54 protein-coding genes and 1 other RNA gene (1 of these 55 only partly in view) are annotated in these 56,177 nt (G+C 63.4%); 18 read left to right on the forward strand and 37 right to left on the reverse strand.

From position 1 onward, the window contains the following. The 4 genes from argA to DXK50_RS02295 all read right to left on the reverse strand — a co-directional run. Positions 1–676: the 5' portion of an amino-acid N-acetyltransferase gene (gene argA / locus DXK50_RS02280; protein WP_161865733.1), read on the reverse strand. The gene continues 623 nt to the left of window position 1, outside the view; the window shows 676 of its 1,299 coding nt (coding positions 1–676); it begins with the start codon at positions 674–676; its stop codon lies off the left edge, out of view. Between the two features lie 65 nt (positions 677–741). After that, positions 742–1,908 carry an acetylornithine deacetylase gene (argE, locus tag DXK50_RS02285; protein ID WP_212629210.1) on the reverse strand — a complete coding sequence of 389 codons (1,167 nt, stop codon included), beginning with the start codon at positions 1,906–1,908 and terminating at the stop codon, positions 742–744. Positions 1,909–1,977: 69 nt separating this feature from the next. Continuing rightward, entirely contained in the window at positions 1,978–3,249 is a 1,272-nt protein-coding gene (locus tag DXK50_RS02290; protein ID WP_161865731.1) for an inorganic phosphate transporter, read from the reverse strand. A gap of 38 nt (positions 3,250–3,287) precedes the next feature. Continuing rightward, positions 3,288–3,965: a TIGR00153 family protein gene (locus DXK50_RS02295; protein WP_161865730.1), complete on the reverse strand. Its 678-nt coding sequence runs from the start codon at positions 3,963–3,965 to the stop codon at positions 3,288–3,290. Positions 3,966–4,077: 112 nt separating this feature from the next. Here DXK50_RS02295 and DXK50_RS02300 point away from each other — a divergent pair, with 112 nt between their 5' ends. Beyond that, positions 4,078–5,442 carry a CYTH domain-containing protein gene (locus DXK50_RS02300; protein WP_212629211.1) on the forward strand — a complete coding sequence of 455 codons (1,365 nt, stop codon included), beginning with the start codon at positions 4,078–4,080 and terminating at the stop codon, positions 5,440–5,442. Between the two features lie 121 nt (positions 5,443–5,563). On the opposite strand, the gene DXK50_RS02305 is transcribed toward DXK50_RS02300, so the two are convergent. The 7 genes from DXK50_RS02305 to DXK50_RS02335 all read right to left on the reverse strand — a co-directional run bounded on the left by DXK50_RS02305 (position 5,564) and on the right by DXK50_RS02335 (position 13,933). Beyond that, positions 5,564–6,442, reverse strand: a complete 879-nt coding sequence (locus DXK50_RS02305; protein ID WP_161865728.1) for an ABC transporter permease subunit — start codon at positions 6,440–6,442, stop codon at positions 5,564–5,566. Further along, positions 6,439–7,320: an ABC transporter permease subunit gene (locus tag DXK50_RS02310; protein WP_161865848.1), complete on the reverse strand. Its 882-nt coding sequence runs from the start codon at positions 7,318–7,320 to the stop codon at positions 6,439–6,441. Before DXK50_RS02310 ends, DXK50_RS02305 begins: the two co-directional genes overlap by 4 nt. Positions 7,321–7,343: 23 nt before the next feature. Then, complete coding sequence (potA, locus tag DXK50_RS02315; protein ID WP_161865727.1) at positions 7,344–8,498, reverse strand: polyamine ABC transporter ATP-binding protein; 1,155 nt, start codon at positions 8,496–8,498, stop codon at positions 7,344–7,346. Between the two features lie 51 nt (positions 8,499–8,549). Beyond that, a complete protein-coding gene (locus tag DXK50_RS02320) occupies positions 8,550–9,629 on the reverse strand; it encodes a polyamine ABC transporter substrate-binding protein (protein WP_249186654.1) in 1,080 nt (359 codons plus the stop codon). Positions 9,630–9,870: 241 nt separating this feature from the next. Then, entirely contained in the window at positions 9,871–10,965 is a 1,095-nt protein-coding gene (locus tag DXK50_RS02325) for a polyamine ABC transporter substrate-binding protein (RefSeq protein WP_161865725.1), read from the reverse strand. Positions 10,966–11,116: 151 nt separating this feature from the next. After that, complete coding sequence (locus DXK50_RS02330; protein ID WP_212629212.1) at positions 11,117–12,490, reverse strand: aspartate aminotransferase family protein; 1,374 nt, start codon at positions 12,488–12,490, stop codon at positions 11,117–11,119. An 84-nt stretch (positions 12,491–12,574) separates the two neighbouring features. After that, the gene (locus DXK50_RS02335) at positions 12,575–13,933 is read right to left on the reverse strand and encodes a glutamine synthetase family protein (protein ID WP_161865723.1); all 1,359 of its coding nucleotides are present in this window, start codon (positions 13,931–13,933) and stop codon (positions 12,575–12,577) included. A 773-nt stretch (positions 13,934–14,706) separates the two neighbouring features. Between DXK50_RS02335 and DXK50_RS02340 the strand changes: the two genes are divergently transcribed. From DXK50_RS02340 to aguA, 4 genes are all read left to right on the forward strand, one after another. Beyond that, positions 14,707–16,086 carry a glutamine synthetase family protein gene (locus DXK50_RS02340; RefSeq protein WP_161865722.1) on the forward strand — a complete coding sequence of 460 codons (1,380 nt, stop codon included), beginning with the start codon at positions 14,707–14,709 and terminating at the stop codon, positions 16,084–16,086. A 106-nt stretch (positions 16,087–16,192) separates the two neighbouring features. Then, positions 16,193–16,834 carry a TetR/AcrR family transcriptional regulator gene (locus DXK50_RS02345; protein WP_212629213.1) on the forward strand — a complete coding sequence of 214 codons (642 nt, stop codon included), beginning with the start codon at positions 16,193–16,195 and terminating at the stop codon, positions 16,832–16,834. A 244-nt stretch (positions 16,835–17,078) separates the two neighbouring features. Beyond that, complete coding sequence (gene aguB / locus DXK50_RS02350; RefSeq protein ID WP_212629214.1) at positions 17,079–17,960, forward strand: N-carbamoylputrescine amidase; 882 nt, start codon at positions 17,079–17,081, stop codon at positions 17,958–17,960. A gap of 70 nt (positions 17,961–18,030) precedes the next feature. Continuing rightward, positions 18,031–19,137 carry an agmatine deiminase gene (aguA, locus tag DXK50_RS02355; protein ID WP_212629215.1) on the forward strand — a complete coding sequence of 369 codons (1,107 nt, stop codon included), beginning with the start codon at positions 18,031–18,033 and terminating at the stop codon, positions 19,135–19,137. Positions 19,138–19,214: 77 nt separating this feature from the next. On the opposite strand, the gene DXK50_RS02360 is transcribed toward aguA, so the two are convergent. The 12 genes from DXK50_RS02360 to DXK50_RS02415 all read right to left on the reverse strand — a co-directional run bounded on the left by DXK50_RS02360 (position 19,215) and on the right by DXK50_RS02415 (position 30,126). Beyond that, positions 19,215–19,403, reverse strand: coding sequence for a YgaP family membrane protein (locus tag DXK50_RS02360; RefSeq protein WP_161865718.1), 189 nt, complete (start codon positions 19,401–19,403; stop codon positions 19,215–19,217). 14 nt (positions 19,404–19,417) lie between these two features. Then, positions 19,418–19,837, reverse strand: coding sequence for a DUF6691 family protein (locus tag DXK50_RS02365; RefSeq protein ID WP_212629216.1), 420 nt, complete (start codon positions 19,835–19,837; stop codon positions 19,418–19,420). 2 nt (positions 19,838–19,839) lie between these two features. Beyond that, positions 19,840–20,274 (reverse strand): YeeE/YedE family protein, encoded by a 435-nt coding sequence (locus DXK50_RS02370; RefSeq protein ID WP_212629217.1) that lies wholly within the window; start codon positions 20,272–20,274, stop codon positions 19,840–19,842. Next, complete coding sequence (locus DXK50_RS02375) at positions 20,271–20,585, reverse strand: ArsR/SmtB family transcription factor (RefSeq protein WP_161865715.1); 315 nt, start codon at positions 20,583–20,585, stop codon at positions 20,271–20,273. Before DXK50_RS02375 ends, DXK50_RS02370 begins: the two co-directional genes overlap by 4 nt. Positions 20,586–20,910: 325 nt before the next feature. Continuing rightward, positions 20,911–21,300, reverse strand: coding sequence for a glycine cleavage system protein GcvH (gcvH, locus tag DXK50_RS02380; RefSeq protein ID WP_161865714.1), 390 nt, complete (start codon positions 21,298–21,300; stop codon positions 20,911–20,913). Between the two features lie 94 nt (positions 21,301–21,394). Next, complete coding sequence (gene gcvT / locus DXK50_RS02385; protein ID WP_161865713.1) at positions 21,395–22,492, reverse strand: glycine cleavage system aminomethyltransferase GcvT; 1,098 nt, start codon at positions 22,490–22,492, stop codon at positions 21,395–21,397. A 346-nt stretch (positions 22,493–22,838) separates the two neighbouring features. After that, positions 22,839–24,455, reverse strand: coding sequence for an ABC transporter permease (locus DXK50_RS02390; protein WP_212629218.1), 1,617 nt, complete (start codon positions 24,453–24,455; stop codon positions 22,839–22,841). A 131-nt stretch (positions 24,456–24,586) separates the two neighbouring features. Continuing rightward, a complete protein-coding gene (locus DXK50_RS02395) occupies positions 24,587–25,588 on the reverse strand; it encodes an extracellular solute-binding protein (protein WP_161865711.1) in 1,002 nt (333 codons plus the stop codon). A gap of 206 nt (positions 25,589–25,794) precedes the next feature. Next, the gene (locus DXK50_RS02400) at positions 25,795–27,012 is read right to left on the reverse strand and encodes a 2-octaprenyl-3-methyl-6-methoxy-1,4-benzoquinol hydroxylase (protein WP_212629219.1); all 1,218 of its coding nucleotides are present in this window, start codon (positions 27,010–27,012) and stop codon (positions 25,795–25,797) included. A 16-nt stretch (positions 27,013–27,028) separates the two neighbouring features. Beyond that, positions 27,029–28,213: a 2-octaprenyl-6-methoxyphenyl hydroxylase gene (gene ubiH, locus DXK50_RS02405; protein WP_212629220.1), complete on the reverse strand. Its 1,185-nt coding sequence runs from the start codon at positions 28,211–28,213 to the stop codon at positions 27,029–27,031. Positions 28,214–28,217: 4 nt separating this feature from the next. Continuing rightward, the gene (gene pepP, locus DXK50_RS02410) at positions 28,218–29,552 is read right to left on the reverse strand and encodes a Xaa-Pro aminopeptidase (protein ID WP_161865708.1); all 1,335 of its coding nucleotides are present in this window, start codon (positions 29,550–29,552) and stop codon (positions 28,218–28,220) included. Positions 29,553–29,571: 19 nt separating this feature from the next. Next, positions 29,572–30,126: a YecA/YgfB family protein gene (locus DXK50_RS02415; protein ID WP_212629221.1), complete on the reverse strand. Its 555-nt coding sequence runs from the start codon at positions 30,124–30,126 to the stop codon at positions 29,572–29,574. A gap of 192 nt (positions 30,127–30,318) precedes the next feature. Here DXK50_RS02415 and DXK50_RS02420 point away from each other — a divergent pair, with 192 nt between their 5' ends. The 4 genes from DXK50_RS02420 (at position 30,319) to DXK50_RS02435 (ending at position 31,722) form a co-directional block, all read left to right on the forward strand. Continuing rightward, on the forward strand, positions 30,319–30,528 hold the full coding sequence (locus DXK50_RS02420) for a TIGR02449 family protein (RefSeq protein WP_013713533.1): 210 nt from the start codon (positions 30,319–30,321) through the stop codon (positions 30,526–30,528). Further along, on the forward strand, positions 30,525–30,830 hold the full coding sequence (locus DXK50_RS02425) for a cell division protein ZapA (RefSeq protein WP_024306451.1): 306 nt from the start codon (positions 30,525–30,527) through the stop codon (positions 30,828–30,830). Before DXK50_RS02420 ends, DXK50_RS02425 begins: the two co-directional genes overlap by 4 nt. 67 nt (positions 30,831–30,897) lie before the next feature. After that, a non-coding RNA gene (gene ssrS, locus DXK50_RS02430) (6S RNA) lies at positions 30,898–31,076 on the forward strand. A gap of 49 nt (positions 31,077–31,125) precedes the next feature. After that, the gene (locus tag DXK50_RS02435; protein ID WP_212629222.1) at positions 31,126–31,722 is read left to right on the forward strand and encodes a 5-formyltetrahydrofolate cyclo-ligase; all 597 of its coding nucleotides are present in this window, start codon (positions 31,126–31,128) and stop codon (positions 31,720–31,722) included. A gap of 54 nt (positions 31,723–31,776) precedes the next feature. Here the strand turns inward: DXK50_RS02435 and DXK50_RS25115 are convergent, their stop codons facing one another. Beyond that, entirely contained in the window at positions 31,777–31,908 is a 132-nt protein-coding gene (locus tag DXK50_RS25115; protein WP_013713530.1) for a hypothetical protein, read from the reverse strand. Between the two features lie 195 nt (positions 31,909–32,103). On the opposite strand from DXK50_RS25115, the gene DXK50_RS02440 reads away from it, so the two are divergent. Then, positions 32,104–32,553, forward strand: a complete 450-nt coding sequence (locus tag DXK50_RS02440; RefSeq protein ID WP_212629223.1) for an EVE domain-containing protein — start codon at positions 32,104–32,106, stop codon at positions 32,551–32,553. Between the two features lie 94 nt (positions 32,554–32,647). Here DXK50_RS02440 and DXK50_RS02445 read toward each other — a convergent pair whose 3' ends face one another. Beyond that, the gene (locus DXK50_RS02445) at positions 32,648–33,052 is read right to left on the reverse strand and encodes a flagellar basal body-associated FliL family protein (protein WP_212629224.1); all 405 of its coding nucleotides are present in this window, start codon (positions 33,050–33,052) and stop codon (positions 32,648–32,650) included. Between the two features lie 155 nt (positions 33,053–33,207). On the opposite strand from DXK50_RS02445, the gene DXK50_RS02450 reads away from it, so the two are divergent. Beyond that, complete coding sequence (locus DXK50_RS02450; RefSeq protein ID WP_212629225.1) at positions 33,208–34,188, forward strand: NADPH:quinone oxidoreductase family protein; 981 nt, start codon at positions 33,208–33,210, stop codon at positions 34,186–34,188. 109 nt (positions 34,189–34,297) lie between these two features. Here the strand turns inward: DXK50_RS02450 and DXK50_RS02455 are convergent, their stop codons facing one another. After that, positions 34,298–34,456 carry a DUF3309 family protein gene (locus DXK50_RS02455; RefSeq protein ID WP_161865703.1) on the reverse strand — a complete coding sequence of 53 codons (159 nt, stop codon included), beginning with the start codon at positions 34,454–34,456 and terminating at the stop codon, positions 34,298–34,300. A gap of 511 nt (positions 34,457–34,967) precedes the next feature. On the opposite strand from DXK50_RS02455, the gene DXK50_RS02460 reads away from it, so the two are divergent. From DXK50_RS02460 to DXK50_RS02470, 3 genes are read left to right on the forward strand one after another with little or no spacing between them, the layout of a single operon-like run. Further along, a complete protein-coding gene (locus DXK50_RS02460; RefSeq protein ID WP_161865702.1) occupies positions 34,968–36,650 on the forward strand; it encodes a carbon starvation CstA family protein in 1,683 nt (560 codons plus the stop codon). Further along, positions 36,647–36,916 (forward strand): cory-CC-star protein, encoded by a 270-nt coding sequence (locus tag DXK50_RS02465; protein WP_212629226.1) that lies wholly within the window; start codon positions 36,647–36,649, stop codon positions 36,914–36,916. The genes DXK50_RS02460 and DXK50_RS02465 overlap by 4 nt, the downstream gene beginning before the upstream one ends. Next, complete coding sequence (locus DXK50_RS02470; protein ID WP_212629227.1) at positions 36,907–37,905, forward strand: ArsA family ATPase; 999 nt, start codon at positions 36,907–36,909, stop codon at positions 37,903–37,905. Before DXK50_RS02465 ends, DXK50_RS02470 begins: the two co-directional genes overlap by 10 nt. Positions 37,906–38,027: 122 nt before the next feature. On the opposite strand, the gene DXK50_RS02475 is transcribed toward DXK50_RS02470, so the two are convergent. The 5 genes from DXK50_RS02475 to trxA all read right to left on the reverse strand — a co-directional run bounded on the left by DXK50_RS02475 (position 38,028) and on the right by trxA (position 44,098). After that, complete coding sequence (locus DXK50_RS02475) at positions 38,028–39,176, reverse strand: aldose epimerase family protein (protein WP_212629228.1); 1,149 nt, start codon at positions 39,174–39,176, stop codon at positions 38,028–38,030. A gap of 352 nt (positions 39,177–39,528) precedes the next feature. Then, entirely contained in the window at positions 39,529–40,494 is a 966-nt protein-coding gene (locus DXK50_RS02480; RefSeq protein WP_212629229.1) for a CDP-6-deoxy-delta-3,4-glucoseen reductase, read from the reverse strand. Then, positions 40,494–41,960: a 4-hydroxy-3-polyprenylbenzoate decarboxylase gene (ubiD, locus tag DXK50_RS02485; protein ID WP_212629230.1), complete on the reverse strand. Its 1,467-nt coding sequence runs from the start codon at positions 41,958–41,960 to the stop codon at positions 40,494–40,496. The genes DXK50_RS02480 and ubiD overlap by 1 nt, the downstream gene beginning before the upstream one ends. 319 nt (positions 41,961–42,279) lie before the next feature. Continuing rightward, positions 42,280–43,539 (reverse strand): transcription termination factor Rho, encoded by a 1,260-nt coding sequence (gene rho, locus DXK50_RS02490; protein WP_013713520.1) that lies wholly within the window; start codon positions 43,537–43,539, stop codon positions 42,280–42,282. A gap of 232 nt (positions 43,540–43,771) precedes the next feature. Beyond that, a complete protein-coding gene (gene trxA, locus DXK50_RS02495; RefSeq protein ID WP_004373332.1) occupies positions 43,772–44,098 on the reverse strand; it encodes a thioredoxin TrxA in 327 nt (108 codons plus the stop codon). A 244-nt stretch (positions 44,099–44,342) separates the two neighbouring features. Here trxA and ppx point away from each other — a divergent pair, with 244 nt between their 5' ends. Next, the gene (gene ppx / locus DXK50_RS02500) at positions 44,343–45,845 is read left to right on the forward strand and encodes an exopolyphosphatase (protein WP_212629231.1); all 1,503 of its coding nucleotides are present in this window, start codon (positions 44,343–44,345) and stop codon (positions 45,843–45,845) included. Between the two features lie 28 nt (positions 45,846–45,873). Here the strand turns inward: ppx and DXK50_RS02505 are convergent, their stop codons facing one another. From DXK50_RS02505 to DXK50_RS02515, 3 genes are all read right to left on the reverse strand, one after another. Next, positions 45,874–46,755, reverse strand: coding sequence for an alpha/beta hydrolase (locus tag DXK50_RS02505; protein ID WP_212629232.1), 882 nt, complete (start codon positions 46,753–46,755; stop codon positions 45,874–45,876). After that, entirely contained in the window at positions 46,745–47,044 is a 300-nt protein-coding gene (locus DXK50_RS02510; protein ID WP_212629233.1) for a DUF2218 domain-containing protein, read from the reverse strand. Before DXK50_RS02510 ends, DXK50_RS02505 begins: the two co-directional genes overlap by 11 nt. Positions 47,045–47,238: 194 nt before the next feature. Next, a complete protein-coding gene (locus DXK50_RS02515) occupies positions 47,239–49,443 on the reverse strand; it encodes a TonB-dependent siderophore receptor (RefSeq protein ID WP_212629234.1) in 2,205 nt (734 codons plus the stop codon). A 159-nt stretch (positions 49,444–49,602) separates the two neighbouring features. On the opposite strand from DXK50_RS02515, the gene DXK50_RS02520 reads away from it, so the two are divergent. Both DXK50_RS02520 and DXK50_RS24830 read left to right on the forward strand, forming a co-directional pair. Continuing rightward, positions 49,603–50,430 carry a helix-turn-helix domain-containing protein gene (locus DXK50_RS02520; protein ID WP_249186596.1) on the forward strand — a complete coding sequence of 276 codons (828 nt, stop codon included), beginning with the start codon at positions 49,603–49,605 and terminating at the stop codon, positions 50,428–50,430. Between the two features lie 12 nt (positions 50,431–50,442). Then, entirely contained in the window at positions 50,443–50,571 is a 129-nt protein-coding gene (locus DXK50_RS24830; RefSeq protein WP_249186597.1) for a helix-turn-helix domain-containing protein, read from the forward strand. Between the two features lie 404 nt (positions 50,572–50,975). Here DXK50_RS24830 and ppk1 read toward each other — a convergent pair whose 3' ends face one another. Together ppk1 and hemB are read right to left on the reverse strand one after the other, a co-directional pair. Then, positions 50,976–53,159 (reverse strand): polyphosphate kinase 1, encoded by a 2,184-nt coding sequence (ppk1, locus tag DXK50_RS02525; RefSeq protein WP_212629235.1) that lies wholly within the window; start codon positions 53,157–53,159, stop codon positions 50,976–50,978. A gap of 19 nt (positions 53,160–53,178) precedes the next feature. Next, a complete protein-coding gene (gene hemB / locus DXK50_RS02530) occupies positions 53,179–54,192 on the reverse strand; it encodes a porphobilinogen synthase (protein ID WP_161865686.1) in 1,014 nt (337 codons plus the stop codon). Positions 54,193–54,385: 193 nt separating this feature from the next. On the opposite strand from hemB, the gene DXK50_RS02535 reads away from it, so the two are divergent. Then, positions 54,386–54,940 (forward strand): DedA family protein, encoded by a 555-nt coding sequence (locus DXK50_RS02535; RefSeq protein WP_212629236.1) that lies wholly within the window; start codon positions 54,386–54,388, stop codon positions 54,938–54,940. Here the strand turns inward: DXK50_RS02535 and DXK50_RS02540 are convergent. Further along, positions 54,908–56,152 carry a sterol desaturase family protein gene (locus tag DXK50_RS02540; RefSeq protein ID WP_212629237.1) on the reverse strand — a complete coding sequence of 415 codons (1,245 nt, stop codon included), beginning with the start codon at positions 56,150–56,152 and terminating at the stop codon, positions 54,908–54,910. The two genes, DXK50_RS02535 and DXK50_RS02540, sit on opposite strands and share 33 nt — an antisense overlap. Positions 56,153–56,177 lie beyond the last annotated feature (25 nt).

Genomic DNA, 56,177 nt, shown 5'->3' on the forward strand with positions numbered 1-56,177 from the left:
GCACCTGCTGCGGACGCAACTCGCGCACCAGTTTGCCGCTCTCGTCGAGCAGACCATCCTCGGCGCCGAACAGCAGCAGCTTGTCCGCGCCCAGGTCGATGGCGGCGCGGGTGGCAACGTCCTCGCAGGCCAGGTTGAAGATTTCTCCGGTGGGCGAATACCCCAGCGGCGACAGCAGCACGATGCTGCGCTCGTCGAGCTGGCGGTTGATGCCCTTGCGGTCGATGCGCCGCACTTCGCCGGTGTGGTGATAGTCGATGCCATCGAGCACACCGATCGGCCGCGCGGTAACGAAGTTGCCGCTGGTCAGGCGCAGGCGCGACCCCTGCATCGGCGAGGCGGCCATGTCCATCGACAGACGCGCCTCGATGGTGATGCGCAGCTGGCCCACCGCATCGATCACGCACTCCAGCGTTGGCGCATCGGTGATACGCAGGTCGCGGTGGTAATGCGGGGTCAGGCCTCGGGCAGCGAGGCGTGCCTCGATCTGCGGGCGCGAGCCGTGAACCAGTACCAGGCGCACGCCAAGGCTGTGCAGCAGTACCAGATCATGGACGATATTGGCGAAATTCGGATGGGCGACGCCCTCACCCGGCAGCATGACCACGAAGGTGCGGTCGCGGTGGGCGTTGATATAGGGTGAAGCGTGGCGTAACCAGGTGACGTAGTCGTGCATGGGCAATCCATTAACGTAGAGACGTAGGACGGCATGGCCGTCATGTTTCGGTCAGATGGTCGGTCTCATCGTCGCTGCACGTCTTCGCTCCGGGTCAGGCAATAGTGCTGGATCAATTGGCGCAGCAGCGCCACGGTAGGTTCGATGCGCGCCAGCTCCAGGTGTTCCCCCGGCTGGTGCGCGCAGTCGATGTCGCCAGGGCCGAGTACCAGGGTCTCGCAGCCCAGTTGCTGAAGATAGGGCGCCTCGGTACCGAATGCTACCGCTTGCGCACTGTGCCCCGTGAGACGCTCGGCCAGACGCACAAGCTCGGCATCGGCGCGCTGCTCGAACGGCGGCACCTCCGGGAACAGCGGGCCGTAGTCGATGCGCACCTGATGCTTGAGCGCCAGCGGCTGCAGCTTGCCGCGAATGGCCTCACGCAGCTGCTCCGGGTCCATGCCAGGCAGCGGCCGCAGGTCGAATTCCAGCGCACATTGCCCGCAGATGCGGTTGGGATTGTCGCCGCCGTGGATGCAGCCGAGGTTGAGCGTCGGCTGTGGCACGCCGAACTGCGGGTTGTTGAATTCGCGCTGCCACTGGGCGCGCAGGCCGCGCAGCTCGCCCATCACATCCTGCATGGCTTCCAGCGCACTATGGCCGAGGCTGGGGTCGGAAGAGTGACCGCTGCGGCCGAGAATATCGATACGCTCCATCATCACACCCTTGTGCAGGCGGATGGGTTTGAGGCCGGTCGGCTCGCCGATCACCGCCGCACGACCAAGCGGCCGCCCGGCATCGGCCAGGGCGCGGGCACCGGCCATGGAGCTCTCCTCGTCACAGGTGGCGAGGATCAGCAGCGGTTGCTTGAAGGGCTGGTCGAGCAGCGGCCGCACGGCTTCGATGGCCAGGGCGAAGAAGCCTTTCATGTCGCAACTGCCCAGCCCCACCCAGCGGTCGCCCACCTCGCTCAGCCTGAGCGGGTCGGTCTGCCACAGGGCGGCATCGAAGGGCACGGTATCGCTGTGCCCGGCCAGCACCAGGCCACCGGGGCCGGAGCCATAACTGGCGAGCAGGTTGAACTTGCCCGGGGCGACCTGCTGGGTTTCGCAGGTGAAGCCCAGGTCACCGAGCCAGGCAGCGAGCAGCTCGATGACCGGCGCGTTGCTCTGATCCCAGTCGGGCTGGGTGCAGCTCACCGATGGCGCTGCGATCAGCGCGGCGAACTGCTCTCGGAAGGACGGCAGGGGCATCGGCGCTCTCCAAAAAACGATGCCCCATCATAGGGGCATCGTCCTGTCGGTGAAACCGCCGAAGTGGAATCAGACTCCGCCGAACAATGCGCGCAGGATGAAGAAGAAGACGATCGACAGGATCGCACCGGCCGGCAGGGTGATGATCCAGGACAGGAAGATCTTGCCGATCATGCCCAGGTTCAGCGCACCGATGCCGCGCGCCAGGCCGACACCGAGAATGGCGCCGACCAGGGTATGGGTGGTGGATACCGGCAGGCCCAGGCCCGAGGCGCTGACCACGGTGGTGGCTGCAGCCAGCTCGGCGGCGAAACCGCGGCTGGGGGTCAGCTCGGTGATTTCCTTGCCGATGGTGGCGATCACCTTGTAGCCGTAGGTCGCCAGGCCGACGACGATACCCAGCGCGCCCAGCAGCAGGATCCAGCCGGGCACCAGCGATTTTTCGCCAGCGGCCAGCTCGCCGCCACTCTGGATCACGCCGACGATGGCCGCCAACGGGCCGACTGCGTTGGCCACGTCGTTGGAGCCGTGTGCAAAGGCCATGGAGCAGGCGGTGAAGATCATCAGGATGGCAAACACCTTCTCCACGCTGGAGAAGTGGAAAGCCTTGTCGGCTTCGGCGTCGACATGGATGCGGCTGAGCAGCGCGATACCGATCAGCATGACCAGCACACCGATACCGATCGAGAGCAGAAAGCCCTCGGTGCTGGAGAGGTTCAGGCCGACATGCTTGAGCCCCTTGGTCATGGTCATCAGCGAAATCATGAAACCGGTGATGAACATGTACAAGGGCACGTAGCGCTTGGCGTTCATGAACGGATTCTCGGTGTCGATGATCAGCTTCTGCACGCTGACGAACAGGCAGAAGGAAATGATCCCGGCGAGCATCGGCGTGACCACCCAGCTGGCGACGATGGGGCCGACACCGCTCCAGTGCACCGCGTCCATCGACACGCCGACCGCAGCGAAACCGATCACCGCGCCGACGATGGTGTGCGTGGTCGATACCGGCCAGCCACGCGTCGAGGCCACCAGCAGCCAGGTGCCGGCAGCCAGCAACGCCGACATCATGCCCAGCACCATCAGATTGGGGCTGATCAGATTGGCGTCGACGATGCCGTTCTTGATGGTTTCAGTCACCTGCCCGCCGGCCAGGTAAGCGCCAGCGAACTCGAAGACCATGGCGATGATGATCGCCTGCTTGATGGTCAGCGCACGCGAGCCAACGGATGTACCCATAGCATTGGCTACATCGTTGGCCCCCACACCCCAGGCCATGAAAAAACCGAAAAGGCAGGCAAGAACGAGCAGAACCAGCCCGTAGTCCGCAATCAGAGACATAAATTAGTTTCCGTAGATCCCAGAAAGGACACTGGCGCTTAGCGCGCCAGCAGTTGTTCCAGTCGGTTGCCCACTCGTTGGGCACGGTCGGCGACGTCGCCGATCCAGTCGATGATCTGATAGAGGAACATCACATCGACCGGGGGAAGGTCCTTCTCCAGCTTGAACAGGTGGCGACGGACCTCGATCTGCAGGCGATCGGTATCGTTTTCGATCGAACCGAGCTCCTCGATCAGGGTTTCCACCAGTTCGGCTTCTCGGCCGGCGAAACCGGTCTCGAGCAGCTCGTCCAACTCGTTCATCGCCTTCAGCGCCTGGGCGCTGGCGTCCACGCTGCGCTGCACGTAGGTACGCATCAACGGCTGCAGCGGCTGCGGGATGGCCATCTGCCGGCCGAGCATCAGGCCGGCGATGTCCTTGGCACGGTTGGCGACTTTGTCCTGTACACTGAGCAGCTCAAGCAGGTCCGAGCGCGGCACCGGCAAAAACAGGCTCTTGGGCAGGTGCAGGCGCACGCTTTTCTTGAGCTTGTCAGCCTCGTGCTCCAGCCGGGACATCTCCTGTTGTACCTGTTCAACCTTGGCCCAATCCTCGGCCATCACGGCTTCGAAGAAAGGCACCAGGTTCGCCGCGCACTCGTGGGCCTTGGCGATATGCTGTTGCATGGGGCCGATGGGTGAACGGCCGAACAGGCTGACAAAGGGATTGATAGGCATAGGGTAAGCCCCCGTTTTGAGAAGGCCGCAAGTATAGGGACCGGCTTCGCCATCCGCCAGCGCGCGTCATCGGTCTGTCACATTTTCATAAAAGGCGTTCTAGCTCTCCATCATGGCCAAAGAAACCGAAATCAAACTGCGCGTCAGCCGCGCCACCCTGGCAGCCCTGCGCGAGCACCCGCTGCTGAAGAAGCGCAACAAGAGCGGCTGGCAGCGCGGCGAGCTGTTCAATCAGTACTACGACACGCCGGATCGCGACCTGGCCAATGCCAAGGTCGCCCTGCGTCTGCGCCGCGATGGCGAACAGTTCATCCAGACGCTGAAAAGCCGCGGCCAGAGCGTCGCCGGCCTGTCCGAGCGCAACGAATGGGACTGGCACCTGAGCAAGGCCAAGCTGGACCTGAAAAAGCTCGACGACAGCTGCTGGCCGGCCAGCCTGGCCGATCTGGACAAGAAAACCCTGCAGCCGCTGTTCACCACCGATTTCGTCCGTGAGAAGGCCGAGATCGCCTGGGGTCGCGGCAAGGCCAAGGTAGTCATCGAGGCCGCACTGGACCTGGGCAAGGTAATCGCCGGCGAAGGCGAAGAAGAGATTTGCGAGCTGGAGCTGGAGTTGCGCCAGGGCGAACCGGCGGCGCTGCTGGAACTGGCCTGCGAGCTGGCCGCCGATCTGCCGTTGATGCCGTGCGACATCAGCAAGGCCGAGCGCGGCTATCGACTGTTCGATGCCGGCAGCTACAGCCTGAGCCTGCCCGCTCCTGCCCTGCATGGCGAAATAAGCCTGGACGACGCCTTCGCCGCGCTTGCCTGGCATCTGCTCGGCGCCAGCCAGCGCCTGGCCGAGCAGTATCGCTGGAACGGTCACTGGAGTCTGCTGCAGCAATGGCTGGAGCAGCTGATCGACCTGCGCGCGCTGCTCGCCAGCCTCGGCCAGGCCGCGCCCCGCGCCAGCTCGCGTGAGCTGCGCGAAGCGCTCGATGCGCTGCTCGATGACTGGCGTCCGCGCCTGGCGGCTGGCCAGGACGACGACAGCATGCGGCGCAACGCTCCGGCGCTGTTTGCCGCCGAACTGGATGGCTGCCGCTGGGGCCTGCTGTCGCTGAAGCTGTCGCACTGGCTGCTGCTGCGTAGCTGGACCACCGAGCGCAACAACCGTGGCACCCGCCAGGGCAACGCCGCGCTGGGTAACTGGCTGCCGACTTTGCTGGGCGAAGAAGGCGCTGCCCTGCAGCTGCGTCGCTACCAGCAGCAGCCGGAAGACCTGGCCGAACAGATGCCGCGCCTGGAGCGCCTGCTGGTCTGGCTGCGTCTGGCCCGTGGCGTGCTGGAGGTGCCCGAGGTCGACCGCCTGTATGGCGAGCTGAACAAGCTGTATGGCCTGGCGCAGCAGAAACTCGACGACGAGCAGCGTCAGCTGCGCGCGACCCAGGCGCAGATCGTAAGCAGCCTCAAGGCGTGGAAGGCGCTGGTGAAATAATCGGGTACACAGCCGTGGGAGGCGCTTCAGCGACGAGCGTGGACGTCGCGGCTAAAGCCCCTCCCACACACCCATGAAAAAACGGGCCCTGCGGGGCCCGTTTTGGTTTTCAGCCTGCAGCTCAGTGACTGCTGCTTTGACTGCCGGCCGGCTGCCAGGACGGATTGGTGGTCTCGTCCATCGCCTGCTGCATGGCCTTCTTGCGTTTTTCCTCGGCACGATGGGCGAAGAACCAGGCCAGGAAGGTGGCGAACGACACCGCCAGCAGGATCAGGCTGGCCACCGCATTGATCTCCGGCTTAACCCCCAGGCGCACGGCAGAGAAGATCTCCATCGGCAGGGTGGTCGAGCCCGGGCCGGATACGAAGCTGGCCAGTACCAGGTCGTCCAGCGACAGGGCGAAGGACATCATGGCGCCCGCTGCCAGCGATGGCGCGATCATCGGCACGGTGATCAGGAAGAACACCTTCCACGGCCGTGCACCCAGGTCCATGGCCGCTTCTTCGATGGACATGTCCAGCTCACGCAGGCGCGACGACACCACTACCGCCACGTAGGCCGAGCAGAATGTGGTGTGGGCGATCCAGATGGTGGCCATGCCGCGCTGCATCGGCCAGCCGATCAGCTGCGCCATCAGCACGAACAGCAGCAACAGCGACAGACCGGTGATCACTTCCGGCATCACCAGCGGTGCGGTGACCAGACCACCGAACAGCGTGCGCCCCTTGAAGTGGGTGATGCGGGTCAGCACGAAGGCCGCCAGGGTGCCCAGGGCCACCGCCGCAATGGCGGTGTAGCAGGCGATTTCCAGCGAGCGCATCACCGAGTTCATCAGCTGGGAGTTGTCCAGCAGGCCAACGTACCACTTCACCGACCAGCCACCCCAGACCGTTACCAGCCGCGAGGCGTTGAACGAGTAAATGACCAGGATGACCATGGGCAGGTAGATGAAGATCAGGCCGGCCCAGAGCATGAGGCTGGAGAATCTGAAACGCTTCATGGGCGGCCCTCCAGCTCTTTAGCTTGGTTACGATTAAAGAGAATGATTGGCACGATCAGGATTGCCAGCATCACCACCGCCAGGGCGGACGCCACCGGCCAATCGCGGTTGTTGAAGAACTCCTGCCACAGCACCTTGCCGATCATCAGGGTCTCCGGGCCGCCCAGCAGCTCGGGGATTACGAACTCACCGACCACCGGGATGAACACCAGCATCGAGCCGGCGATGATGCCGTTCTTCGACAGCGGTACGGTGATCTTCCAGAAGTTGTTGAAGTTGCTCGAACCCAGGTCGGACGCGGCCTCCAGCAGGCTGAGGTCGTGCTTCACCAGGTTGGCGTAGAGCGGCAGGATCATGAACGGCAGGTAGGAATAGACCACGCCGATATAGACCGCGGTGTTGGTGTTGAGAATCTGCAGCGGCGAGTCGATCAGTCCGATGCCCATCAGCACGCTGTTGAGCAGGCCGTTATTGCCGAGGATGCCCATCCAGGCGTAGACGCGAATCAGGATCGCGGTCCAGGTCGGCATCATGATCAGCAGCAGCAGTACCGTCTGCTGGGACTTCGGCGCCCTGGCGATGGCGTAGGCCATCGGGTAACCGATCAACAGGCACAGCAGGGTGCTGAAGAAAGCGACCTTCAGCGAACCGAGGTAAGCCGCCAGGTACAGAGCGTCTTCGGTGAGGAAGATGTAATTGCCGAAGTTCAGCAGCAGCGTCAGCTTGTTGTCCGCCCACTCGTAGATCTCCGTGTACGGCGGGATCGCCACGTCAGCCTCGGCGAAGCTGATCTTCAGCACGATGACGAACGGCAGCAGGAAGAACATGAACAGCCAGAGGAACGGAATGCCGATCACGGCATGCCGTCCACTGGGCAGATAGCGCGCCAGTTTGCTCATTTTCATGATTGCAGTACCACGCCGCTGTCGTCTTCCCAGTACACCACCACGGGGTCATCCCAGGTCGGACGCTTGCCGCGGCGCTCGGCATTGGCGATGAAGCACTGCACGACCTGCCCGGAGGTGAGCTTGACGTAGTAGACCGAATGGCCGCCGAGGTAGGCGATGTCGTGCACGTGGCCATGGCTCCAGTTGTATTGCGGGTGCTCGTGGTCGTCCGGCAGCGCGGTGGCCATCAGCAACTTCTCGGGGCGCAGTGCGTAGCTGACTTTCTTGTCCTCGGCGCGGGTGCTGACGCCGTGACCGATGTAGATCGGCTTGTCCAGTTGCGGGCAGTCGATGATCGCGTGGTCGACTTCGTCGGTCGTGATCTGTCCGTCGAACAGGTTGACGTTGCCGATGAATTCGCACACCAGGCGGCTGGTCGGCGTCTCGTAGATGTCCACCGGGCTGCCGGTCTGGGCGATCCAGCCCAGGTGCATGATGGCGATGCGCTGGGCCATGGTCATGGCCTCTTCCTGGTCGTGGGTCACCATCACGCAGGTCACGCCGACGCGCTCGATGATTTCCACCAGTTCCAGCTGCATCTGCGAACGCAGTTTCTTGTCCAGCGCGCCCATCGGCTCGTCCAGCAGCAGCAGTTTGGGACGCTTGGCCAGGGAGCGGGCCAGGGCCACACGCTGGCGCTGGCCACCGGAGAGCTGGTGCGGCTTGCGCTTGGCATACTGGGTCATGTGCACCAGTTTGAGCATCTCGGCCACGCGCTCTTCGATCTCGGCCTTGGGCAGCTTGTCCTGCTGCAGACCGAAGGCGATGTTCTGCGCCACGGTCATGTGCGGGAACAGCGCGTAGGACTGGAACATCATGTTGATCGGACGCTGGTACGGCGGCATGTCGGTGATGTCGACGCCATCGAGGATGATGCGCCCTTCGGTCGGACGCTCGAAACCGGCGAGCATGCGCAGCAGCGTGGACTTACCGGAGCCGGAACCGCCGAGCAGGGCGAAGATCTCGCCCTTGTTGATGGTCAGCGATACGTCGTCGACCGCTACGGTCTCGTCGAATTTCTTGGTGACCCGATCGATCTTGACCAGCACCTCTTTCGGTTTCTGGTCCCCTTCGAGGGCTTTTTTATAGGCGCTGGAGGCAACAGCCATTCGGAAACTCCCGGAAGATAGCGCCCGACCGTGCCGGCCGGGCTGAAACGGTTACTGACCCGACTTGATCTTGGTCCAGCTGCGGGTCATCAGACGCTGCGCCTTGGGCGGCAGTTCGGCCATCACGTACAACTTGTCCAGCACGGCCTGCGGTGGATACACCGATTCGTCCTGACGAATGTCCTGATCCATGATCTCCCCTGCATTGATGTTGGGGTTGGCATAGCCGACATAGTCGCTGACCCCGGCGATCACCTTGGGATCGAGGAGGTAGTTGATGAAGGCATGGGCTTGCTCGACATTGCGGGCATCCTTGGGAATGGCCAGCATGTCGAACCACAGGTTGGCGCCCTCCTTGGGAATCGCATAGGCGATTTCGATGCCCTTTCCGGCCTCTTCGGCGCGGTCGGCCGCCTGCAGAACATCCCCCGAATAACCGAACGCCACGCAGATGTTGCCGTTGGCCAGATCGGAGATGTATTTCGAGGAGTGGAAGTAGCTCACGTAGGGACGCACTTCCATCAGCTTGGCTTCGGCCTTGGCGTAGTCATCGGCACTCTGGCTGTTCGGATCCAGACCCAGGTAGTTGAGCACCGAGGGAATCATCTCGTCGGCCGAATCCATGAAGGACACACCACAGCTGGCGAGCTTCTTCATGTTCTCCGGTTCGAACAACACTGCCCACGAGTCGATCTTGTCGACGCCCAGCGCCGCCTTGACCTTCTCGACGTTGTAACCGATGCCGTTGGTACCCCACAGATAGGGTACGGCGTACTGGTTGCCCGGATCATTGGCTTCGAGCTGCTTGAGCAGGGCTGGGTCGAGGTTGCTCCAGTTCGGCAGCTTGGTACGGTCCAGCGGCTGGAACGCGCCGGCCTTGATCTGCTTGCCGAGAAAATGATTGGACGGCACCACCACGTCATAACCGGTACGACCGGCGAGCAGCTTGCCTTCCAGCGTTTCATTGGAGTCGAAGACGTCGTAGACCGGCTTGATGCCAGTGGCCTGTTCGAACTCGGCCAGCGTCTCTTCGCCGATGTAGTCGCTCCAGTTGTAAATATGCACCGTCTGCTGAGCCAGAGCGGCTCCACTCAGGGTAGCGGCTGCCAGGGCGATCAGAGTCTTGGGCAGGGTTACTCGCACAGTTTCATCCTCGCTTTGGTGCGCCGCTAAAAAAAGCGCGGCACTTTATAGGAAAACGCGTCAGGAATCAGCGACTGCCGGACTCAGATCAAGCCGCAGCGCTACTTCCCAAGGCTCTCAGCCCAAACAGGCGCAAAACGAATGGCCATCCCGGCCTTTTATCGTGATCCTTTTAAGTTATTGCTGCATGACCTGGCAGGCGTGCCCGCCAGGTCATGTACTGCTTCGATCAGCGGCCGGACTTGATCTTGGTCCAGCTGCGGGTCATCGCACGTTGTGCCGGGGCCGGCAGGTCTGGGAAGGCGTACAGCTTGGCCATCACTTCCTCGCTCGGGTAGATGCCCGGGTCCTGGCGGATCGCCTCGTCGACCAGTTCGGTGGCCTTGGCGTTGCCGTTGGGGAACTGCACCTCGTTGGTGATCTGCGCCATCACTTCCGGCTTGAGCAGATAGTTCAGGAAGGTGTAGGCGGCATCGACGTTCTCGGCATCCGCCGGGATGGCCAGCATGTCGAAGAAGGTGCCGGCGCCTTCCTTCGGAATGTTGTAGGACACCTTGACCTTGCCGCCGGCTTCTTCGGCACGGGACTTGGCCTGGTAGATGTCGCCGGAATAACCCACGGCCACGCAGAGGTTGCCGTTAGCCAGGTCGGAGATGTACTTGGAAGAGTGGAAGTAGGTCACCGAAGGACGGATCTTCATGAACAGATCCTCGGCTTCCTTGAGCTGCTTGGTATCGGTGCTGGTCGGCTCATGGCCGAGGTACTGCAGAGCGATCGGCAGAATCTCGGTGGGCGAGTCGAGGAAGGACACACCGCAGGACTTCAGCTTCTCGATGTTTTCCGGCTTGAACAGCAGGTCCCAGGAGTCCACCGGGGCGTTTTCACCCAGTGCCGCCTTGACCTTCTCCGGGTTGAAGCCGATACCGATCGAACCCCACATGTAGGGGAAGGCGTACTGGTTGCCCGGGTCGCTGACTTCGACGGTCTTGAGCAGGTTTTTGTCCAGGTTGTCCCAAGCCAGCTTGGACTTGTCCAGCGGCTGGTAGACCTTGGCCTTGATGTGCTTGGCCAGGAAGTTGTTCGAGGGCACGACGATGTCGTAACCGGACTTGCCCGCGAAGAGTTTGGCTTCCAGCGTCTCGTTGCTGTCGAAAACGTCGTAGACCACCTTGATGCCGCTTTCCTTCTCGAAATTGGCAATGGTGTCTTCGGCGATGTAATCGCTCCAGTTGTAGACATGCAGTACCTTGTCATCGGCCTGCGCAGCGCCAGCCACGGCTGCGGTCAGGGACAACGCAAGAAGAGTCTTGCCGAAAATTTTCATGCGAACAGCTCCTGTTGTTGTGTCGTTTTGCGATCGAGCGCAAGTACTTCCGGTCTGGCCGGCCCGCGCACTCTGGCGCAGTCTGGCAAGGTCATCGCGGTGATACAACTTTCCCGTGGTAACCGACTGCAAGCGGTGTATTCACAGCCACTCAGCGCGCCAGTTCCTCCAGCGTCAGGTCCAGGCACTTGCGTGCCTTTTCCACCAGCTCGTCGATTTCGGCAAAGCTGATCACCAAAGGCGGGGCGATGATCATGGTGTCGCCCACCGCGCGCATGATCAGACCGTTGTTGAAGCAGTGGCCACGGCAGATCATGCCGACCGCCTTGTCACCCGGGTAACGTTGGCGCGTCGCCTTGCCCTGCACCAATTCGATGGCGCCGAGCATGCCGATACCGCGCACCTCGCCCACCAGCGGGTGATCCGCCAGCTCCCGCAGTCGTCGCTGCAAATAGGGTGCCGTTTCCGCTTTCACCCGTTCGACGATGCCCTCTTCGTTGAGAATGCGCAGGTTTTCCAGGCCCACCGCTGCCGCCACCGGGTGGCCGGAGTAAGTGAAGCCGTGGTTGAAGTCGCCGTGCGCCTCGATCACATCGAACACCTTGTCGCTGACAATCAGTCCGCCCATCGGCACATAGCCGCTGGTAAGGCCCTTGGCGATAGTCATCAGGTCCGGCTTGAGGTCGTAGTACTGGCTGCCGAACCATTCCCCGGTGCGGCCAAAGCCGCAGATCACCTCGTCGGCCACGAACAGAATGTCGTACCTGGCCAGGATCTCCTTGATCCGCGGCCAGTAGGTCTCCGGCGGGATGATCACGCCACCGGCGCCCTGGATCGGCTCGGCGATAAAGGCGGCAACGTTCTCTTCGCCCAGCTCGAGAATCTTCTTCTCCAACTGATCGGCGGCCCAGATGCCGAATTCTTCCGGCGACTGGTCGCCGCCCTCACCGAACCAGTAGGGCTGCGGAATGTGGGCGATACCGGGAATCGGCAAATCGCCCTGCTCGTGCATGAACTTCATGCCGCCGAGGCTGGCGCCGGCCACGGTGGAGCCGTGATAGCCGTTCTCGCGGCCGATGATGATCTTCTTGTTCGCCTTGCCCTTGCACGCCCAGTAGTGGCGCACCAGGCGCAGCATGGTGTCGTTGCCTTCGGAGCCCGAACCGGTGAAGAACACATGGTTCATGCCGGCCGGTGCCAGTTGGGAGATGGCGTGGGCCAGCTCCAGCACCGGCGGGTGGGCGGTCTGGAAGAAGGTGTTGTAGAACGGCAGCTGACGCATCTGCGTCGCGGCAGCTTCGACCAGTTCCTCGCGGCCATAGCCGACGGCCACGCACCACAGGCCGGCCATGCCGTCGAGGATCTTGTTGCCCTCGCTGTCCCACAGGTGGACGCCTTTTGCCTCGGTGATGATGCGCGGGCCCTTCTCGGCCAGCTGCTTGTAGTCACTGAACGGCGCCAGGTGGTGAGCCTGGCTCAGGGCGTGCCATTGGGCAGTCTTGGGGTTGCTCGCTTGCTTGTTCATACCAACACCTTGCTAACACGCAGCGCCAGCGACGCTACGCAGGGATTCGTGGCAGCGGCCGCGCCAGGCACGGCCGACAGCCGATTACACCGACAACAACAGGAACTCGCGTTCCCAGGAACTGATCACCCGCTTGAAGTTCTCGTGCTCGGCACGCTTGACCGCGACATAACCGCGGATGAACTTCTCGCCGAGAAACTTTTCAGCGTCCTTGCAGGCTTCCATACGCTCCAGAGCACTCTCGATGGTCACCGGCAGACGCAGGTTGCGCCGCTCGTAACCACGCCCCTTGACCGGCGCGCCGGGGTTCACTCCGCCGACCATGCCCATGTAGCCGCACAGCAGCGTCGCTGCCAGCACCAGGTAGGGGTTGGCGTCAGCGCCAGCCAGGCGGTTCTCCACGCGGCGGTTCTGCGGGCTGGCCTCCGGCACGCGCAGGCCCACGGTACGGTTTTCCTCGCCCCACTCCACGTTCACCGGCGCCGAGGTATCGGGCAGGAAACGACGGAACGAGTTGACGTTGGGTGCGAACAGCGGCAGCAGCTCGGGGATGTATTTCTGCAGGCCGCCGATGTGATGCATGAACAGCTCGCTCATCGTCCCGTCATCGTTGGAGAAGATGTTCTTGCCGGTCTTGATGTCCACCACGCTCTGGTGGATGTGCATGGCGCTGCCCGGCTCGTCGGTGATCGGCTTGGCCATGAAGGTGGCCGCCACGTCATGCTTGAGCGCGGCTTCGCGCATGGTGCGCTTGAACACCAGAATCTGGTCGGCCAGATGCAGTGCGTCGCCGTGACGGAAGTTGATTTCCATCTGCGCCGGGCCTTCTTCATGGATCAGGGTGTCCAGATCCAGGCCTTGCAACTCGCACCAGTCGTACATGTCCTCGAACAGCGGGTCGAACTCGTTCGCCGCGTCGATGGAGAAACTCTGACGACCGGTTTCCGGCCGGCCTGAGCGTCCTACCGGTGCGACCAGCGGGAAGTCCGGGTCGCTGTTGCGCTTGGTCAGGTAGAACTCCATCTCAGGTGCGACGATGGGCTTCCAGCCTTTGTCGGCATACATCTGCAGCACCTTCTTGAGGATATTGCGCGGCGACAGTTCGATGGGGTTGCCCTGCTTGTCGAAGGTGTCGTGAATCACCATGGCGGTGGGCTCGATGGCCCAGGGCACGACGAATACCGCATTGGGGTCCGGACGGCAGAACATGTCGATGTCCGCCTCGTCCAGCAGGTCGTAATAGATGTCGTCCTCGACATAGTCGCCGGTCACGGTCTGCAGCAGCACGCTCTCGGGCAGGCGCATGCCCTTCTCGTCGAGGAACTTGTTGGTCGGCGAGATCTTGCCGCGGGCAATGCCGGTCAGGTCGCTGATCAGGCATTCGACTTCGGTGATTTTGCGTTCTTTCAGCCAGCTCGTGAGCTGGTCTAGCTTGGTACTCATAGAGACCTCAGGGTTGTAGAACCAGCTTGAGTTATAGCGGGTTCAGCGTTGCCCCGCCCTCCCCCTGCAAGCCTCACCAAAGGCCTGGAAGAAGGCGAGATATTCGTGTGGATGCTACTAGGGGTGCGGCACCTCCGGCACCTGGCATTTCACTCCAACGAAATTTAAGCGCTCACCCTGCCCCGCCCTCATCAAGCGGTCTGGCTCGCGGTGCAGCGCGCCCGCGGTAAAGCCCGCTGCGGATGTGTTCGGTGCACAAGCCGGGCCAAGGCGCACAACCGCCAGCGCCAGGCGGCGACCTGCGCTATCGTGCAGCTGGGGAGTCGATGGAAAAATCCGATGAGTCAGGCGGCGCGGCACAGAAGCCGCGAAAGAGAGAGGTTGCCGCGTCGCAGTGGCCATTGCCCTGTTCACCGCTGGCGCCCTGAGAAGGGAAGCAGGAGCGTGGCTGATGATCCTGACGCAAGTGCTGACACCTATGGCCGGCAGGCAAAACATGAGACACCCGTATTATTGCTGTTATGGGTTTGAACCGAGCTTAGCCTTGTTCATTTTTTTACACAATAGCTCTGTAAAAAATCGAACACACCCCACTGAGCACCCTGAAAGATCAGCCTTGGGAGTGTTTTGAAAGGCCTTGAAATGCCCCAAAAATGGCCATCACGCCCCACCACAGGGCACTATGTAGCCAGCTTGACAGTAAAGTGCGTTTCGGATTGACTCACACCCATGCACTCGCATGATTGATATATTTAACAAAAAGGTGTTGCATCATGTCGGTACCCCCGCGTGCCGTTCAGCTTAACGAAGCGAACGCGTTCCTCAAGGAACATCCCGAGGTCCAGTTCGTCGACCTTCTTATTGCAGATATGAATGGCGTGGTGCGCGGCAAGCGCATCGACCGGAACGCCCTGCACAAGGTGTACGAGAAAGGCATCAACCTGCCTGCCTCGCTCTTTGCTCTGGACATCAACGGCGCCACCGTCGAGAGCACCGGCCTTGGCCTGGACATCGGCGACGCCGATCGTATCTGCTTCCCCATCCCCAATACCCTGTGCAATGAACCCTGGCAGAAGCGCCCGACCGCGCAGCTGCTGATGACCATGCACGAGCTGGACGGCACGCCTTTCTTCGCCGACCCGCGCGAGGTATTGCGCCAGGTGGTGCAGAAGTTCGACGAACTGGGCCTGCGTATCTGCGCAGCCTTCGAACTGGAGTTCTACCTGATCGACCAGGAGAACGTGAACGGCCGCCCGCAGCCGCCGCGCTCGCCGATCTCCGGCAAGCGCCCGCACTCCACCCAGGTCTACCTGATCGATGACCTCGACGAGTACGTCGACTGCCTGCAGGACATGCTCGAAGCCGCCAAGGAGCAGGGCATTCCGGCCGATGCCATCGTCAAGGAAAGCGCCCCGGCGCAGTTCGAAGTCAACCTGCACCACGTCGAAGACGCCATCAAGGCCTGCGACTACGCCCTGTTGCTCAAGCGCCTGATCAAGAACATCGCCTATGACCATGAGATGGACTCCACTTTCATGGCCAAGCCCTATCCGGGCCAGGCGGGCAATGGCCTGCACGTGCACATCTCGCTGCTGGACAAGAAGACCGGCAAGAACATCTTCGCCGCCGAAGATCCGCTGGAGAACACCTCGCTGCGCCATGCCGTCGGCGGCATCCTCGACACCATGGCCGCGTCGATGGCGTTCCTCTGCCCCAACGTCAACTCGTACCGCCGCTTCGGGGCGCAGTTCTACGTACCCAACGCGCCAAGCTGGGCGCTGGACAACCGTACCGTGGCCGTGCGTGTACCGACCGGCAGCGCCGACGCGGTGCGTATCGAACACCGCGTGGCCGGCGCCGATGCCAACCCCTACCTGATGCTGGCGTCGATCCTCGCCGGTATCCACCACGGCCTGACCAACCAGATCGAACCGGGCGAGCCGATCGAGGGCAACGCCTACGAGCAGCTTGAACCCAGCCTGCCGAACAACCTGCGCGATGCCCTGCGCGAGCTGGACGACAGCGAAGTGCTGAACAAGTACATCGATCCGAAATACATCGACATCTTCGTCGCGTGCAAGGAAGCCGAGCTGCAGGAGTTCGAAACCACCATCTCCGACCTCGAGTACAACTGGTACCTGCATACCGTGTAAGCACTTAGGCCGCCCACGCCCAAGCCTGGGTGCGGGCGGCTGAGCATGCTTGCCCAAGTGACCCTGCCTGACGTCCAATAGCGCCTCACACCAGAGGAGCTTGTTCATGTCGCGCCCAGCCAGCACCCGCAAGCCGCGCGCCAGCAGCCAGGCCCGTATCGCCGTCATCCTCAAGGCAGCGCGCGAACTGCTGGCCGAGCAGGGCATGGCCAGCCTGTCGATCTACACAGTCGCCGAGCGCGCGGGCATTCCGCCTTCGTCGGTGTATCACTTCTTCGCCAGCGTTCCAGCATTGCTCGAAGGGCTGACCGCCGACGTGCATGCGGCCTTTCGTGCCAGCCTGCTGGAGCCGGTCGACCACGCCGCCCTGCGCAGCTGGCACGACCTGTCACGCCTGATCGAGCAACGCATGCTGGCCATCTACGAAGCGGATGCCGCAGCGCGCCAGCTGATCCTGGCCCAGCACGGCCTGGCGGAAGTCACCCAGGCCGATCACCAGCACGACCTGGAGCTGGGCCGGCTGATGCGTGCGCTGTTCGACCGCCACTTTCCCCTGCCGCAATTGCCGACGGATATCGAGGTATTCAGCCTGGCGATGTCATTGGGTGATCGCGTTTACGCCCGCTCGGTGCAACTGCACGGCGCAATCACTCAACGCCTGGCCGAGGAAGGCATGCGCGTGTTCGATGCCTACCTGGGTCTGTACCTGCCGGCGGCCTTGCCGAAAAGGCCGGCTCCGCTAACCTGATCCGCGCATGCCGCCGGCTTCCAGGCGGTGCGCGGTCGAGCACCCTAGCGCCAGAATAAAAAACCAATAAAGATCCGACAAAAATCGATATTTTTCTGTTCGCAGACTTCCAACGCCTTCTAATATCGATATTTATCGGATATAAATTGACCATCCCGCTATGGTCGATGTTCCGCCATGGCATTACGAAAGGCCTTTCGATATAGCCGCAGAGGCCTATGACGAGCTAGAGAGGTAGTGCGTTATGTCCCGTATCGTTACCGTTGCCGCGACCCAGATGGCCTGCTCCTGGGATACTGCCGCGAACATCGCCAAGGCCGAACAGCTGGTGCGCCAGGCAGCCGCTCAGGGCGCGCAGATCATCCTGATCCAGGAGCTGTTCGAGACTCCCTACTTCTGCCAGAAGCCCAACGCCGACTACACCCAACTGGCCACCACGGTCGAGGACAACCCGGCCATCGCGCATTTCCGCAAAGTCGCTGCAGAGCTCGAGGTGGTGCTGCCGATCAGCTTCTTCGAGCGTGCCGGCCGCGCCCGCTTCAACAGCATCGCCATCATCGATGCCGACGGCAGCAATCTGGGGATTTATCGAAAAAGCCACATCCCGGACGGCCCCGGCTACCACGAGAAGTACTTCTTCAATCCCGGTGATACCGGCTTCAAGGTCTGGGATACCGCCTATGCGCGCATCGGCGTGGGCATCTGCTGGGATCAGTGGTTCCCGGAGTGCGCGCGCAGCATGGCGCTGATGGGTGCGGAGATCCTCTTCTACCCCACCGCCATCGGCAGCGAGCCCCACGACGCCAGCATCTCCTCGCGCGAGCACTGGCAGCGCGTGCAGCAGGGGCATGCCGGCGCCAACGTCATGCCACTGGTAGCCAGCAACCGCATCGGCCGTGAAGAACAGGACGGCTACGACATCACCTTCTATGGCAGTTCGTTCATCGCCGACCAGTATGGCGCGAAGGTCAAGGAGCTTAACCAGACCGAAGAAGGCATCCTGGTGCACAGCTTCGACCTGGACGCACTGGAAAAGGTGCGTACCGCCTGGGGTGTGTTCCGCGACCGCCGGCCGAACCTATACTGGCCACTTTCCACGCTCGATGGCGAAACCCCATCCGAATGAACGTAGCCCGGATGTAATCCGGGGCTTTTTCTCACGACTCCCCGGATTGCATCCGGGCTACAGGTGAAACATGACCACCCTCAACACCACACCACGCGCCGATGGTTTCCATATGCCCGCCGAGTGGGCACCGCACAGCCAGACCTGGATGGTCTGGCCCGAGCGCCCGGACAACTGGCGCAACGGCGGCAAGCCGGCGCAGGCGGCCTTCACCGCCGTGGCCAAGGCCATCGCCCAGTTCGAGCCGGTGACCGTCTGCGTCTCCGCCGCGCAGTACGAAAACGCCCGTGCCCGCCTGGACGACGATAACATTCGCCTGGTGGAAATCACCACCGACGATGCCTGGGTGCGTGACACCGGGCCGACTTTCGTGATCAACGACAGCGGCGAGGTGCGCGGCGTGGACTGGACCTTCAACGCCTGGGGCGGCTTCGACGGCGGCCTGTACTGGCCGTGGCAGCGCGACGATCAGGTAGCGCGCAAGATTCTCGAGATCGAAGGCTGCAAGCGCTATCGCACCGAAGGTTTCGTCCTCGAAGGCGGCTCGATCCACGTCGACGGCGAGGGCACTCTGATCACCACCGAAGAATGCCTGCTGAACAGGAACCGCAACCCGCACCTGTCGCGTGAAGAGATCGAAGCCGTGCTGCGCGAGCACCTCGCCGTCGATGCAGTGATCTGGCTGCCGGACGGCCTGTACAACGACGAGACCGACGGCCACGTCGACAACTTCTGCTGCTACGTACGCCCGGGTGAAGTGCTGCTGGCCTGGACCGATGATCAGAACGATCCCAACTACTCGCGCTGCCAGGCTGCCATGCGCGTGCTGGAAGAGGCTCGTGATGCCAAGGGACGCCAACTGATCGTGCACAAGATGCCGATCCCGGGCCCGCTTCACGCCAGCGTCGAAGAGTGCGCCGGCGTCGACATGGTCGAGGGCAGTCAGGAGCGCAGCCCGAACGTGCGCCTGGCCGGTTCTTACGTCAACTTCCTCATCGTCAACGGCGGCATCGTCGCGCCGAGCTTCGATGATCCGAAGGATGAAGAGGCCCGCGCCATCCTGCAACAGGTCTTCCCGGAGCATCGCGTGGTGATGGTGCCCGGCCGCGAGATCCTCCTGGGCGGCGGCAATATCCACTGCATCACCCAGCAGCAGCCAGCCCCGCAGGGTGCCTGACGGCTCCTCACCGCAGCAGCATGAAAACGCCCGGCAGATGCCGGGCGTTTTCGTTCAGCCGTATGGAGGTACAGGCTTCATTTCATCTTGCAGGTGTTGATACCCAGCAAGGGATAGGCCGGGCAAAAACGCAAGACACCGGTCGCCAGCGGCACCACGCCAATCCAGCCCCACAGACCGATCACGCCGGCCAGGCTGAGGGCAATAAGCACCAGACCCACGGCAATACGCAGGCTACGATCGAGCGTTCCAACATTGGCTTTCATCGAGGTTCTCCAGGTCAACACCCGCGCCGGCCTTCCAGCGCGGTAAAGATCAACATGCCGGCGAGCATCGCGGCGACGAACAACAGTGCCTGCCAGTGCCCGGCCAACAGAATGGCCAGCGCCGGCCCCGGACAGATGCCGGCGACGCCCCAACCGACACCGAACAGCAGACTACCGCCGACCAGTCGGGCATCCAGATCGCGCCGGGTCGGTAACTGCATGGCGCCGCCGAGCAACGCCTTGGTACGCCGCTGCGCCAGATTCAGCGGTAACGCAGCCGCCCCAATGGCACCGGCCATTACCAGTGCCAGCGATGGGTCCCAGTCACCCGCCAGATCGAGAAATGCCAGCACCTTTGCCGGATCGGCCATGCCCGCCAGCAGCAGACCGAGGCCGAACAGCAGCCCGGCGAAGAATGCGCTCAGTCTGGGCATATTCAGCCCCCCAGCAGATGACGCAGGACAAAAACCGTAGCGAACCCCGTAGCCATGAAGCACAAGGTGGCCACCAGCGAACGCGGCGACAGCCGGGAAAGGCCGCAAACGCCGTGGCCGCTGGTACAGCCGGAGCCGTAGCGGGTGCCGATACCCACCAGCAGGCCGGCGAGAATCAAGCCGAAGCTGCCGACGTCGAAGTGAACCGGCGGCAACGCGGCGAACATCGCCAAGAGCCCCGGCGCCAGCAGCAGGCCAAACAGAAAAGCCGCTTTTTCACCTCGCCCTTCGCTCTGACGCTGCAGCAGGCTGCCGAGTAGCCCGCTGATTCCGGCCACCCGGCCATTGAGCAGAGCAAACAGCGATGCCGCCAGGCCAATCAGGGCACCGCCCGCCAGCGCGCTCCAGGGCGTGAAGCTGGCCCAGTCGATGCTCATTGCCGGCCCTCGCAGAACAACCGGTAGAGTGTCTCGATGACTGCCAGCGCCGCGGGGCTGCTGATGCGGTAATAGATCTGCTTGCCGTCGCGGCGGGTCTCTACCAGCCCCTCGCGACGCAGCACGGCGAGCTGTTGCGACAGCGTCGGCTGTTGAATGCCGAGCAATGCCTCCAGCTCACCGACATTGCGCTCGCCCTGCGACAGCTGACAGAGCAGCAGCAGACGATCCGGATTGGCCAGCGCCTTGAGCAACTGCCCGGCAGCATCGGCATTGGCACGCAATTGCTGGATATCGATGGATTCAGCCACGAGACACCTTCACTCAATACAATATGTATTTTTATATATTGTATTGAGTGGAAGTGCTACCCATGCTGACCACCGGTTAAAGAGGGGATTGAACGGGCCTTACAAGAGCGCGCCTACCTGAATCAACCGATGCATGCACAGTACAAATCGTGGGAGGGGCTTTAGCCGCGACAAGAGCTCGCCGCTGAAGCGCCTCCCACACGGGGTATCGTCACTCCCAGGGTTACATACGGGCTACCACTGACGCCCTACATGCGAATTCATTAGCGGAGCCCAGAAACGCGAAAACCCGCCTTGGCGGGTTTCCAGGTCGAAGCCAGATGAATCAGGCGTCGGCGTCAGCGGCAGCCTCATAGGCAGCCGCGTCCAGCAGCTTGTCCAGCTCGCCGGCATCGCTCGGCTTGAGTTTGAAGAACCAGCTGCCGTAAGGGTCGCTGTTGACGCTTTCCGGACTGTCGGCCAGCGCTTCGTTGATGGCGATCACTTCGCCGCCCACCGGCGCGTAGATGTCGGAGGCGGCCTTGACCGACTCCACCACACCGGCTTCCTGGCCGGCATTCAGTTGCTTGCCGACTTCCGGCAGCTCGATGAACACCACGTCGCCGAGGGCTTCCTGGGCGTGGTCGGAAATGCCCACGGTCACGCTACCGTCAGCTTCCAGACGAGCCCACTCGTGGCTGGCGGCATAACGCAGATCGGCGGGGATATTGCTCATGTGTCGTTCCTCGTAAGCGATGACGGCAAGCGGGCCGTCAGGACAATTTAGCAGGCCGCGGCAGAAGGGAAAGCCAGCGCCGCGGCCCGATCATTCAAATTAGCGTTTTGCCGTGGCGCACGAAGCTCGGCTTGACCACGCGCACCGGGTACCACTTGCCGCGGATCTCCACCTCGGCACGATCGCCGGTCTGTGCCGGCACCCGTGCCAGCGCGATGGATTTGTTCAGCGTTGGCGAGAAGCTGCCACTGGTGATCTCACCCTCGCCGATGCCATCTACACGTACGACCTGGTGTGCGCGCAGCACGCCGCGCTCTTCCAGCACCAGACCAACCAGTTTGCTCGGGCAGCCGGCGGCGCGCTGCGCCTCCAGCGCCGTGCGCCCGATGAAGTCGCGCGCGACAGGCTCCCAGGCGATGGTCCAGGCCATGTTGGCGGCCAGCGGGCTGACCTGCTCGTCCATGTCCTGGCCGTAGAGGTTCATGCCCGCTTCGAGACGCAAGGTGTCTCGGGCACCTAGGCCGATCGGCGAGATACCGGCGCCGACCAGGTCGTTGAGGAAAGAGGCCACCTCGGTCACCGGCAGGACGATCTCCAGGCCATCTTCGCCGGTATAGCCGGTGCGGGCGATGAACCAGTCGCCTTCGGCCAGCCCCTGGAACGGCTTGAGTTCGTGGATCAGCGCGGCACGTGCCTGGGTCAGCAACTCGGCGACGCGCGAGCGGGCCTTCGGCCCCTGAATGGCAAGCATGGCCAGGTCGCGTCGTTCGCTAAGCTGCACATCGAAATCGCCCGCCTGAGCGTGCATCCACGCCAGATCCTTGTCGCGGGTACCGGCATTGACCACCAGGCGGTAACCCTGCTCCTGGGAAGAAGAGCCGGTGAGGTAGACGATCAGGTCGTCGATCACCCCGCCCTGCTCGTTGAGCATGGCGCTGTACAGCGCCTTGCCGGGGCTCTCCAGGCGCGCCACGTCGTTGGCCAGCAGACGCTGCAGGTAGGCCTGCGCCTGGCTGCCACTCAGGTCCACCACGCACATGTGCGAGACGTCGAACACGCCGCAGTCGCGGCGCACCTGATGGTGCTCCTCCACTTGCGAACCGTAGTGCAGCGGCATGTCCCAGCCGCCGAAGTCCACCATCTTGGCCCCCAGCGCCAGGTGCAGGTCATAGAGGGGGGTGCGCTGTCCCATGGGTAAATCTCCTTCCGGGCTTGGCGAAGCGATTCAGACCCCGAGAAGCTAGCTGCGTTGCCATTGCTGCGTTACAGCCAGACTCAAAATGCTCATGTGCAAAAGCACACTGCGTTTTTTCACCTAGCTGCGCCTTGCACTGGCCGCCTCGGCTCGAGCATTCTGCTTCGCTCTACCTCCTGCATCCATGCAGTCGTCGCCTACGCTTCTCGACACGTCTGCCGGATGGGCCGGCTCGCGAATGGCGCGCATTGTAGCCGCAAGGTGGGCGGGGGTCATCTGACCAAAGGTCGCGCAGTGCTCCCAGCCTTGATCTGTGTCAGCCCAGAGCCGGAACCAGAGGCTTTCAAGCGAAACTGCGGGCCGATCGGCGGATCAGCAGGATCACCGGCAGCAGACCGACCAGCACCAGGGTCAGGGCCGGCAACGCAGCGCGTGCCCACTCACCTTCGCTGGTCATCTCGAATACGCGTACCGACAGCGTGTCCCAGCCGAATGGCCGCATCAGCAGGGTCGCCGGCATCTCCTTGAGCACATCGACGAATACCAGCAACGCGGCCGACAGGGTGCCCGGCAGCAGCAACGGCAGATACACCTTGAAGAACAGGCCAAAGCCGCCAACGCCCAGGCTGCGCGAGGCCTCCGGCAGCGACGGGCGGATTCGTGCGAGGCTGGTTTCCAGTGGCCCGTAGGCGACCGCCATGAAGCGGATCAGATAGGCCACCAGCAGCGCCGACAGGCTGCCCAGCAGTAGCGGCTTGCCGGCACCGCCCAATGCGCTGGACAGCGGTATCACCAGCTCGCGATCGAGAAAGCTGAACGCCAGCATGATCGCCACCGCCAGCACCGAACCCGGCAAGGCATAGCCCAGGTTGCCCAGTGCCACGCCAAGCCGCACCCCCCGCGTCGGCGCCTGACGACGGGCGAACGCCAGCAGCATGGCCACGCCGACTGTGATCAAAGCCGCCATGCCGCCCAGGTAGAGGGTGTGCAGGATCAGCCCGGCATAACGTTCGTCGAGATCGAAGCGACCGCGCTGCCAGAACCAGATCAGCAACTGCAGCAACGGAATGACGAAGGCGCAGGCGAACACCAGGCCGCACCAGGCGCTGGCGGCGAAAGCCTTCCAGCCGTGCAGGTGATACAAGGCCTTGCCACGTGGGCGCTCGTTGGCCGGCCGCGCTGCGCCGCGGGCGCGACGCTCGCCGTAGAGCACCAGGGCCACGGCCAGCAGCAGCAGGCTGGCCAGCTGGGTTGCGCTGGTCAGGCTGTAGAAGCTGTACCAGGTCTTGTAGATCGCGGTGGTGAAGGTATCGAAGTTGAACACCGCTACCGCGCCGAAGTCGGCCAGGGTTTCCATGATCGCCAGCGCCAGGCCGGCGCCGATAGCCGGGCGCGCCATCGGCAACGCCACGCGCCAGAAGGCCTGCCAGGGGCTCTGCCCGAGCACCCGCGCCGCCTCCATCAAGCCCTTGCCCTGCGCCAGGAACGCGCCGCGGGCGAGCAGGTAGACATAGGGGTAGAACACCAGCACCAGGACGATGATCACCCCGCCGGTGGAGCGTACGCGGGGCAACCGAAAGCCGCTGCCGAACCACTCACGCAGCAGCGTCTGCACCGGACCGGCGAAATCCAGCAGGCCGACGAAGACGAACGCCAGCACGTAGGCGGGAATGGCGAAGGGCAGCATCAGTGCCCAGTCCAGCCAGCGCCGACCGGGGAACTCGCAGAGACTGGTTAGCCAGGCCAGGCTGACGCCAAGCAGCGTCACGCCCACACCAACACCAAGCACCAGGGTCACCGTGTTGCCGATCAGCCGCGCCATCTGCGTCTGCCACAAGTGCGTCCAGATCTGCTGATCGACCTCATGCCAGCTCAGCAGCAAGACCGACAGCGGCATCAACACCAGGGCGGCGACGGCTAGGACGATGGGATACCAGCGACGCTGGACGGGATGCGGCACGCGGATTCCTCGATTCCGGAAAAAGACAACGCCCCGGCTAGGCGGGGCGTCGAAGTAAAACAGCCGGAGGCTGCAAGCTGCAAGCTTCAGGCTTCAGGCTTCAGGCTTAAAGCTTGTGGCCTGCAGCCGCTTCACTGCCAGCCGGCGCGATCCATCAGCATGGTGGCCTCGGCCTGGCGCTTGCCGGCCACTTCGGTAGCGATGGAGTCAGCCTTGAAGGTACCCCAGGCGGCCACTTCGTCAGACGGAGCGACCGCCGGGTTGGCCGGGAACTCCTGGTTGACGCCGGCGAAGATGCTTTGCGCTTCCGGGGTGGTCATCCACTCCAGCAGTTTCTTGGCCTGCTCGGCGTGCGGGGCGTGCTTGGTCACGCCGGCACCGGCCAGGTTGACGTGCACGCCGCGGTCGTTCTGGTTCGGCCAGAACGGCTTGACCTTCAGGTCCGGCTGCTCCTTGTGCAGGCGGCCATAGTAGTAGGTGTTGGTGATGCCCACGTCACACTGACCAGCATCGATGGCCTGCAGCAGAGCGGTATCGTCCGGGAACACGTCGGTGGCCAGGTTGTTGACCCAGCCCTTGATGATCTCCTCGGTCTTCTCGGCGCCGTGGGTTTCGATCAGGGTGGCGGTCAGCGACTGGTTGTAGACCTTCTTGCTGGTGCGCAGGCACAGGCGGCCTTCCCAGTTCTTGTCGGCCAGCGCTTCGTAGGTGGACAGCTCTTGCGGCTTGACGCGCTCGGTAGAGTAAAAAATGGTTCGCGCACGCAGCGACAGGCCGGTCCAGCTGTCGGTGCTGGAGCGATACTGAGCGGGGATGTTGGCCTTGATAACATCGGACTGGGTCGGCTGCAGGATGCCCATCTGCTCGGCCTGCCAGAGGTTGCCGGCATCGACGGTAATCAGCATGTCGGCCACGGCATTCTCGCCCTCGGCCTTGATCCGCTGCATCAGCGGCGCTTCCTTGTCGGTAATGAACTTGACCTTCACGCCGGTCTTGGCGGTGTAGGCGTCGAACACCGGCTTGATCAGTTCATCGATGCGCGACGAGTAGACCACCACCTCATCGGCAGCCTGGACAGCAGTTGCCAGGGTACTGAGGGTGAATGCAGCGAGCAGCGCGTTGCGAGCCTTCATGGGACCAGCCTCTTGTGGGTGAGCAAAGTGGCTGAATACTAGTGAATGTTATTTGCCTTCTCAACGAAACCGCGCACGTAATGCTGGCCAGTTGTTACAAGGCATTTTCAGGCCTGTGGATGGCCAGCGAACCGGCCAGGAACACCGCGACGCACGGGCATCCTGACAGCCGCGCGATTGCCCGTGCCCATGGCTCAAGCGCTGGCTCAGGCCTTCGCCAACTCCGGCAGGTCGCCCGACAGCCCGAGGGCCTGACGCACGAACAGCGCCTTGGCTTCGGCCTGGCCGTCGACCAGATCGAGCCCGATGTTGCGCAACAGGCGCAACGGCAGCGGGTCGGCCTGGAACATACGCTGGAAGCCTTCCATCGCCGCCATCATCGCCAGGTTGTGCGGCATGCGCCGACGTTCGAAACGGCTCAGCACGCGCTCTTCGCTCAGGCTCTCGCCACGCTCGACGGCGTGCAGCAACACCTCGGCGAGCACCGCGGCATCGAGCAAACCCAGGTTGACGCCCTGCCCCGCCAGCGGGTGGATGGTGTGCGCGGCATCGCCGATCAGCGCCAGCCCCGGCTCCACATAACGTTTGGCATGACGCTGGCGCAACGGGATGCACAGGCGGCGGTCGGCATGCAGCACCTTGCCGAGGCGATGCTCGAAGGCCTTGCCAAGCTCGGCGCAGAAGGCCTCATCGTCCAGCGCCATCAGCCGCTCGGCCTCGACCGGCACGGTGGACCAGACGATCGAACACCAGTGCTCGCCAGCCGGCCCCGCCAGTGGCAGGAAAGCCAGCGGGCCGTCATCGGTGAAGCGCTGCCAGGCCGTGGCCTGGTGCGGGTGCTCGCAGCGTACGCTGGTGACGATGGCGTGATGCAGATAATCCCATTCACGGGTGGCGCAGCCGGCCAGACGCCGCACCGCGGAGTTGCCGCCATCGGCTGCCACCAACAGCGGCGCGCGCAGCTGACGACCGTCGGTGAGGGTCAGCAGCCAGTCGTCACCGCTGCGGCGCAACTGCTCCAGGCGTGCGCCCGGCAACAGGCCGATCTGGCTGTCGTGCAGGCGCTCGAGCAGGGCATCCTGCACCACGCGGTTCTCGACGATGTGCCCCAGCGTCTCGGCATGCACGCTGGCGGCAGCGAAGTGGATGCTGCCGGTCCCGGAGCCGTCCCATACGCGCATCTCGCCATAAGGGCAGGCGCGCCGTGCGACGATACCTGGCCAGGCGCCGAGGCGCTCGAGGATGCGCTGGCTGGCCATCGACAGGGCGCTGACACGCGCCTCGAACGGCGCCTGCGCCGCAAAGGGCGATACGCTGAGCGGGCCGCCGTCGACCACCAGGATATCCAGGCCGCTGTGCTCGAGCGCCAGGGCCAGGGTGCTGCCGACCATTCCGGCGCCGACGATGATCAGATCCGCTCGCATATTCATTCCTTGGCTGTCACAGACTTCGCGTGCCCATGCCCATTGCCTGCCGGGCGAACCAGCGCTTTGCCGGCGGCAACAGGTCGAGGCCGAGCAAGCCCAGATTGCGCCCGGCGGCCAGCAGCGGCTGGGCGTTGCTGAACAGACGCGTCACCTGGTCGGAGAAACCGACGGTCATTTGCTGATCGAGCTGCTGGCGCTGCCGATAGCGCTGCAGCGTGGCGAAATCGCCCAGTGGCGCCGCGCTGGCGATCAATACTTCAGCCAGCGCCAGGGTATCGCGCAGCGACAGGTTGTAGCCCTGGCCTGCGATGGGGTGCAGGCTGTGCGCGGCATTGCCCAGCACCACCAGATGCGCGCGCACCTGCTCCTGCGCCTCGACCAGGCTGAGCGGGTAGAGGTGCCGTGCACCGACCTGCTGCAAGGCGCCCAGACGATAGCCGAAGGCCTGCTGCAGTTCGCTGAGAAACTGTGCCTCGCTGACGCGCAACAGGCGCTCGGCATCGGCGTTGCTGCGCGTCCAGACCAGCGCGCAGCGGTTACCTTCCAGCGGCAGCATGGCCATCGGGCCGTCATCGGTGAAGCGCTCGAAGGCCTGACCACGATGCGCCTCCAGCGGGCTGACGTTGGCGATCAGTGCGCTCTGCCCATAGGGCTTGCTGCTGACGTTGATGCCGAGCTGTTCACGCAGAGCGGAACGCCCGCCGTCGGCGAGCACAGCCAGATCGCAGTCGAGGGAGGTTTCGTCATTCAGGGTCAGGCGATAACCGTCGTCGAGACGCTGCATGCCGACCACCTCGGCCGGGCAACGCCATTCGATCAGCTCCTGATCCAGCGCCTGCCACAGGCAATGGCCGATCCAGGCGTTTTCCACCACATAACCGAGCGCCGGCACACCTTCTTCGATGGCCTGCAAACGCGTGGCGCCAAAGCGGCCGCGGTCGGACACATGAATCTGCTGAATCGGCTCGGCCCGCTGGGCGATGCTCTGCCACAGGCCGAGGCGTTCGTAGATCAGCCGGCTGCCATAGGACAGCGCGGTGGAGCGGGCATCATAGCTGGGCTGGTAATCACTGCCCGGGGCGAAGGGTTCGATCAGGGCGATGCGCCAGCCGCGCTGACGCGCAGTGTCCTGCAGGGCCAGCGCCAGGCTGGCGCCCACCAACCCGCCACCAATGATCGCCAGGTTCACGCGGGACATGGGCTCAGGCCGCCTCGGTGCGCGCGGCAGCCATCAATGCCTCGATCTCGGCGACCGTCTTGGGCACACCGCCAGTGAGAATCTCGCAGCCCTTCTTGGTCACCACCACGTCATCCTCGATGCGCACACCGATGCCGCGCCATTTCCTGGCGACCTTGTCGTTGTCGGGAGCGATATAGATGCCAGGCTCGACGGTCATTGCCATGCCCGGCTCGAGCACGCGCCATTCACCGCCGACCTTGTAGTCGCCGACATCGTGCACGTCCATGCCCAGCCAGTGGCCGGCGCGGTGCATATAGAAAGGTTTGTAGGCCTCAGTGGCGATCAGCTCGTCGACATCCCCGCTTAGCAGTCCCAGCTCCACCAGCCCGGCGGTGATCACCCGTACGGTGGCTTCGTGGGCTTCGTTCCAGTGCTTGCCCGGGGCGATCTCCTTGAACGCCGCCTCCTGCGAGGCCAGCACCAGTTCGTAGATAGCCTTCTGTTCAGGCGAAAACTTGCCGCTGACGGGGAAGGTGCGGGTGATGTCGCTGGCATAGCAGTCGATCTCGCAGCCGGCGTCGATCAGTACCAGGTCGCCGTCCTTGAGCGGCGCATCGTTCTCGCGATAGTGCAGGATGCAGGCGTTTCTGCCGGCTGCGACGATGCTGCCGTAGGCCGGCATCTTCGCCCCGCCCTTGCGAAACTCGTAATCCAGCTCGGCTTCCAGGTGGTATTCGAACAGACCGGCGCGGCTGGCCTGCATGGCGCGAATGTGCGCGCGCGCGCTGATCTCAGCGGCCTCCTTCATCACCTTCACCTCGGCGGCCGACTTGTACAGGCGCATGTCGTGCAGCAGATGATCGAGGGCGACGAACTCGTTCGGCGGCGTGGCGCCCTGACGCGCCTTGGCGCGGATGTGCTTGACCCACTCCATCAGCCGATGGTCGAACTCCTGGTTGAAACCGATGGCGTAGTAGACGCGCTCGCGGCCTTCGATCAGCCCGGGGAGGATGTCGTCGATATCGCCGATGGGAAAGGCATCGTCGGCGCCGAACTTGCTGATCGCTCCGTCCTGGCCGGCCCGCAGGCCGTCCCACAGCTCGCGCTCGGGATCGCGCTCGCGGCAGAACAGCACGTACTCGCCATGCTCACGACCGGGAATCAGCGCCATCACCGCCTCCGGCTCGGGAAAGCCGGTGAGGTACTGGAAATCGCTGTCCTGGCGGTAGACGTGCTCGACGTCGCGGTTGCGGATGTACACCGGCGCAGCCGGCAGGATGGCAATGCTGTTGGGTTCCATCTGCGCCATCAGCGCCTTGCGCCGACGGGCATATTCGGACTTGGGGATGCTGATCAAGGCAGGCTCCGACGGGCAATCAGTGCAGGGAGGGTTTGGCGGCAGGCGCGGCGGGCTTGGCACACTCGGTGAACAGCAGCAGGGGCGCCACGCGCAGGTACTCCATGACCTCCATGTAGTCGCTCTCGCCATCTTCGGACTCTTCCAGGGCGCTCTGTACCTGGGCGATGGCAGAGAGATCCCGCAACACTTCCATGGCCTCGGCGCTCAGTGCGCCGTCGCGGGCGGTCAGGCCGAAGCCTGCCAGAAAGCCCTGGCACCATTGACCCAGCGCGGCTGCGCGCTGCGCCAGCGGGGTTTCGTCATCGGGCAACAGCAGCACTACGGTGATGTCCTCGCTGCACAGCTCGCCCTTGACCATCTCCTGCAAGCCGATCAGCGCCTGACGCACGTTGTCCTGCGGCTCACCGCCGAGCAGGTCGGCAGCGTCGAGCAGCCAGGCATCGGCGTCGAAGCCGGCGCCGGCGCAGCTACGGCCGAGTAACAGGCCATGCAGTTCGGCAGGAGAAACGGAATACCCGGCGCTGTTCAACAGAGCGGCGAAGGCGGCGTAAGGAGAGCTTGGAATCGACATAGATAGCTAGGCGCCAGGCGGCGCAATCTCTAGAATGGAGGCCTCGTATCCTAGCACCGGCAGGCGCGCCAAGACCATCCGAGGCCGCCGGTGTGATGCCGCCACGTGCATCACACCACTGCCAAGCATGGTTTGACCCATGACCGGGACAAGCCTATATAGTCCAGCCATTCCCTCCCATAGCGAGAGCCCATGGAAGACGCCGAACTGCACGCATTGACCGCCAAGCTGGAGCTGCTGATCCAGCGTGTCGAGCAGCTGAAGGCTCACAACCGACTCCTGCTGGCGAATGAACAGGCCTGGCGCGAGGAACGCGCCCATCTGATCGAAAAGAACGAATTGGCCCGGCACAAGGTCGAATCGATGATTTCGCGCCTCAAAGCCCTGGAGCAGGACTCATGACCCAGTCGAACACCGTGACCGTCCACATTCTGGACAAAGAATATTGCATCGCCTGCCCGCAGGACGAACGCGCCAACCTGGAAAGCGCTGCCCGCTACCTGGATGGCAAGATGCGCGAGATCCGTACCAGCGGCAAAGTGATCGGTGCCGACCGCGTGGCCGTGATGGCGGCGCTGAACATCACCCACGACCTGCTGCACAAGCAGCAGCGTCTGGACCAGGACGCCAGCTCCACCCGCCAGCAGGTGCGCGATCTGCTCGATCGCGTCGACCAGGCACTGGCCGACGACTCGGCGTCCTGATCAGCAGCATGCCCGCCTGTTCGTCGCGGGCCGCCCCTCAGCGTCTCTATTGGGGTATACTGGGCGCAACTTCCTGGTGTGTGCGCCAGTCGGTGATGTCCCTGAGCCGATACGCACAACCACGGGGGTTGCACGTTGGGGCCGGTGTGCATGTCCGCCTGACGGAAAGCCTTAACGCCTCCTGCAACCTCCACCTTGAACTTTCGGGTTCAAGGGCTAAACCGACAGCGGCACGCCGGGAAGTCATCATCTCCCCCTGTAGCCACCGCTACCTGTCTCGCTCGATCCCTCTTTCATGACCACTTCTGCCCCCCTCAGTCGCCCGCAACTGCGCCGTGTGCTGCGCCAACGTCGACGCGCACTCAGCCGCAGCCAGCAACGTATTGCCGCGCGCAATCTGTACCGGCAACTGGTGCAGAGCCCGGCGTTTCGTCGCGCCAGGCATATCGCGCTGTACCTGCCCAACGATGGCGAAATCGATCCGCGCCCGTTGCTGGCTGCCGCGCAGAAAAGCGGCAAGCACACCTACTTGCCGGTGCTCAGCGCCTGGCCACGCACCAAGATGGTGTTTCAGCGCGTCACTCGGCACGAGAAGTTGGCGGGCAATCGCTTTCGCATCCTTGAGCCGCGTCCGCAGCCCAAACGTCAACGCAAGGTCTGGGCGCTGAATCTGGTGCTGCTGCCTTTGGTGGGCTTCGATGATCGCGGCGGTCGCCTGGGCATGGGGGGCGGCTTCTATGACCGCAGCCTGGCTTATCTGCATAGGCGCAAAAATTGGCACATGCCGACGCTGCTGGGCCTGGCACATGAATGTCAGCGCGTGGACGAATTGGCGATGGCCAGCTGGGACGTGCCCTTGCAGGCGACGGTGACGGACAAGGCGTGGTATTGAGGCGAGCGATGCAGCGCCGCACTCCCTGCGGCGCTTACGCTGGCAGCCGGCGAATCAGGGCTGCTGCGTTACATTGATCGGAGCGTCGCTCTGGCGCTCCCACAGACTCTGGGTGTAACCGGTGGTAACCACACCCAGGCTGAACAGTACGACGAGAACCCACAAAAGATCTGGCTTGCGTTTCATCTATTGCCTCCCCCTTCAAGGCAATGCGCGCGTTGGTCGAGCGTTATTGTTGTGTGCAACAGAACGGCGCCAGGCGTTTAGCCGGGCATTTTCCGCCAGTAAAAAGCGCTACGCAATTTCCGGCGCCAACCGACTGTCGGAGATATCTACCCAAACGAGCGTCCGCTTACGGACAGACCTGCAGGAGCAAAGTTCATGCCTTATTGGTTGATGAAGTCCGAACCCGACGAACTATCGATCCACGACCTGCAGCGACTCGGCAAAACGCGCTGGGATGGCGTGCGTAATTACCAGGCGCGCAATTTCATGCGGGCGATGAAACCGGGCGATCTGTTCTTCTTCTATCACTCCAGTTGCCCGCAACCCGGCATCGCCGGTATTGCGCGCATCGCTGGCGAAGTTTATCCGGACCCCGCCGCGCTGGACCCGCAAAGCCATTACCACGATCCCAAGGCCAGCGCCGAGAAGAACCCCTGGAGCGCCCTGGATGTGGAGTTCGTCGAGGCCTTCGACGAGGTGCTGCCCCTGCAGCACCTGAAGAACAACCCGCTACTCGCCGACCTGGCATTGGTTCAACGCGGCAGTCGCCTGTCGGTGATGCCGGTCAGCGAAGCCCAGTGGCAGGCGATTCTCACCATGCGTTGAGCGACGCATGCAGTCACCAGTGCCCTTTAAGCCGACTGCCGGCACCAGATCGGCGCCGAAGCGCATGCTGCCCCTTGGCTGAACCCGCGCCTGGCTACTGAATGATCAGATTGTTGAATAACAGGTCTTCGACGATGGGCTTGCCCTCCTCGCCGTTGATCGCGTCCTGCACTTTCTTCAACGCTTCCAGACGCAGGTTCTCACGACCGTCGGGGGCATTGATGGTCTCGCTGGTCTGTGCCGAGAACAGCATCACCAGCTGATGGCGAATCAGCGGTTCGTGCTGCTTGAGTTTCTCCTCGGCCTCGGTGCCGGTGACCCGCAGCGACACGTCGGCCTTGAAGAACTTGAGGCGGTTGCCCTGATCCGCCAGATTGCCGATCAGCGCCGGAAACAGGTTGTGATAGATCGTCGTGGGCGCCTCTTCCTTCTTTTCCGAAGAGGCCAGGGCAGGCAGGCAGATCGACAGGCTCAGCAGCAGGGCGGTCAACAGTTTCACGTTCGGCACTCCATCGGGGATGTGCCTAGCATAGCCATCCACAGGCCAGCACCCAAGCCCGGCGCTTATGCCGACCTATCAGGCATCGGCATGCTCGTTGACCCCCGACGGTCGCTTTCTACACTGCATGGCACCCTGCAAGAGGAATGACCTTCATGAAAGCCCTGCTGTGCAAAGCCTTCGGCCCCGCCGAAACCCTGGTACTGGAAGACCTGCCGAGCCCCGAGCCCAAGAAAAACGAGGTGCTGATCGAGGTGCAGGCCGCCGGGGTCAACTTCCCCGACACCCTGATCATCGAAGGCAAATATCAGTTCAAACCACCCTTCCCCTTCGCCCCGGGTGGCGAGGTAGCCGGCGTGGTCAAGGCCGTGGGCGAGAAGGTCAGCCATCTGCGCCCCGGTGACCGGGTGATGGCACTGACCGGCTGGGGCGGCTTCGCCGAAGAGGTCGCCGTGCCGGCCTACAACGTATTGCCGGTGCCCCGGAGCATGGACCTGACCATGGCGGCGGCCTTCGGCATGACCTACGGCACGTCGATGCATGCCCTCAAGCAGCGCGCCAACCTGCAACCGGGTGAAACCCTGCTGGTGCTCGGCGCCTCCGGCGGCGTCGGTCTGGCGGCGGTGGAAATCGGCAAGGCCATGGGCGCGAAAGTGATTGCTGCAGCAAGCAGTGCCGAGAAACTGGAAGTGGCGCGCAAAGCCGGCGCCGACGAGCTGATCAATTACAGCGAACAAAGTCTGAAGGACGAAGTGAAGAAGCTCACTGGCGGCCAGGGTGTCGACGTGATCTACGATCCGGTAGGCGGCGCGCTGTTCGAGGAAGCCTTCCGCAGCATCGGCTGGAATGGCCGCTTCCTGGTAGTGGGCTTCGCCGCTGGCGGTGGCATTCCGGCGCTGCCGGCTAACCTGCCACTGCTCAAAGGCGCATCACTGGTCGGCGTGTTCTGGGGCTCCTTCGCCCAACGTCAGCCGCAGGATAACGCCGAGAACTTCCAGCAACTGTTCGCATGGCATGCCGAAGGCAAACTCAAACCGCTGGTGTCGCAAACCTTCCCGCTGGAGCGTGGCGGTGAAGCGATTAATGCTCTCGGCCAGCGCAAGGCGGTGGGCAAGCTGGTGGTACAGGTGCGCTAAAGCGCATGGGGCGGCGTCTGAAACGAATGGAAAGGTTGCCGCCCCGACGCTTCGCCGTCAGCGCCGATCGCTGACGGCTAATGCCTGCGCCGTCGACGCAGGCGCTGGGTCATATGTAACCGAGCAATAGCAGTACCAAGACTATGACCAGCACCAGCCCCAGACCACCAGTTGGCCCGTAGCCCCAGCTGCGGCTATGCGGCCACGCCGGGATGGCGCCGATCAGCAACAGGATCAGAATGATCAGCAGTATGGTTCCCAAGCCCATGACAATCTCCTCGCATATCGATGGCGGACCACATGGCGCGGCACGCCTGGAAACGGCTACCCGGTTCAGGCTGCCGTTCGGATGCAGGGCATAACGCTGCGGCGAAGCCAGCGTCTGGCAGTGCTCTCGGCACATTGCCGTTCCCTCACCATTTACGACCAGGCAGCGCAGCGGAAAGTGCCAACTATCGCATCAGCGATGCGCCGCGAAGGCCGGCAATGCGACGGCGCACGATGGATATGCGCAGCGCCATCAGCCCACGCGGCCCTTATCACCAGCAGCCAAGCTGCGACCACTCCCCCGCTGTTTCGTCGCAGCGCAGCCAGCGCCCCGGAAATTCAGGGTTTACCCCGGCGTCCTTGACCGGTAAGTTCGGGCTGCGCCGTTGAGCGTGTGCGCGGCCTGGGGCCGGTTGATAAAAAACGACGTCCTGCCTGCCGTCACGAGCGGGCCAGATTCCGCGGCTGGCGTGCCTGCTCCGGAAGCGGGACGCAGTCGAAGGAACGCAACGATGAGTTCTATCCTGCTGATGCTTGTCGGCCTGAGCGCCATGTCGCTGGGCTACTTGTTCTACTCCAAGTTCATCGCCGAGCGGATCTACCGTCTCGATCCCAACTACCGCACGCCGGCCCATACCATGGGCGACGGGGTCGACTACGTGCCGACCAACCGTTTCGTGCTGTGGGGCCACCACTTCACCTCGGTGGCAGGCGCTGCGCCCATCGTCGGACCGGCGATCGCCGTGATCTGGGGCTGGGTACCGGCCTTCCTGTGGGTCACCTTGGGCACCATCTTCTTCGCCGGCGTACATGACTTCGGCGCCCTGTGGGCCAGCGCGCGCAATCGCGGCCAATCCATCGGCATGCTCAGCGGGAAGCTGATCGGCGCGCGCGGCCGCAGTCTGTTCCTGGTGGTGATCTTCCTGGTGCTGCTGATGGTCAACGGCGCCTTTGCCGCGGTCATCTCCAACCTGCTGGTGTCGACGCCGACGTCGGTGATTCCGGTTTGGGGGGCGATCATCGTGGCGCTGCTGATCGGTCAGGCGATCTATCGCTACAAGGTCGGCCTGCTGTGGCCATCGGTCATAGGCGTGGCGGTGCTCTACGCGCTGATCCTGCTGGGTAACGCAGTGCCGGTGGTTCTGCCGGAAACCGTACTGGGCCTGTCGGCCAAGTCGGTCTGGATCCTGCTGCTGTTCGCCTACGCAGCCATCGCCTCGCTGCTGCCGGTGTGGGTGCTGCTGCAGCCGCGCGACTACATCAACGGTCTGCAACTGTTCGTCGGTCTTGGCCTGCTGTACACGGCGGTGCTGTTCGGCGCGCCGGAGATCGTCGCCCCCGCGTTCAACGATGCACTGCCGGACAACACGCCGAGCATCGTGCCGCTGCTGTTCGTAACCATCGCCTGTGGCGCCATCTCCGGCTTCCATGGCCTGGTGGCTTCGGGCACCACCTCCAAGCAGCTGGACAAGGAAACCGATGCCCGCTTCGTCGGCTACTTCGGCGCCGTAGGCGAAGGCATGCTGTCGCTGGCAGCGATCATCTGCTGCACCGCCGGCTTCGCCACCCTGGTGGACTGGCAGGCGGTGTACACCGCATTCGGCACCGGCGGCGTCAACGCCTTCGTGGCCGGCGGCGGCAGCCTGCTGGCCAACGGCCTGGGCCTGCCGGCAGATCTGGGCGCGACCATCCTCGCGGTAATGGCCATCCTGTTCGCCGGTACCACCATGGATACCGGCCTGCGCCTACAGCGCTTCGTCATCCAGGAAGCCGGCGAGCTGGCCGGAATCAAGGTCAATACCCTGTTCGGCACGCTGCTGGCCGTAGGCGTGTGCATGACCCTGGCCTTCGGCGCCGGCGCCGATGGCAGCGGCGGCATGATCATCTGGCCGCTGTTCGGCACTACCAACCAGCTGCTGGCCGGCCTGACCCTGGCGATCATCACCGTGATCCTGATCAAGAAGGGCCGCCCGGCGATCTACACCCTGGTGCCGCTGGTGTTCCTGTTGGCAATGTCGATCTTCGCCCTGCTGGTGCAGATGGGGCAGTTCTACCGCGCCGAAAACTGGCTGCTGCTGGGCATGGACGTGGTGATTTTGATCGCCGCGCTGTGGGTGACCCTGGAATCGTTCATTGCCATGCGCCAGGGTCGCGACCCGGTCGAGGCTGACGCGCAGGGCGAGGCGCGCGAGTGAGCGAGCGCCAGGCGCCGTTGCTGCAACGGGTTTCTGCCGGGCTGCGCGAGTTCTACGTCGCGCCGTACCGGCGAACCTTTGCCCGTGCCCGGCGCGACGAGGACGATCTGTTCATGCTGCTGGTGTTCAGCGAAAACCTCGGCGTGCCCAACCCCGCGGCCTATTACACCCTGGAGCTGATGCCGGTGCTGTACGAGCGCTTCCACGACTGGCATCGACGCATGGGCATGGAGCGCTCACCACTGGATCACATCGGATGCTGCTAGAACTGGCTGAAAAACGCCGCGTGCTGTTCATCGGCGGCAAGGGCGGCGTGGGCAAGACCACGGTGTCGGCGGCCACCGCGCTGGCCCAGGCGCGCAGCGGACGCCGCGTGCTGCTGGTGTCCACCGACCCGGCGCACAACCTGGGTCACCTCTGGGGCCGCTCGGTGGGCCCGCGTCCGGTGGCGCTGACAGAGGGCCTTGACGGCCTGGAGCTCGATCCCCAGGCCAGTGTCGAACAGCACCTGAACGAGGTGGGCGCCGCGCTGCGCAAGCTGATGCCTGCTCACCTGGCCGGCGAAGTGGACAAGCACATGAGCCTGTCGCGCGATGCACCGGGCATGCATGAAGCCGCGTTGCTCGAGCGCATCGCAGAAACGGTCGACAGCGGCCTGCACGGCTATGACCTGGTGGTTTTCGACACGGCCCCTTCGGGGCATACCGCACGCCTGATGGCACTGCCGGAGATGATGTCAGCCTGGACCGAAGGCCTGATGCGTCGCCGTGAGCGCAGTGCCGGCTTTGGCGCAGTGCTGCGCAACCTGGGTGGCGACGACCGCGGTTTTGGCGAGTCGCTGCTGGGCCGCGAGCCAGGCGATTCGCCGGATGATCGCGACAGCCAGGTACGCCGACTGCTGGATCGTCGTCGACATCGCTTCAGCCAGTTGCGCAAGGTGCTCGGCGACGCACAGCAATGCGCCTTCGTCATCGTGCTGGCCGCCGAGCGCCTGCCGGTGCTGGAGAGCATCGAACTGCATGAGCAGCTGCAGCGCAGTGGGGTGAACGTCGCGGGCCTGGTGATCAACAAACGCTCGCCAGCCGATGCCGGCGCATTTCTCGCCGAGCGCCGGGAACAGGAGGAGCGCTACCTGGACGAGTTGCGCCAGTCCCTGGGCCATCTGCCGATGCAGCAACTTCCGCTACTGGCGGCCGATGTGCAGGGGCTGGCGGCACTCCAGGCTTTTGCCGAACGGCTGGCCACATCAGACTGAAACCGCCATAGATCTGAAGCACGCTCGTTACTCACGAGGTAAGGACAACAGGGCAGACTGATTGCGGCGTGGGCTGCACGGTCTGCCCCCGTTGAGACGCTACAAAAGCAGAAGTCGTGTCCTCAATCCGCCGAGAACTTGAACACGGTGTGCTGCGTATAGGTCTGCCCTGGGTCCAGTCGCGTAGAGGCGAAGCTCGGCTGGTTCGGTGCATCCGGGAAATGCTGGGTTTCCAGGGTGAAGGCGCTCCAGTGCAGGTAGGTTTTGCCGGCCTTGCCCTTTACCGAGCCATCCAGAAAGTTGCTGGTATAGAACTGCACCCCCGGCTCCGTGGTGTAGAGCTGCAGGCAGCGGCCTGATGCCGGATCGTGGACCTCCGCGGCCAGTTGCTTGATGTCGCCTTTGCCGTCCAGCGCCCAGTTGAAGTCGAAGCCGCCCTCTTTGGCTTCGGCATATTTGAGCTGTGGGTGGTCATCCCTGATGTGCCGGCCAATCGGCGTGGGCTGGGTGAAGTCCATGGGCGTGCCTTTCACCGGTGCCAGTTCGCCGGTGGGGATCAATGTGGCGTTGACCGGCGTGTAATGGCTGGCGTGCAAGGTTGCGACCTGGTTGAGAATGTCGCCATTACCCGCGCCCGCAAGATTGAAATAGCTGTGGTTGGTGAGATTGATCACCGTGGGCTTGTCGGTGGTGGCCTTATAGTCGATGTGCAGTTCGTTGTGGTCGTTGAGGCGGTAGGTGACTTCGGTTTTCAGGTTACCGGGAAACCCCATCTCACCATCTTCCGACAGGTAGGTCAGGGTGACGCCCACCGAGTCCTTGTCTTGAACCGGCTTGGCTTCCCACACTCGCTTGTCGAAGCCCTCGGCACCGCCGTGCAGCGCGTTGGGCCCATCGTTGAGCGGCACTTGGTAGCGCTTGCCATCGAGCTCGAAAGCCCCACCCGCCAGACGATTGCCGAAGCGGCCTATGGTCGCGCCGAAGAATGCCGTGCCGGCCTGGTAGCCCTGCACGTCGTCGAAACCCAGCACGATGTCATCGAATTTGCCGTGCTTGTCCGGCACCTTCAACGACTGCAACACACCACCGTAGGTGATCACCGTGGCCTCCATGCCATGGCTGTTGCGCAGCACATACTGCTCGACGGGCGTGCCGTCATTGGTCTTGCCGAATGGTTTTTGCTCGCTGGTCAGTCCCGCAGCGTGAGTGCCCGTGCTGGCAAGTGCGAACGATAGGGCCAGGCCGGACAGCAGGTGACGAGAGTGCGTCATAGTCGAACTTCCTTTTATTGTTTTGCGGGGAGTCGCTCTACCGATGCGAAGGATGGCGGTACAGCCTGAAGGTGTCGCACTAACCAACCTGTTCGCAACAAATTGATACCGAACAAACAGGTTAGCTGTTAAAGGCGAATGCAGCGCAGACCGTTCGTCCCGAGCGGGACAACCTTTGCTAGGTGTGGTCGTGCTGAGGAGAAAAAGGGACAGACATCACCGGGCACGTGCCCTGACGGTGTTTGCAACAGGCCGAAAGGGCCGCCCGGACCGCAGGCTGCACAGGCCACGCCACGGGGCGGGCCTCTTACGAGAGGCGGCGTTGGCAGCCTGAACCGCTCATCACGGCCATTCAGCGCGGCGCGTAGGCGAATACGTCGGCGCGCATCTGGTGGGCGTCCATCCCCGCCTCGACCAGCGCATCGAGCGTGGCGTAGACCATCGCCGGTGAGCCGCTGGCATAGACGTGCAGCATCTTGAGGCTGGGGAAATCCTCGCGCACCGCTTCGTGCAGCAGACCGCAACGGCCCTGCCAGCCACACTGGTCGCTGACCACCTGGTGCAGGTGCAGATTGTCCAGCTGCTGCCACTCGGCCCAATGCGGCAGCTCATAGAAATCTTCGGGCCGACGCGCGCCCCAGTACAGGTGTACCGGGTGGGCGAAACCGGCAGCGCGGCAGTGCTCGATCAGGCTGTGCATCTGGCCCATGCCGGTACCGGCGGCGATCAGCACCAGCGGGCCATCGGGCAGGTCGGCGAGGTGGGTATCGCCATAGGGCATTTGCACCCGGGCGATACCGGTCGAGCGCAGATGCTCCAGCAGGGCGATGCTGCTGCCCTCACGGGCGAGGATATGCAACTCCAGCTCGCGCCCGGCATGCGGCGCCGAGGCCAGGGAAAAAGCCGCCATCTCGCCATCGGGGCGCTGCAGCAGCAGATACTGCCCGGCGTGGTAGCGCGGCGCCTTGCCCGCAGGCGTACGCAGGCGCACACGGAACACATCACCACCCACCGCCTGGCACTCGATCACCTGACAACTCAGCTCGCGTACCGGCAGCTCACCCGGCGCCAGCACCCCATCCCAGTGCAGCACGCAGTCTTCCAGCGGCTCGGCCAGGCAGGTGAACAGCTCGCCATGATCCAGCTCGGCGCCGTTCTGCCGCACGCGCCCTTCCACCAGCAAGGCGGCGCAGATATGGCAGTTGCCATTGCGGCAGCTCTGCGGGCAGTCGTAGCCGAGGCGGCGGGCGCCATCGAGGATGCGCTCGCCCGGTTGCAGGGCAAGGGTGATGCCGGAGGGTTGCAGGGTGACGTTCATCAATCGATTCCCAGCTCGCTCCACAGCGCGTCGACGCGCGCCACCACGGCCGGATCCTTCTCAATGGCGCGGCCCCATTCGCGGCTGGTCTCGCCCGGCCACTTGTGAGTGGCGTCCAGGCCCATCTTCGAGCCAAGGCCCGAGATCGGCGAAGCGAAGTCGAGGTAGTCGATCGGCGTGTTGTCGATCATCACCGTGTCGCGTTTGGGGTCCATGCGCGTGGTAATCGCCCAGATCACGTCATTCCAGTCCCGTGCGTTGATATCGTCGTCGGTGACGATAACGAACTTGGTGTACATGAACTGTCGCAGGAACGACCACACCCCGAGCATTACGCGCTTGGCGTGGCCTGGGTACTGCTTCTTCATGGTCACCACCGCCATGCGGTAGGAGCAGCCTTCCGGCGGCAGGTAGAAGTCGGTGATCTCGGGGAACTGCTTCTGCAGGATCGGCACGAACACCTCGTTCAGCGCCACGCCGAGGATTGCCGGTTCATCCGGCGGGCGGCCGGTGTAGGTGCTGTGATAGATCGGGTCGCGGCGGCGGGTGATGCGCTCGACGGTGAATACCGGGAAGGTGTCGACCTCGTTGTAGTAGCCGGTGTGGTCGCCGTAGGGGCCTTCCGGCGCGGTCTCGCCCGGATGGATCACGCCCTCGAGCACGATCTCGGCGCTGGCCGGCACCTGCAGATCGCTGCCAATCGCCTTGATCAGCTCGGTGCGATGACCGCGCAAGAGGCCGGCGAAGGCGTATTCGGAGAGGGTATCGGGCACCGGGGTGACCGCGCCGAGAATGGTCGCCGGATCCGCGCCAAGCGCGACACAGACCGGGTAGGGCTTGTCCGGATGCTTCTGGCACCAGTCGCGGTAATCCAGCGCGCCGCCGCGATGGCTGAGCCAGCGCATGATCACCTTGTTGCGGCCGATCACCTGCTGGCGATAGATGCCGAGGTTCTGCCGCTCCTTGTTCGGGCCCTTGGTGATGGTCAGGCCCCAGGTGATCAGCGGCGCCACGTCGCCCGGCCAGCAATGCTGAATAGGCAGTTTGCCGAGGTCGACGTCATCGCCCTCTTCGATCACTTCATGGCAGGGCGCGTCCTTGACCACCTTGGGCGCCATGGAAATGACCTTCTTGAAGATCGGCAGCTTGCTCCAGGCGTCCTTGAGGCCCTTGGGCGGCTCCGGCTCCTTGAGAAAGGCCAGCAGCTTGCCGATCTCGCGCAGCTCGGCGACGTCCTCGGCGCCCATCCCCAGGGCCACGCGCTTGGGCGTGCCGAACAGGTTGCCGAGTACCGGCACGTCGAAGCCGGTGGGCTTTTCGAACAGCAGCGCCGGGCCGCCCTTGCGCAGGGTGCGGTCGCAGATTTCGGTCATTTCCAGAATGGGCGAAACCGGGGTCTGGATACGCTTGAGTTCGCCGCGCTTTTCCAGTTCACGGATGAAGTCGCGCAGGTCGCGATACTGCATGCAGGAGCCTCGTGTCGGACAGGCAGGAGTCGGCCGCAAAGTTTAGCGCCGAAGTCGGGCTTTCAGAAGGCTTGAGAAGCCAGCAGAAACGACAAGGCCGGGTTTCCCCGGAATGCTGTTCACGTTAGAACGGTCAAGTGCGATCAGTCCCTCGCCCCTTTGGGGAGAGGGTTAGGGAGAGGGGAAAACTGGCCGTTAGGCGGTGTTTTCAGCCCTTTCCCCCAACCCCTCTCCCATAAATGGGAGAGGGGAGCCAAACGCGTACAACCTTAAGTGAACAGCACTACGGGTTCCCGGCCTTGTGGCACAGCGCAACGTCTTACTTGCGCTTCATCGACAGGAAGAACTCATCGTTCGTCTTGGTCGCTTTCAGCTTGTCGATCAGGAACTCGATGGCCGCGATCTCATCCATCGGGTGCAGCAGCTTGCGCAGAATCCACATGCGCGACAGCTCTTCCTCACCGGTCAGCAGTTCTTCGCGGCGGGTGCCGGACTTGTTGATGTTGATCGCCGGGAAGGTGCGCTTCTCGGCCACACGGCGATCCAGGATCAGCTCCATGTTGCCGGTGCCCTTGAATTCCTCGTAGATCACTTCGTCCATCTTCGAGCCGGTTTCGATCAGCGCGGTGGCGAGGATGGTCAGGCTGCCGCCTTCCTCGATGTTGCGCGCGGCGCCGAAGAAACGCTTGGGCTTTTCCAGGGCGTGGGCATCGACACCACCGGTGAGGACCTTGCCGGAGCTAGGGATCACGGTGTTGTAGGCACGCGCCAGACGGGTGATGGAGTCGAGCAAGATGACCACGTCCTTCTTGTGCTCGACCAGGCGCTTGGCCTTCTCGATGACCATTTCGGCGACCTGCACGTGACGGGTCGGCGGCTCGTCGAAGGTGGAGGCGACCACTTCGCCGCGCACGGTGCGCTGCATTTCGGTCACTTCTTCCGGGCGCTCGTCGATCAGCAGAACGATCAGGTGCACTTCCGGGTTGTTACGCGTGATGTTCGAGGCGATGTTCTGCAGCATGATGGTCTTGCCCGCTTTCGGCGGAGCGACGATCAGGCCACGCTGGCCCTTGCCGATCGGTGCGCAGAGGTCGATCACGCGACCGGTGATGTCCTCGGTGGAGCCGTTGCCGGCCTCCATGGTCAGACGCTGATTCGGGAACAGCGGCGTGAGGTTCTCGAACAGGATCTTGTTCTTGGCGTTTTCCGGACGGTCGAAGTTGATGCTGTCGACCTTGAGCAGGGCGAAGTAACGCTCGCCTTCCTTCGGCGGACGGATCTTGCCGACGATGGTGTCACCGGTACGCAGGTTGAAACGGCGGATCTGGCTGGGCGAGACGTAGATGTCGTCCGGGCCTGCCAGGTAGGAGGAGTCGGCGCTGCGCAGGAAGCCGAAACCATCCTGGAGGATCTCCAGCACGCCGTCACCGGAAATTTCCTCGCCGCTTTTGGCATGCTTTTTCAGCAGGGCGAAGATGATGTCCTGCTTGCGCGAACGGGCCATGTTTTCCAGGCCCATCTGTTCGGCCATGTCCAGCAGTTCGGCAATCGGCTTTTGCTTGAGTTCGGTCAGATTCATAGGAATGACGTGATCATCGAGAGGAGAAGAAAGCTGTTAGCTTGAGAAGCCGCGCCGCAGAGAAGGCGACAGGATCGCGAACGAATTCGTATTGGAATGAATCGGCGACGGCATGCAGAGAGCTGCATAGGGGATGCAGCGAGGCCGAATTTAACACCGTGAAAAAACAGCGTCTAGCCCTGAAAACGAAAAAACCCCGCAACATAGCGGGGTTTCTCCAATGCGGCGAGGTTCAGATGTTGCTGTCGAGGAAAGCAGCCAGTTGCGACTTGGACAGGGCGCCGACCTTGGTCGCTTCGACATTGCCGTTCTTGAACAGCATCAGAGTCGGGATACCACGTACGCCATACTTCGGCGGGGTTTCCTGGTTTTCGTCGATGTTCAGCTTGCAGATCTTCAGCTTGCCCTGATAGTCCTTGGCGATCTCGTCGAGCACCGGTGCGATCATCTTGCACGGACCGCACCATTCAGCCCAGTAGTCGACCAGAACCGGACCCTCAGCCTGGATGACGTCCTGGTCGAAGCTGGCGTCGCTGACGTTGGTGATGAATTCGCTCATGAGGGGTCTCCGTATATTCGGAAGCAAAAAAGTGGCGCCATCATAGCCCGCCTTCGGTAGTACCGGAAGGCGCCGACGATTGAGCCTTTCAATAGGCTGCCACTATAAGCCTCAATCGGGCTTCGTGGCGAATGTAGCAACCAGGGCGCACAGGTCTAGACCAGTTTCGTGCGACATCCGTATGCGTTGGCTCATGCGCTCAGTCGTGGCAGGATGCGCGGAAATCGAACGAGATGCCGCAATCATGCCCCAAGCCCATGCTGAGAGTTTTCCCCTGATCGCCGCCATCGACCTGGGCTCGAACAGCTTCCATATGGTGCTGGCCAAGGCCGACAATCACGAAATCCGCATCCTCGAGCGCATCGGCGACAAGGTTCAGCTGGCAGCAGGCCTGGATGACGAGCGCCAGCTCAGCGAGGAGGCGATGCAGCGCGGCCTGGATTGCCTGCGCCGCTTCGCCCAGTTCACCAACAGCCTGCCGGAAGGCGCCGTGCGCATCGTCGGCACCAACGCCCTGCGTGAAGCGCGCAACCGTGCGGTGTTCATCCGCCGTGCCGAGGAGATTCTCGGTCATCAGGTCGAGGTGATTTCCGGCCGCGAGGAAGCGCGCCTGATCTACCTCGGCGTTTCCCACAGCATCGCCGATACCCCCGGCAAGCGCCTGGTCGCCGACATTGGTGGCGGCAGTACCGAGTTCATCATCGGCCAGCGTTTCGAGCCGCTGCTGCGCGAAAGCCTGCAGATGGGCTGCGTCAGTTTCACCCAGCGCTACTTCAAGGACGGCAAGATCACCCCGGCGCGATATGCCCAGGCCTACACTGCCGCCCGTCTGGAACTGATGGGCATAGAACAGGGGCTGCGCCGTCTCGGCTGGGAGGATGCCGTGGGCGCCTCCGGCACCATCAAGGCCATCGGCCTGGCGAGCAAGGCCGCCGGCCTGGGCAACGGCGAGGTCACGGTCGAAGGTCTGGCATGGCTCAAGCGCAAGCTGTTCAAACTCGGCGAGGTGGAGAAGATCGACCTCGATGGCATCAAGCCGGACCGCCGCAGCATCTTCCCTGCGGGTCTGGCAATTCTCGAAGCCATCTTCGATGCCTGCGAGATTCAGCGCATGAGCCACTCCGAAGGCGCGCTGCGCGAGGGCGTGCTCTATGACCTGATGGGCCGTCATCAGCACGAGGACGTACGCGAGCGTACCCTGGCGGCGTTCATGGAACGCTACCATGTCGATACCGACCAGGCCGCCCGGGTCGAGGCCAAGGCGCTGTCGGCACTGGACAAGGTCGCCAGCGACTGGGGGCTGACCGACATCTGGCACCGCGAACTGCTGAGCTGGGGCGCCAGGGTGCACGAGGTGGGCCTGGACATCGCTCACTACCAGTACCACAAGCATGGCGCTTACCTGATCGAGCACTCGGACCTGGCCGGCTTCTCGCGCCAGGATCAGCAGATGCTCGCGCTGCTGGTACGCGGCCATCGCCGCAACATCCCCAAGGACAAGTTCGCCGACTTCGGCGAGGAAGGCGTCAAGCTGATGCGCCTGTGCGTGCTGCTGCGCTTCGCCATCCTGTTCCATCACATCCGCGGTACGCAGGATATGCCACAGGTGCAGTTCAAGGCCGGCGACGAGAGTCTGGAGATCGTCTTCCCCGAAGGCTGGCTGGCGGCCAACCCGCTGACCCAGGCGGATTTCGAGGCCGAGGCCGAGTGGCTCAAGCGCATCGACCTGACCCTGAGCGTGCGCTGATCCAGCGCCAGGCAAAATGGCCCGAGGCCTAGCGGCGCAAGGCGAAGTCCAGCACCTGCAGACTGCTGGCGAAGGCGTTGCCGGCATGATCCTGGCCGGGTGTCAGTAGCAATTGTGCATCTACGCCCAGCGCGCCGAGGCGCTGCTGAAATTCCCGGGCATTGTCGACCATGCGCCGCTCGAGCAGATGGCGCTGTCGTTCATTCAGCCGCTGCGTATCGGCTGCCGGTTGCTCGGCGGTGCCGACGCTGAGCATCAGACGAACATCTGGACGTGACTGCAAGCCGGCGAACGTCTGCAGCAGATCGAAGGCATGGCGCTGGTTCCACCACAACGAGGGGCTGGCAGCCACGTAACGCTGGAACGCCTGTGGCCGTGACAGCAGGGTGTAGAGCGTGAACAGGCCGCCGTAGGAGTGGCCGAACAGGGTCTGGCGCCGTGCATCGACCCTGTAGCGTGACGCCACCAGGGGTTTGACCTCTTCCTCGAGGAAATCCAGAAAACGCTCGGCGCCGCCCAGGCGGTCGTGGCTGTCGCTCAGGTTTGCTGCTGGCGGCGTGTAGTCCTCGGCGCGCGCCGCGAGATCGAAAGGTACGGCACCGGGGTAACCGATGCCAACCACCAGCACCGCTTGCCGCCCATCACGCGCGGCATGCGGCGTATACATCAGCGCCTGTTGCGCCAGCAGCGGGAAGAACAGCTCGGCATCGAGCACATAGACCACCGGGTAACCCTGCGGTGGCGCCTCGCCTTGCGGTTTCGACAGATACAGCCGATAGCTGCGCCCGGTGTGCCGCGACTGCAGGTCACGCATCTCGGCCTGCACCAGCGTCGCCGGCTGCCAGGTTTCGGCAGCCACGGCGAGCGACGAGCACAGCGCAAGGACGAACAGGGCAACGCTAGCTCTCATCGCCGGCCTCTTCGCTCCAGACGATCGCCAGGCCTTCCTTACGCGCGAAGCGCACCAGATGATCGTCGAGGACGAAGCGAATGCGCTCGGCAGCCACGGCGTCTTCGGCCTGGCAGTCGAAATGCAGCGCATCGGCTTCGGCCCGCATCCGGCAGCGGCCGGAGGGAAACTGCGCATCGGCGGTGCGCTCATCGAACTCCACAGCGATCTTGTGGCGAAAGTGCTTGCACAGCTTGGTCATGTACAGCGACGCCGAGGCGGTGGTCGCGGCACCTTGAAATCTAATCATGCAGAAGGCTCATCGGTCGTGGCGGGTGAACCCGCTGTTATCAGGATTGGAGATACCCTGGGGTGGCTGACGCTTTTTCCAGCCGCCTTCAGGTGCGTCAAGCGGTGGACGGGCAAAGCGTCGTCCACCCTACGTCCGCGTACTTCACTCGTAGGGTGGATGACGCTGCTTTCATCCACCATTGGGTAAGGGTTTCAGAAGCTGGTGCTGATGCTGGCGTAGAAGGTGCGCCCCGGTTCGTTGTAGGTGTAGGCGCCGGCCTCGCGGCTATTGCCCTCGCGGTACAGGCGCTTGTCGAACAGGTTGCTGATGCCGGCACCGACGCTCCAGTTCTTGTCGATGGCATAGTTGCCGCCGATACCGACCAGGGCATAGGGCGAGATTTCACGGCGCGCATCGCCAGTCAGCTCGTTGCCTTTGTAGTCGTATTTGCCGGGTGTCTGCCGGCCATACCAGGTCACGCTGGTCTGCAACGACAGCGGCTCGCTCACCTGCCAATCGAGCGTCGAGTTGACGGTGAACTCGGGGATGATCGACAAGGGCTCGCCAGTCTCCTTGTTCTTCGATTGCAGCATCCAGGTGAAGTTGGTGTTCCAGCTCAGGCGGTCGGCCAGCGGCATCTTCAGGTTGCCCTCGAAACCTTCGACCACTGCCCGCGGAATGTTGACCCACTGGAACACGTCCACCCGGCGGTTGGCGCCCATGATGCTGGCGGTGATATTGGCCACCGGCGTGCGGCCGGCCTCGACCTTGTCGCGGTAGTCATTGCGGAACCAGGTCAGGCTGGCGTGGTAATCGCCGGATTCGAATTCCAGGCCCAGTTCCTTGTTGATGCTGGTTTCGGCGTCCAGCTGGTCGTTGCCGACCATGAAGCAGCCGACGCCCACAGTGCCCCAGCAGCCGATGCCGTTGCTGTACAGCGCGTAGGACGGGTTGCTCTGGTACAGATTCGGCACCTTGTAGGCGCGGGCGATACCGGCCTTGAGGCTGAAGTGCTGGTCCAGCCGGTGGGACAGGTTGAGCGACGGACTCCAGTTGCTGCCGCTGACGCTGTTGTGGTCGTAACGCAGCCCCGGGGTCAGGATGGTGCCGGGCGCCAGTTCGATGTTGTCCTCGATGAACAGCGACGCGGTGCGCATCGCGACGGAGCCGTTGAAAGCGTCCGTGTAGCCGATGTTTTGGATCAGCGCGAGGTCGGAGACGCCGTCATCCATGCGCTGCTCGTTCCACTCGGCGCCCAGGGTCAGCACCTGCTCGAACAGGGCCGACAGCGGCAGGCTGACTTCACTGTGTGCAGTCAGGCTTTCCAGCTCGATGGTGCCGAACTCGTTGCCGTTGATCGCACCTTCAGGACCACCGGCCAGGCCTTCCTTGAGGCGGTTGTTGCGCGTGCGCTCGTACTGCAGATAGTTCAGTGTGCTGCCGAAGTCCCAGTCGCCGTGGTGAGTGATGGCGTAGGTATTGCGCAGCATGCGGTTGGTTTCACGGCCGATCCAGCTGTCGCGCGCAGCATTGACCACCGGACTGCTGCTGAGGTTGTTCATGCTGTCGCCGGTGTAGATGTTGCCCTGGCGGCTGAAACCGGCCTGCAGGTCGATGCTCTGCGACTCGTCCAGGCGCCAGCTGAGCGTGCCATCAATATCGCGGTTGCGTACACCTTCGCGCCCCGCCAGCGCGGCGTTGGTGGCACTGACGGCGCGGCCTTCGTTGATGTCCTGATCGTCCGAGTCGGTCTTGTTCAGGTTGCCGTAGACGCGGTAGGAAAGGCTCTCCGCCAGCGGACCGCTGAGGCCGAAGTTGAAACGGCGGGTGGCGCCCTCCTCGCTGTGCTGCGGCATGTTGGCGTAGAGGCTGAGGTTGCCGTGATGCTCCAGGCCGGCCTGCTTGGTGATGATGTTGACCACGCCGCCTGCGGCACCGCTGCCATAGCGGGCAGCAGCCGGGCCGCGCAGCACTTCGATGCGCTCGATCTGCTCGGCTGGCACCCAGTTGGTATCGCCGCGGGTATCACGGTCACCGCGCCAGCCATAGCGCACGGCATTGCGCGAACTCACCGGCTTGCCATCGATCAGGATCAGGGTGTTCTCCGGGCCCATGCCGCGGATATCGATCTGGCGATTGTTGCCGCGCGCGCCCGATCCGCTGTTGCCGGTCAGGTTGACGCCCGGCTGCTTGCGGATGATCTCGGCGATGTCGTTCGCCGGCGGCGCCTTCTGGATATCCTCGGCGGTGATCACCGATACGCCGAGTGCCTGTTTGAGCTCCTCCTGCGCGGTGCCAAGCACCTCGGTGGATTGCAGTTGCAGCGGCTCCTCGGCAGCCGCTGCCAACGCCGGCGCAGCCAGCAACATGGCGATGGCCAAGGGTTTGAACGAATGATGACGCGCTTGCAGGTACATGCCCCCTCCCCGATGTGCGCGGCATGATGCCGGCACAACATCCAATGCGAATGATTTGCATCAATAAATGGCGAGGCGTAGTCTGCCACCCTGTTTGTAACAAGAGGTTTGTGCGCAGGGATTTGTTCTTTGCGCCAGAGGCATGCAGAGGTGTCATCGATGACCAGCCACGCCCCCATCGTACGCGCCGCCGAGTTGGCAGACCTGGCCGATGAGCGCATTCGCCTGCTGGATGGCGGGACCGCGCGTGATCGCCTGTTCCAGGGGCACCTGAGCTGGCGCAGGCTGCGCAGCGGCCTGTCGTTGCACTGCTCGGACTGCCAGGAGTTGCAGGACTTCGCCACCCAGACCGAAGCGCGCCCGCACCTGAATTTCATCCTCTTCCTGCAGGGGCGCAGCGAGGTCAGCTACGACGGCCGGCCCTTCACCTTCGGTGCATCCGGCACTGCTGGCGAGGGGGTGACCATCGCGCTCAACGAGCCGATGCTCTTCGCCCGTCGCGCGCGCCGCGGCCAGCGCATCCGCAAGGTCTCGGTGAGCCTGGCGCCGGAGTGGTTCGAATCCAGCGGCTTCGATGGCCAGGCGCAGCTCAAGACGTTGCTGCAGGGTAATTACAGACCACTCAATGTGATGCGCTGGCAACCGTCACCGCGCCTGCTGACGCTGGCCGAACAGGTGCTGCACCCTGGCTGCGGCAATCGCCTGCTGGAAAATCTCTACCTGGAAAGCCGCGCCCTGGAGATCGCCGGTGAAGCGCTGAGTCTGCTGACCCGGCAACCGCTCAACGCCACGCCGAACCTGCGCCCACAGGAATACCAGCGCATTCGCCGCACCCTGGAACTGCTGCACAGCGGCGAGGCCGATGGCTGGTCACTGGAAGATATTGCCCATGAGGTCGGCTGCTGCGCCAGCACCCTGCAGCGCCAGTTCCAGGCGGCGAAGGGCACCTCGCTGTTCGAGTATCAGCGCCAGCGCAAGCTGCAATAGGCACGCGAGGCGTTGGAGCGGCAGGGCGTAAGCGTCGGACAGGCCGCCTGGATCGCCGGCTACAGCAGCGCCGCCAATTTCTCCACGGCATTCAAGCGCGCCTTCGGTATCAGCCCGAAGCAGGTGCGGGCAAGGTTGTAGGGAAGGCGTAGCCCGGATGCAATCCGGGAAAGGCGAAGGGCAAGGTTCTGTCGGTTTTCCCTGTGCCCGGAGAGGTAAGGGGCTGCGGCCGCACATCGGTGTAGGGGGCAGCGCACCCTACGAAACATGCGGCCGGGCTGCTTTCTCCCCTCTCCCGCTTGCGGGAGAGGGGCCGGGGGAGAGGGCTAGCGATCAAGCCCTCAACGGCGCAGGGGGCAGTTATCCAAACTATCGCACGCGGCCTTCCCAACCCTCTCCCGGCCTGATCGCCAGCAATCAGGCGCTCATCGGCGTAACAAACAGAGCAAAACTATGGCACGCGGCCTTTTGCGCCCTCTCCCGCCCTTCGGGCACCCTCTCCCGCAAGCGGGAGAGGGTCATCAGAGGGCTGCAAGCAGCCGCTTTTAACGAGCGACGACGACCGGGGCTGTGAGCTTTTCCAACAAGCCGGACTGCGCGCTACGCGGGTTCTGGTTGCCGGTGGGCTGCTGACGCACATAGCGACCGTCGGACTGCAACACCCAGGCCTGGGTGTTGTCGGTCAGGTAGCTTTCCAGCTCCTTCTTCACCCGGGTGATGAGCTTCTTGCCCTCTACCGGGAAGCAGGTTTCTACACGCTTGTCGAGGTTGCGCTCCATCCAGTCGGCGCTGGACAGATAGATCTTCTCGTCGCCGCCGTTGAGGAAGTAGAACACCCGCGTGTGTTCGAGGAAGCGGCCGATGATCGAACGCACCTGGATATTGTGCGACACCCCGGCGATGCCCGGACGCAGGCAGCACATGCCGCGCACCACCAGATCGATCTTCACCCCGGTCTGGCTGGCCTTGTACAGCGCACGAATGACCTTGGCATCGGTCAGCGAGTTGAACTTGGCGATGATCTGCGCCGGCTTGCCCTCGGCGGCTGCAGCGGTCTCCTTGGCGATCAGATCGAGCAGCGTCTTCTTCAGGGTGAAGGGCGCATGCAGCAGCTTCTTCATGCGCAGGGTCTTGCCCATGCCGATCAGCTGGCTGAACAGCTTGGCCACGTCCTCGCCGAGCGCCACATCGGCGGTGAGCAGGCTGTAGTCGGTGTACAGCTTGGCGTTGCCGGCATGGTAGTTGCCGGTGCCGAGGTGGGCGTAGCGGACGATCTCGCCGTTCTCGCGGCGCAGGATCAGCATCATCTTGGCGTGGGTCTTGAAGCCCACCACGCCGTAGATCACCACCGCACCGGCAGCCTGCAGGCGGCTGGCCAGTTGCAGGTTGGACTCTTCGTCGAAGCGCGCACGCAGTTCGATCACCGCGGTGACTTCCTTGCCGTTTCGCGCCGCTTCCACCAACGCGTCGACGATCTCCGAGTTGGCCCCGGAGCGATACAGGGTCTGCTTGATCGCCAGCACGTGCGGGTCTTTCGCCGCCTGGCGCAGCAGGTCGACCACGGGCGTGAAGGACTCGAAGGGGTGCAGCAGGAGGATGTCCTGCTTGCTGACCACGTTGAAGATGTTCTCCGAGTTCTGCAGCAGCTTGGGGATCACAGGGGTGAACGGCGCGTACTGCAGATCCGGATGGTTATCCAGGCCGGTGATGCTGAACAGGCGGGTCAGGTTGACTGGGCCATTGACCTGGTACAGCTCGCTCTCGGTCAGGCCGAACTGCTTGAGCAGGTGGTCACGCAGGTGTTTCGGGCAGGTGTCGACCACCTCCAGGCGCACGGCATCGCCGTAGCGACGGCTGAACAGTTCGCCACGCAGGGCACGCGCCAGGTCCTCGACGTCCTCGGTATCCACCGACAGGTCGGCATTACGGGTCAGGCGGAACTGATAGCAGCCCTTGACCTTCATGCCCTGGAACAGGTCATCGGCGTGGGCGTGGATCATCGACGAGAGGAACACGTAGTTGTCGCCGGGGCCGCCGACTTCCTCGGGCACGCGGATGATCCGCGGCAGCAGGCGCGGCGCCGGGATGATGGCCAGACCGGAATCGCGGCCGAAGGCATCGATGCCCTCGAGCTCGACGATGAAGTTCAGGCTCTTGTTCACCAGCAGCGGGAAGGGGTGCGTCGGGTCGAGACCGATGGGGGTGATGATCGGCGCGATCTCGTCGCGGAAATAACGGCGCACCCAGGTCTTGAGCTTGGCGGTCCAGAACCGCCGGCGGATGAAGTTGATGTTGTGCTTGGCCAGCGCCGGGAACAGGGTGTCGTTGAGAATGGCGTACTGCCGCTCGACCTGCTCGTGCACCAGCTCACTGATGCGCGCAAGCGCCTGGTGCGGCTGCAGGCCATCGGCGCCGGCCTGTTCACGGGCGAAGTTGATCTGCTTCTTCAGGCCGGCGACGCGGATCTCGAAGAACTCGTCGAGGTTGCTGGAGAAGATCAGCAGGAACTTCAGACGTTCGAGCAACGGATAGGACTCGTCCAGCGCCTGCTCCAGCACCCGGATATTGAACTGCAGCTGCGACAATTCACGGTGGATGTACAGGCTGCTGTCATCCAGGCTGGGAATCGGGGCCGGCGGCGGGGTTTCCACCGCTGGCGTCTCGGCGACCACCTCGGCCTGAGGCGGGTTGTTGTCGAGCACTTCGCTGTTGAGTCCTTCGCTGTTCATCGCTGAGTTCCTGAGGGCGTCATCGCCCTTGTTTTAGCAGTTCTGCCGCCCGTACGGCGAAATAGGTGAGGATGCCATCGGCACCGGCACGTTTGAAGGCGGTGAGCGACTCCAGTATGACCGCCTCGCTGAGCCAGCCATTCTGGATCGCGGCCATGTGCATGGCGTACTCGCCACTGACCTGATAGACGAATGTCGGCACCTTGTAGGCATCCTTCACCCGCCAGAGGATGTCCAGGTAGGGCATGCCGGGCTTGACCATGACCATGTCGGCGCCTTCGGCCAGATCGGCCGCCACTTCATGCAGCGCCTCGTTGCCGTTGGCCGGGTCCATCTGATAGCCGAGCTTGTTGCCCTTGCCAAGGTTGGCCGCCGAGCCCACCGCATCGCGGAACGGGCCGTAGTAGGCGCTGGCATACTTGGCCGAGTAGGCCATGATGCGCACGTTGACGTGCTCGGCCAGCTCCAGCGCCTCGCGAATCGCCTGCACACGGCCGTCCATCATGTCCGACGGCGCCACCACCTGCGCACCGGCCTCGGCATGCGACAGCGCCTGCTTGACCAGCGCATCGACGGTGATGTCGTTCTGCACGTAGCCGGACTCGTCGAGGATGCCGTCCTGACCGTGAGTGGTGAAGGGGTCCAGAGCGACGTCGCTGATCACCCCGAGCTCGGGAAATTTCGCCCGCAGGGCACGGATCGCGCGCTGGGCGATGCCGTCCGGGTTCCAGGCTTCCGCGCCATCGAGGGATTTCTTCTCCAGCGGAGTGACCGGGAACAGCGCCAGCGCCGGAATGCCCAGCTCGACCCAGTGCTCGGCTTCCTTGAGCAGCAGATCGATGGACAGACGCTCGACGCCCGGCATCGACGGCACGGCTTCGCGGCGGTTTTCGCCTTCGAGAACGAACACCGGCAGGATCAGGTCATCGACGCTCAGGCGATGCTCTCGCACCAGACGACGGGAAAAGTCGTCACGACGGTTGCGACGCAGACGGGTGGCAGGGAACAGACGATTGGCGGGGGTAACGCTCACGGCAGACTCCAGAGCCCGCACGGGCGGGCCAGTGTGACGGTTATAAGCGGGCATTATGACCAAATGATGACAACCAAATGACCGCGTGCGACGGCACGTCGCACAGCCAGTCGCACATTGTGGCATGACGCGCCACCTTCCGGGTTCCTCGCGGTCAGAGTAGTCTTCAGCACCCCCTCATCGAGCGCACGGCATGCTCCAAGATCTGATCCGCCAGTTTGGCTATCCGGCACTGGTACTGGGCACCTTCCTCGAGGGTGAGGTATCCCTGCTGCTGGCCGCCTACATGGCCGTGCGCAACGTGTTGGAAATCGAATGGGTGGCGCTGTGCGCCTTCCTCGGCACATTTGCCAGCGATCAGCTGTGGTACTACCTCGGCCGTCGTCATGGCCGCGCGCTGCTGGCGCGCAAACCCCGCTGGCAACCGCTGGGCGAACGCGCCAGCGCGCTGATCAGGCGTTATCCGGACCTGTGGGTGCTGTGTTTTCGCTTCCTCTACGGCCTGCGCACGGTGATGCCGCTGACCATCGGCCTGTCCGGTTATTCCTGGCGCCGCTACCTGCTGCTCGACGCCATCGGCGCCGGCGTCTGGGCCGGCGGCATCAGCCTGCTGGCCTACAGTCTGGGCAATGCCATGGGGGGTTTGCTGGAAGAGTTGCGCAACTATCAGGTGATCCTGCTGGCCGCTGTGGTGCTGCTGCTTGCGCTCGCCTGGCTAAACCGGTGGCGTCAGCGCCGGCGCGGCTGAACCGCGGGCCAGCCAGATGCCGAGCAGGCTGGCCAGGCTGTAAGCGACAAGCCAGGTCCAGGCCCTGGCATCCAACGTCAGCATGCCCAGTTCACCGGCCAGCCAGAACGCCGGCAGGTTGCTCACCAGGCGCAGGCACTCCATCTGCCAGGCATTGCTGCGGTTTTCCAGCCACAGGCCGATGCTGCAAAGACCCAGCGCCATCCATAGACAGGCCAGCAGCACCGCACCGATCGAAAGGGCATCACCCTGTGCCAGCAGCCATACGCCGGCCAGCAGATAGCAGACGAACTGCAACAGCGCGTAGACCTGCGCGCCACGCCCGAGCGGCACCTCGAACTTGCGGAAGTTGCTCAGGTCCGCCTTGGCCTGCGGATAACGCGCAGCCACGTCGGCCGGGCGCCAACCGGTGGGCATGAACCAGATGCGCAGGCGGTCCCACCCGGAGCTGGCGCGCCTGGCATCGCTCCACAGCCCGGCGTAGACCTGCAGATTGGCCCACAGCGGATTCCAGCTGGCCAGCGGCACGGTCACGCCGAAGATCACCGGTTCCTCGTCCAGCTCCTCCTGAAAGGTGCCAAAAAGCCGGTCCCATACAATGAACACACCGCCGTAATTGCGATCCATGTAGATAGGATTCTGCGCATGGTGCACGCGGTGATTGGACGGTGTGATGAACAGCCACTCGAACCAGCCCAGCTTGGGGATGTGGCGGGTATGCACCCAGAACTGATAGAGCAGGTTCAGGGCGGCGACGGTGAGGAACACCAGTGGCGGTACACCGACCACGGCCATCGGCAGGTAGAAGATCCAGCCGAAGATGAAACCGGTACTGGTCTGGCGCAAGGCGGTGGAGAGGTTGTAGTCCTCGCTCTGGTGATGCACCGCATGCGCGGCCCAGAGCACATTGCGCTCATGGCCCAGGCGGTGGTTCCAGTAGTAGCAGAAGTCATAGAAGACGAAGGCGAAAACCCAGACCCAGAGGCTGCCTTCGGACAGCTCGAAGAGCGCCAGCTGCTCCCAGACGAAGGCATAGGTAAGCAGGCCGACCACCTTGGTGAGAATACCGGTGGCCTGCGACAGCACGCCGGCGCTGAGGCTGTTGAGCGCATCGGCCAGGCGATAGGTGCGCATGCCGCGCCAGCGGTCAGCGAGCAGCTCCAGGCCGATCAGCAGAAAGAAGAAGGGCACTGCGTAGAGAACGTAATTCATGACCGCGCCATATCGTTGTACTTGT

This window comes from Pseudomonas sp. KB-10, assembly GCF_018221585.1.
Taxonomy (GTDB): Bacteria; Pseudomonadota; Gammaproteobacteria; order Pseudomonadales; family Pseudomonadaceae; genus Aquipseudomonas; species Aquipseudomonas yangonensis.

Bases quoted from the DNA above. Each gene is read 5' to 3' on its own strand.
- DXK50_RS02470 (WP_212629227.1), top strand. From the start codon at position 36,907: ATGCTGCTAGAACTGGCTGAAAAACGCCGCGTGCTGTTCATCGGCGGC.
- potA (WP_161865727.1), bottom strand. From the start codon at position 8,498: ATGGCTGTTGCCTCCAGCGCCTATAAAAAAGCCCTCGAAGGGGACCAG.
- DXK50_RS02515 (WP_212629234.1), bottom strand. From the start codon at position 49,443: ATGTACCTGCAAGCGCGTCATCATTCGTTCAAACCCTTGGCCATCGCC.
- DXK50_RS02400 (WP_212629219.1), bottom strand. From the start codon at position 27,012: ATGCGAGCGGATCTGATCATCGTCGGCGCCGGAATGGTCGGCAGCACC.
- gcvH (WP_161865714.1), bottom strand. From the start codon at position 21,300: ATGAGCAATATCCCCGCCGATCTGCGTTATGCCGCCAGCCACGAGTGG.
- DXK50_RS02415 (WP_212629221.1), bottom strand. From the start codon at position 30,126: ATGTCGATTCCAAGCTCTCCTTACGCCGCCTTCGCCGCTCTGTTGAAC.
- DXK50_RS02540 (WP_212629237.1), bottom strand. From the start codon at position 56,152: ATGAATTACGTTCTCTACGCAGTGCCCTTCTTCTTTCTGCTGATCGGC.
- DXK50_RS02345 (WP_212629213.1), top strand. From the start codon at position 16,193: ATGTCGCGCCCAGCCAGCACCCGCAAGCCGCGCGCCAGCAGCCAGGCC.
- DXK50_RS02335 (WP_161865723.1), bottom strand. From the start codon at position 13,933: ATGAGTACCAAGCTAGACCAGCTCACGAGCTGGCTGAAAGAACGCAAA.
- rho (WP_013713520.1), bottom strand. From the start codon at position 43,539: ATGAATCTGACCGAACTCAAGCAAAAGCCGATTGCCGAACTGCTGGAC.
- ppk1 (WP_212629235.1), bottom strand. From the start codon at position 53,159: ATGAACAGCGAAGGACTCAACAGCGAAGTGCTCGACAACAACCCGCCT.
- DXK50_RS02360 (WP_161865718.1), bottom strand. From the start codon at position 19,403: ATGAAAGCCAATGTTGGAACGCTCGATCGTAGCCTGCGTATTGCCGTG.
- gcvT (WP_161865713.1), bottom strand. From the start codon at position 22,492: ATGGGACAGCGCACCCCCCTCTATGACCTGCACCTGGCGCTGGGGGCC.
- DXK50_RS02340 (WP_161865722.1), top strand. From the start codon at position 14,707: ATGTCGGTACCCCCGCGTGCCGTTCAGCTTAACGAAGCGAACGCGTTC.
- DXK50_RS02365 (WP_212629216.1), bottom strand. From the start codon at position 19,837: ATGCCCAGACTGAGCGCATTCTTCGCCGGGCTGCTGTTCGGCCTCGGT.
- DXK50_RS02435 (WP_212629222.1), top strand. From the start codon at position 31,126: ATGACCACTTCTGCCCCCCTCAGTCGCCCGCAACTGCGCCGTGTGCTG.
- DXK50_RS02450 (WP_212629225.1), top strand. From the start codon at position 33,208: ATGAAAGCCCTGCTGTGCAAAGCCTTCGGCCCCGCCGAAACCCTGGTA.
- trxA (WP_004373332.1), bottom strand. From the start codon at position 44,098: ATGAGCGAATTCATCACCAACGTCAGCGACGCCAGCTTCGACCAGGAC.
- ubiD (WP_212629230.1), bottom strand. From the start codon at position 41,960: ATGCAGTATCGCGACCTGCGCGACTTCATCCGTGAACTGGAAAAGCGC.
- DXK50_RS02290 (WP_161865731.1), bottom strand. From the start codon at position 3,249: ATGTCTCTGATTGCGGACTACGGGCTGGTTCTGCTCGTTCTTGCCTGC.
- DXK50_RS25115 (WP_013713530.1), bottom strand. From the start codon at position 31,908: ATGAAACGCAAGCCAGATCTTTTGTGGGTTCTCGTCGTACTGTTCAGC.
- DXK50_RS02300 (WP_212629211.1), top strand. From the start codon at position 4,078: ATGGCCAAAGAAACCGAAATCAAACTGCGCGTCAGCCGCGCCACCCTG.
- aguB (WP_212629214.1), top strand. From the start codon at position 17,079: ATGTCCCGTATCGTTACCGTTGCCGCGACCCAGATGGCCTGCTCCTGG.
- DXK50_RS02520 (WP_249186596.1), top strand. From the start codon at position 49,603: ATGACCAGCCACGCCCCCATCGTACGCGCCGCCGAGTTGGCAGACCTG.
- DXK50_RS02295 (WP_161865730.1), bottom strand. From the start codon at position 3,965: ATGCCTATCAATCCCTTTGTCAGCCTGTTCGGCCGTTCACCCATCGGC.
- DXK50_RS02505 (WP_212629232.1), bottom strand. From the start codon at position 46,755: ATGAGAGCTAGCGTTGCCCTGTTCGTCCTTGCGCTGTGCTCGTCGCTC.
- DXK50_RS02455 (WP_161865703.1), bottom strand. From the start codon at position 34,456: ATGGGCTTGGGAACCATACTGCTGATCATTCTGATCCTGTTGCTGATC.
- ppx (WP_212629231.1), top strand. From the start codon at position 44,343: ATGCCCCAAGCCCATGCTGAGAGTTTTCCCCTGATCGCCGCCATCGAC.
- DXK50_RS02510 (WP_212629233.1), bottom strand. From the start codon at position 47,044: ATGATTAGATTTCAAGGTGCCGCGACCACCGCCTCGGCGTCGCTGTAC.
- aguA (WP_212629215.1), top strand. From the start codon at position 18,031: ATGACCACCCTCAACACCACACCACGCGCCGATGGTTTCCATATGCCC.
- DXK50_RS02395 (WP_161865711.1), bottom strand. From the start codon at position 25,588: ATGAAGGCTCGCAACGCGCTGCTCGCTGCATTCACCCTCAGTACCCTG.
- ubiH (WP_212629220.1), bottom strand. From the start codon at position 28,213: ATGTCCCGCGTGAACCTGGCGATCATTGGTGGCGGGTTGGTGGGCGCC.
- DXK50_RS02370 (WP_212629217.1), bottom strand. From the start codon at position 20,274: ATGAGCATCGACTGGGCCAGCTTCACGCCCTGGAGCGCGCTGGCGGGC.
- DXK50_RS02535 (WP_212629236.1), top strand. From the start codon at position 54,386: ATGCTCCAAGATCTGATCCGCCAGTTTGGCTATCCGGCACTGGTACTG.
- DXK50_RS02330 (WP_212629212.1), bottom strand. From the start codon at position 12,490: ATGAACAAGCAAGCGAGCAACCCCAAGACTGCCCAATGGCACGCCCTG.
- DXK50_RS02440 (WP_212629223.1), top strand. From the start codon at position 32,104: ATGCCTTATTGGTTGATGAAGTCCGAACCCGACGAACTATCGATCCAC.
- DXK50_RS02425 (WP_024306451.1), top strand. From the start codon at position 30,525: ATGACCCAGTCGAACACCGTGACCGTCCACATTCTGGACAAAGAATAT.
- DXK50_RS02325 (WP_161865725.1), bottom strand. From the start codon at position 10,965: ATGAAAATTTTCGGCAAGACTCTTCTTGCGTTGTCCCTGACCGCAGCC.
- argE (WP_212629210.1), bottom strand. From the start codon at position 1,908: ATGCCCCTGCCGTCCTTCCGAGAGCAGTTCGCCGCGCTGATCGCAGCG.
- DXK50_RS02475 (WP_212629228.1), bottom strand. From the start codon at position 39,176: ATGACGCACTCTCGTCACCTGCTGTCCGGCCTGGCCCTATCGTTCGCA.
- DXK50_RS02420 (WP_013713533.1), top strand. From the start codon at position 30,319: ATGGAAGACGCCGAACTGCACGCATTGACCGCCAAGCTGGAGCTGCTG.
- DXK50_RS02460 (WP_161865702.1), top strand. From the start codon at position 34,968: ATGAGTTCTATCCTGCTGATGCTTGTCGGCCTGAGCGCCATGTCGCTG.
- DXK50_RS02305 (WP_161865728.1), bottom strand. From the start codon at position 6,442: ATGAAGCGTTTCAGATTCTCCAGCCTCATGCTCTGGGCCGGCCTGATC.
- DXK50_RS02480 (WP_212629229.1), bottom strand. From the start codon at position 40,494: ATGAACGTCACCCTGCAACCCTCCGGCATCACCCTTGCCCTGCAACCG.